Genomic DNA, 53454 nt, shown 5'->3' with positions numbered 1-53454 from the left:
CGCGGCGAAGAACCCGCTCACCGTGCGGTAATCGCTCTCTGAGAGGCTGGCCTGGAGCGCCTCCTCTTCGCCCTTGGCAGACCCAATCCGCGGTGATGGCGCGAGCGCGTCGAGGCTCGCCTTGCCGACGTTGTAGCTCCAGCCCGGATCGATCCCGCGCTCGACCTTGGTGATCTCGCCGGTGCGCTTGTTGACGTAATCGCGCTCCGGGAACTTCTGCGGCTCCGTCAGCTGCCAGCCCTTGCGCTCGAGCATCCGCTGGTTGAGCGCCTGTCCATCGCAGCGGCAGCCCCACCCGCACGGGGGGAAGTGCGTGTCCCACCACGGATCGTCGACCGGTAGGATCGTCCCGTGCCAGGCGTGGTGCTCCGGCCGCTCGCGCCCGTCCATGACCGAGACATAGCGCAGCAGCGGCAGGGTGCGCTTCGCCCGCTCGATCCGCTGCCAGCGGCCGGCTATGTAGCTCGTGCGCAGGTTGGTCTCGTAGATCGTTCGAAGCCGTGCGGGGCTGCCGAGCTGGACAACCTTCTCGACGCCGGTCTGCGGATCCTTCTGCAGCTTGCGGCCCCACCAGCCTTTCGCAACGAGGCGCGGCCGCAACTCGCCGGCGAACTGGCGAAGTGTCTTGCCCTCGGCGATCGCGCTGTCGACCGCGGCGCGGATGTCCTCGAGCAGATCGCGGGTCATCGCCTTGGCGACCGTGAAGGCCCGCGCGTGCTCTTCCTCCCAGACGTCGCGCCAGTCGAAACCGATCTCCCAGCCCTTGCTGCGAAAGAACGCAATCGCCTCGACCGGGTCGAGGCGCGGAAGAGCCTCTTCGGCCATCTCAGACGCTTTCCGCGCCGGCGACGATCAGCGGGCGCGAGAGGCCATCGCCGAGCAGGCCGTTGCCGGCATCGAGGATCCCCGCCATCTGCCAGGCTTCCCCGCGAAACCGCACGAACCCGCCTTCATTCGGTCGGAAGCCCGGCACGAGGCCCAGGGCCAGATGATGCCCGGCCTGGCCGAGCACGGCGTCGATCGTCGCGCGGGCGTTGCGGCTGTACCAGGCGCGGCGCTGGATCGCCCAGTCGGCATCGTCGGCCACCGCTGGGGCGAAGACGTGGAGAATGGTGCATTCGGCCCCCGCTTCGAAGCCGAGGGGAAGGATCAGTGGATCTAGCGCGAGCTTGTCGCCTCCACCAAGCTCGACACCTGGTCCGAGCAGGAGACCGCGCGCAGCGCCGTCGTCGCCATGATCGAAGCGCGGTACATCTGTTCCCGCGACCTGGAGGACGCCGGCGGCGTCGCGATAGGACGCGGCTTCGCCTCGCCCGAAGGTGAAGGCGAGGTCGAGGTCGGCCGCAGTGAGGTCGCCATAGGCCAATCGGTCACCCCGCCTTTCCGCGCGCCGGATCGGCGAGCCCGGCAATCCGCGCCGCGAACGCGCCGCGCGCGAGCAGCTCGGTGAACGCCGCCGGGTCCATGTCCTGAAGCGCGCCAGCGAGACGCGACTGCAGCTCGTCGATCGAGGCCGCGTCCGCGATCATCCCGTCCACGCTCTCCAGCAGCGGATCGATCAGCGCCTCCCAGTCGCCGATCGCCTCCTCGGTGGTCGCGGCGATGAAATCCGGCTCGCGCGCCGCGCCCTGTCCATCGACCGCGGCAAGTGCAACCTCATTTGCCGCCTGTGGGCGTTTAAGAGGCCCTAAGAAGGGGGTCGGCCCGGTTTTGGCACCACCGCGACCGCCCCGGGCTCCCTGGGGGCCTTCTGGCGGTAAATTCGCTCCGTCTGAATTCGGGTCTCCCTTGCCCGGTGCGATGAGCACGTCCTGCCCGTCCTTTGCGGCCGGCAGGCCCGCGCGCTCGCGCATCTCTTCGGCATCGATCTTCACGCCCATGCCGACCAGCGCGGACGCTGCCTCGACCTCGGCCTTGATATCGACCGGGTCGGGCTTGCCGATCTTCAAGCGCGGATACTTCGACCGCACCCCGCGGTTGAGCATGACGATCGGCACGACCAGGTCGCGGTTGAGCGTCGCGGCCAGGAGCTTGGCATCGGCCCGCTCGATGTCGCCCCGGACCTCGTTGTGGACGTTGGCCTGGCCGGAGCCGAGCCCGCCCGATTGCGCGTCGGTCGTGTTGGTCTGGCCGAGCACTGCCTTGGAGATCTGCAGGTCGAAGTATTCGGCATGGCTGCGCCAGAGGTCGTTGGGTGCGGTGCCGGCCTTGCGGTCGACGAACTCGACGCTCATCGTCTCAGGGAATGCGGCCGCCGCATCCGAGCCGAGGTTGAACAGCGCGCTCTCGAGAATGCGCTTGTTTTCCTCGCTCTCGTTGGGGCCGTACTTGCCGATGCGCAGCGGGTGGCCGAAGCTCTCGAGGAAGACCACCCAGTCCTTGATCGCGAAGTTCTTGAACATGTAGCCCCACGCCGCGATCCGGGCGAGGCCGCTGCGGATCGGCAGGCCGCTCTTCGCCGGATGCAGGTGCGTGACGAACTTGCCCGCCGGGAGCGAGGACGCCGGGCCGACGCCGTCCTCGCCGCCGCGCAGGAGCAGCTCTTCCCCGGTCACCCGGTCGAATTCGAACCAGCGCGGATCCCGCCACTTCAGCGCGCGCGGCAGCCAGGCCTCGGCAGTAAACTCCCAGACGATCTCGACCGCGCTCACGCCCTTGCCGATCGCATCGAGGACGTGGAACAATTCGTCCTCGAGCATGTCGCGCTCGAGCCAGGTCTTCACCAGCTCGGCGTCTTGCTTCGCTTCGGCGCTTTCATCGGCAGGCTCGACCTCGATCGGCAGCTGCGCGACAGCGCGCTTGCGGGTGCCGAGAACCGACAGGTAGTGAAGGTCCTTCTCCTCCATCTCCTCGGCCAGCTCGAAGTAGGCGAGCGCGTCGCCGTCCTCTGCCTGGCGGAGCAGGCCCGCGAGCTTTCGCGGGTCGAGCCCCTGCGCCGGATGGCCCGACTGGATCGTCCGGACGGATGCGCGCGAGGGCGCTGCGATCTCGCGATCAAGCCCCTCGCGCACGAGCGGCCGGCCATCGGGCAGGATCAAAGCGGGTGGCTTGCTGGCCATCAGAATGCGCCTCGCTGGTCAAAGCGGTTGCCGCGGGAATAGCGGCCCATGTCGTCGGGATGGACGAACCCGGCCTCGCCGTGCTTGGGTCCGCCGGAGAAGTGCCCTCCGGCCATGATGCCGCGGTACTCGTAGAGCGAGCCGCCGAAGTCGCAGGCGCGTGAAGCGAGGCTGTAGGCCCAGAATTCGTCCGCGTGGACCTCGCCGTCGTTGACGATGCGGATCCCGCCCGACTCTTCCGAGCCGACCTTCTTGATCGCCATGAGGTCGGCGCGGGTACGCGGATCGCGGCGGATGCGAATCTTGCGGGTCTGGAAGCGGCGCGCGAGCCCGAGCGCCAGGTCCACCCGGTTGGGGCCGGTCAGCAGCACGCCGACCACGCGGGTCGCGCCGTGCGCGCGGATCAGGTCCTCGACCACTTTCTCGCCCATGCCGGTCTGGTCGACCATCGCCATGACGATGCGCCGAAGCAGGAACATTCGGTCGAAGAACTCGTCCTGATGCGCGAAGGTCTGCCCGACCTCGCGATAACCGTCCCGCTCCCACAGCGTGTCGCCGAGCAGCTCCATCACGAGCTGGATCTGGCCGTCGCGCCGGCGGGCGACGTCTCGGCCGAGGTAGCACAGCCCGCCCTGGTAAAGCTCGGGGCGGCCACAGTCGTCGTGCTCGGCCGCGATGATGTCCTCGAGACTGATCAGCGCGCCGGAACCGGTCTTCGGAACGCAGTCGAGTTCCTCGGCCGCATCGTCACCATAAGCCGCGCGGATGTCCGCTTCCCATTGAACCTTGTCGGGCAGCTGTGTGCCCTTGGTCCTGGCGACCAGGGCGACCCGCTCATAGAGCCCGGCTTCCATCGCGTCCTGGAATGTGATCTTGACCGGTACACCTTTGCGCCGCCCGGCCTTGATCTCGTCGAGCAGCACGTTGAACGGATTGGCGACGCCGTCATGGGTCGAAATCACCACGACCTGGCCGCCCCAGATCAGCAGCGCCATGGCCGACTTGATCACCTCGTTAACGTTCTTGTGGAACGCGGCCTCGTCGATGATCACGATGCCCTGCTTGCCGCGCAGAGCCCGCGGCACGGAAGGCAGCGCTGTGATCCGGAAGCCCGAGGCAAAGCGGATTGAGAAGGCTTTGACGCCCTTCTCATCGGCCTCGAGCACTTCCTCTTCCTCGATCTCTCCAGCGACCAGGCCGAAGGCGCGCGCCCACATCGCGCAGACCTCGATGAACTCGAGGGTCATGTCCTTGTCGTATCCCATGTACCAGACGTTCTGCCCGCCGGCCTCGACCGACGCCGCCGCCTTCAGCGCCGCGAATGCCGCCACGCCCCAGGTGAGCCCGATGCGCCGGGACTTCTCGATGACGAGGAGCGCGGTCCCGGCGAACAGCTGGCTGGTGACCTTGTTCTGGTAGCCGAGAAGCAGGTCGCCCTTCGGCAGGCGCACGATCGCCGCCTCGGCCGCAGCGCGATCGCCCTGGATCTCGCGCAGCCGAATCTGCTCGTCGCGCTTGGCATGGTCTTCAGGCGACAGCTTCATGCAGCCATCTCCACGGGCCGGGGCGCGTGGCCTTTCAGCTTCATGCTCAGCACCGCTGAACTGCTGCTGATCTTCCCATGCCGATCAAAGTTGAGGTTTAGGCGCCAGCCGTTCGGATAATGTGCGACAGCCTTTCGCCATCCGGCGGTGCCTGTCACCCAGACGTAAACGACTGTCGGCGCTGCACCGTCGCCCACCGGAAGCACCTGCGCCAGCAACTCCTGCAGTTCGGCACTGACAGGGATCTCGACTTTCCTGGATGGGCCGCGAGGTCGCTTTGTCATGTCTCACTGCCCAACACGGCGAAGCGGATCGCATCGACGGTGTCCTTCGACAGACCCTTCGCCCGCGCTGCGGTGACCGCCTTCTCGGCCGCTTCCTTCGTCGCCTTCTCGGCCGCGCGCTTCTCCGCCTTCTCGATCACGTCGAGCTCGGTCTTGCGGGTGAGCGCGATGTTGCGCAGTGCCTCGGAGAATTCCTTGGCCTGCTTCGAATCGAGCTGGATGCCTTCGCCCTCGCGCTCGGCGATCAGCAGCTTGAACATGTTCGCCTGGAGCAGCTGCGAATTCATGTCGAGCAGTTGGCTGCCGGTCTTCCCGCCAGCCTCGCGCGCCAGCGCCTCGGCATAGACCTGTGTCTCGCGAAGGTCGGCCGAGACGTCGGCGAGCTGGCGGACGTGCCGCCCGAGCGCCGATCGGCTGACCTCGCTCTGGCCCATCTGCCCGAGCTTGTTCTTGATCTCGTCGATCGTCCAGCCAAGGTCGATGCGCAGGTGCGCGATCAGCTCGCGGATCTCCGGATCGAGCCGGTCGATCGACGACGGCGTTTGCTTGCGCCGCTTCGGACTGGTCGGACGGACCACCGGGCTCAGTCCCGCGGGCTCGGCCGGGCAACACCGCGCACGAGACTGCGGCCGCCGGCGACGTCGCAGCCGCGCTCGGTCGCGGTCGCGACGATCAGGCCGGTGCCAAGGGAGCTGCTCGTGATCAGGCGCTGCTCTTCCAGCCAGGACAGGTGCCCGCGCATCTGGTCGCGGGTGCAGGCCAGCCCCATTGCCGAGACCGCCGTGGTCAGGACGCTGTCATTGGCCGAATAGGTCGGCTGCTCGTCGAGCAGGCGGAGGACGGCGAGCCGGACGTGCTCGTCGTTGGTGCGGGTGAATTCGGATGCAAGGCTCACTTCTCGATGCCCCTCTGAACGATGAAATCGTAAAGCCGGTCGACCTGGCGCTTGATGTGCTCGACGTCGGAATGCTGGGCCGCCATCTGTTCGCGCGTTTGCGCCAGTTCATTGTCGAGCTGGGCCAGGCAGCGCCCGTGCTCTTCGAGCTTGCCCTCGATCCTCCGGATGTCGTCGGTGGTCGCGCCGCGGCGGTCGATCTCGGTCACGCGCTGGTCCACGCGGGTGAGTTCGCTCTTGACCGCGGCGACGTCTGTCTTGACCCCGCCGATCTCGGTCGAAAGCTTGCTGAGCTTGCGCGCCAGCGCACCGGTTCCTTCCGGGTTCGCCTGCCCGCCGCGAAAGACGGTCCAGGCGATGCCGCCCATGATGAAGACGATGATGCTGAGTTCCAACCAACTCTCGGTCATTGCGGATCCTGCGGTTTGGAGCCGGATCCGCTCAGCGTGTCCTTGGCCCGGGAAATGATGCTGGTGACGAAGTCGCGCAGCTCGCCACCGACCAGCTCGATCAGCGAGTAGCCGGAGAAGCCGAGCCCGATCGCGATGACGAAGGCGAACAGCCAGGCCGGCCGGGACTCGAGGATCCACAGCTCCACCACGATCAGCATGATCGCGCTGACCAGGAGAAAGGCCGGCCAGCCGTTCGATGCCTCGCTCTTGCGCGCCAGCGGGCGTGCCAGGAGCACGCCGAGCGCGCCCAGGAGGGCGGTCACCACCGGCACCGGGATCCCGCCGATCGGCACGATGAACGCTTCCGACAGCTTGGCAGCCGGCTCGACTGCCGCACTCAGCGCCAGCGCCGGAAGCCACCCGGCGAGGAACTTGTGGAAGGAGAGCGGGGCGATCATGCCGCCAGCTCCGGCACGTCGATCAGGGCCTGGTCACGCGCGCGCGCCTGCCCGGCGGCATTCATGTGGATGTTGTCGAGCTGGATGTAGGCTCCGTTGACGGTGGTACGGTCATTCGCCGCCGACAGCGCGCCGAGGAGGTCGATCGAGCGGTAGCGCCCGAAGTAGCCCCCGGTGATGTCGGCCGACATCGAGGTCATGAGCGCCGCCTTGCCCGGCTGCGGCGGCGGGATGACGAGGATCGGTTCGGCCCCGATCATCTCGGCCGCGTCAATCGCCGTCTTCACCGCCAGACGCCAGATCGCGAGGGTGGTGTCGTTCGTGCCCATCGCCATGAGGAAGAACTGCGGGCGGAAGTCGACGAGGTCGGTGATCCGGCTGAGCATGTTCGACGATGTCTCGGAGGACATCGAGGCGTTGACGATCCCGCCAAAGGTGGTGTTGAGCTGGCTGATCCAAGAATAGCCGCCGGCCAACACCACGCCCTCGCCATTGCTGTCGCTGATCGCAACGGTGCGGGTGAAGCGCGGGTAGTCATGGGTGAAGCGCAGCCACTCCCAGTTGACGGTCCCAGCGAGATGGAGGACGCCCGGGCGCCCCTGCATCCGGGTCGAGCCGGCCCCGTTGAAGGCAGCGCCGTTGATCGTGGTCTGTGTGCCTGTCACGCAGTCGGTAAGGACAGCCGTGATCGTGTACTCGTTGAGCGTGAGCGCAAGCAGGTAGGCCCGGCCTGCGACCAGCGCGGCGGTGAATGCCGTCTCGGCCACCAGCGTGCCGGCGGTCACCGTCCCGTTCCACAGGTAAAGTCGTAGTTTGCCGGCCGCGCCGTCGATGATCACCGCGCTGCCGGCCGACTTGGTTGCGTCGGTGCTGATCGGCTGCGTCGCGATCCCGACTTGCGAGGCCGTGTCCGCGATCGTCACCCGGCCGAACAGCTTGCGCTTGCGCACGGCGGAGTAGCCAAGCCCCTCCGGCTGCCATCCGGCGAACTTGTCCCAGCCACCCGCGCCGGCCGCGCCCAGGCCGTTGGCCACCGCGAACGGCGCGGCAACCGCCCAGCCGAACGGGACGGTCGCGCCCGCAAATTTCTGGTACTCAACGGTGGTCGGGCCGTTGTTCGCAGTTCTGTTCGCACGGTGGCTCCGCCTCGCCGGGATGGTGGTGACGGCCTGAAAATTGAGCGACTTGCCTACGAACGTCGTGAATGCATTGGTGACAGCTCCGATGGCATCTGCACCGGGTGCGGCGATATAGCGGAAATTGACGCCAGCGCCGAAGGAGACATTCACCCCGGTTGAAACACGCCAGCACAGGTACGAGCCCGAATTCGCCGGCCAGTCGGGCAGCACCACAGTGTTGTCGCCGATCGCGACAGCAGCCCATTTGCGGAAGGCCAGCTTCCACCCGGTTCCGACCTTTCGCCATAGCTCGACAAAGCCTGAGCCCGCCGACCGGAAGGTCATGACCGCGGCGTTCACGATGCAGTCGCCCCACAGCCTGATCCCGCCCAGGAAGGCCGCGCCGATATCGCCCTCGGTAGCGATACCGAGCAGTCCGCAGGTGTAGGTGCGGGTGTCGACCTGCTGCTCGCCGAGGCCGGTCACATCGGGCATCACAGCCTCGGCGCGATCGAGACGTCCGTCCAGGCTGTCGGATACCATGGAAACGGTGAACGAAATCGTCGGCTGCACCGCGCCCCACGAAGTCAGTGCCGGCAAGACATCGCCAACCGCATAGGCCGCGCTCGCAAGCTTCCACCCGCCGCGCATGAGGTTGGCGAACTTCAGCAAGCCTGCGCCCGCCGTGCGGCGCACGCCGATCAGCGAGTTGGCCGGGACGACGAAGGCCCCGAACGGATTGACCAGCGTGGTGACACCGGCACCGCAGGCGATGCCGCCGACGACGTAGCGGCAGGCCCGACTGACCGCGTCGATAACGATGATCTCGGCGGTGACCGCTGCCGACCATTCCATCGACAGCGAGGAGACGGTGCCGTCGTTCGCGACGATATCGCCGCTGAATTCCCACTCCGTGCCGGACGAAGCGATGTTGCCGCCGGTGGCCAGCGCCGTTCCGAAATTGCCAGTCGTGATCGCCGCAAGTGGGCCGAGACCAGCCGCAACGGCTCCCGCACCGGTCGCTGCGGCTGCCCCGGCGGCGAGGGCTGAAGCCGAGGCTTCAAGCGCCCACTCCCGCGCCGACTTTGTGCCGGCTCCGCCGGGAAGGGTGCCGGCAGCCCACGCCTGGGACAGCCCCGCAGCGGCATCCGCGCCTTCCTTGACCCCCTTCGACAGGATCTCGAACTGGGTCCATGCGCCAGCGCCGCTGGCACCGGTCTTGCGGTACCAGCCATTGAGCAGCGCTGTCGGATCACTGTGGACCAGCGCCACCTTGTCGGCCGGCCAGGCCAGATCGGCGTCGAGCAACGCCTTGGTGTTCTTGACGACATCGACCGCGATCAGCTTCGCCAGCAGCCGATTGAAGCCCAGCTTCTTCAGCGGCCCGCCCGGCGAGAACACGAGCGCCAGCAGGTCGGCCGGGATCTCGGTCAGCTCGCCCAGCTGGTCGGGATTGATCGTCGTGTCGGTCACTCGCAGTCCTTCCTTGCGTCGGCGAGGCGCGCCCAGCCGAGCGCGCCCCACGCGGCGATCTCGCGCAGCCAGGCCATGCCGTTTTCGTTGCCCTCGATCCGTGCGCCGGCTTCAGGTTCGGGCCGCGGCGCTGCATCGAGCTTCAGCTCTTCCGGACAGGTCCGGTCGACCACGGTGCGGGTCTCGATCACCGGGTCGGCCGCGCGGGCCGGTGGTTCACTCCGCGAGGCGGCGCAGGCAGTCAGCATCGCAAGCGATGTTGCCGCCAGCATCGCGCGGCGCAGATGCAATGGCATCGCTCGCACGGCGTTTCCTTTCTTCCTGGGAGATGGCCCGCGCCTCGGCCCGGCCGACCGCGGCTGTCGCCGCTGCACGAGTAACGGTCAGGCGGCGCTCGGCGTCGGCCTGGCCGGCCACGGCCGCGTCCCGATCGGCGACCAGGCGCTTGACGCCAGCACCGCAGCTGTTGAGCACTCGGAACCGGCTTTCCGGCCGCAGCGAAGGCAGCAGCGCCTCTTCGCAGACCGCATTCTGCCGATCGCTGGCGACGCGTGTCCTCACCGGCTCCAGGCAGTCGTTCAGCGGCCCGGCTTCGGTGGAGGCGGCATGGGCGCAGCGCTTGGCCGCGTCGGCGAGGTCCTTCTGCACAAACCGGTCCTTCGCCAGCCAGGCGACCGACAGCGCGAGGAGGAGCCCGCCGATCCCGCCGAGGATGCGACCCCAGATCATCGACCCAGCCTTTCAGCGCGTGCCAGCCAGCCACGCAGAAACCGCTGCTGCGAGGGGAAGCGGGTGACGATGTTGCGGTACCGCTCGCGCACGGCTTCCCGATAGGCTGCGATCAGCGCGGGCATGCCGAGCGAAGGCACGTCGAGGATCCACTGCAGCGCGTCGCGGGTCGCATTGCCGAGCACCCCGTCCACCTTCAGGAGGCTCGGCCGACGCGTCACCTTGCTGCCAAGGATCGCCGAATTGATGGCCCGCTGAAGGAGCTTGCGCGCTGCGGCGAGCCCGCCATTGACCGCCTGGTCGAACAGCATCTCGCCAACCGGGCGCGGAAAGGTCTCGGCCTGCAGGCGCAGCCAGAAGCAGCGATGATAGAGATAGACCGCGTCGCCGCGCTTCAGCAGGCGGATGTCGAGCCCGTCGATGTCGCCGTCGAGATCGAGGTCGAAGTCGGCCTTCCCGTCGCCATCCTCATCGAACGCGCCCTCGGCTGCCAGGAAGCGCAGAGAGATCCCGCACTTGGTCGTGCCGCCGCGATCGAGCGGATCGTCGGCCAGCCCGCCCTCGATGCCGAGCAGCTCCTTGACCGCCACGGCGTAGCGATGGGTATAGCCTTCGACGACGATGCCGGCGGTTGCCGGCGGATTTTCTGCAAGGGCTTGGGAAGCTTCGGCCATGCCCAGCGGACTAGGTCACGCTGGGGCCGGTCCGTTATATCCGGCGACGGAGCACGCCAGTGGTTTTCAGATCAGGGGGAGCTGGCGATCGTCGACAGGGCGCTCGTTGCCGGGGTGATCGGCCACAGACTTGCCTGCGGCGATTCTCGCGAGGATGGAATAGACCCGCGCCTCGCGAATGCAACACTCGCGCGCAATCTCGCGCTTGGTGATGCCAGCGCGGGCCAGGAGGTGGACCCTGCGCTCGAGCGCGACGTTCATCGGGATGGCAACTGTGGTCCGCCAGAAAGAATCGCACAGCTTGCGGGCCTGGTCCGCGCCGATCGCGGCCGCGATGCGCGGCTCGCGGTCGGGGTCCTGCGGTACGTAAAGGCGCTGGCCGCGGAACTCCCACGCCAGCGCGAGCGCCGCCTCGGTCCCGATGACCTCGGCGAGGTCATCGAGAACGCGGGAGCCGGTGCTCCCGAAATCCGAGGCGGCGCGCGCATTCACTTCAGGTAGAGCACCAGCGCGAGCGCAAGGTTGAGGTAGATCGAGACCGCGATCGCGATCTTCATGCCCGCTCCGCTTGTCCGCTTGTCGCGGCGCTGGCCGACACGCGGCGAGCGCAGGAAGTCGATGGTCTCGTGCGACCGGCTGCTCCGCGCGATCGGCTGCGCGGTGCCGAACCGGCGGCTCACTGGACGCCCTCCGGCGCGGGGACATTCATCTGGCGAAGCTTGGCCCCCAGCTGGCCCGCGAGCCGGGCATAGTCCTCGACCGTCCACGGTCCTTCCTTCAGGCTCTCGACCCCGCACAGGCGGAACGCGGCGTTGTCGATGGTCCAGTCGGCCGGGACCGCGTCCGCGGCCTTCAGGCGCGCCAGAATGGCCTCGCACAGGCGAAGCTGCAGCTGCAGCGGATTCGGCGCACCGCCCTGCCGCCAGCCATTCCGCTCGGCCATCGCCTTCAGGGCCTCGATCAGGCGGTAGGCGTCCGACTGCCGCGCCCAGGCCAGCCGATCGCAGCCGAGCTGGCGCTTGGCGAAGGCCTCGAGAGCGTGATCGCTCGGATTGGTGACCACGCCCAGATGGTGGAGCGAGACCCACATGGCCCGAGCCTTGCGCGCCATCGGGTGGGAGGCCGCGCCCTTCTTCGGCCGCGGGCTGAAGCCGAGCTTCTTCATCCGGTCGAGGACAAGTGCGAGCTGCGGTTCGCTGCAGTCCTTCAGGCTGGACTTACCGGTTTCGTCGAGCAGGATCTGGCGATAGTCGTCCTCGTCCATGTTGAGCTGCTGGCGGGCGACCTGGACCTTGGCGATCATCGACCGGCGATGGGCCTGCGCGCCGTCGAACTTGGCGGCGCGGGCGACGTGGTTAGTAGCGAACATGCAGTTTCCTCCTCGATTCGAACTGGCGGGTGATGTCGACGCAGGCCCCGGAGAACCGGGCGGAGCGAAGGCGCAGGTAGATGGCCTTCTCGTGCAGGCCGATGGTGGTGGAATGGTCCCGACCGCCCAGCGCCCGACCGATCCGTGGGTAGCTCGGCAGGTTGCAGAGCGAGCGCATCGCCCACACAGCGAGCGCGCGCGCTTCGACCAGGGGAGGTGCGCGCGAAGGACCGATCAGGTCTGCGACGTCCACGCCGTATTCTCGGGCGACCCAGCTGACCACGCGCGAAAGCGCGATTGCCTGGGTTCCGGCGCGCCGGCGGCGGCCCTGCAGGAACGGCGCCTGCGACACGAGGTCGCGGGTTGTTTCAAGGCCGATCATGATCCGTGGCTCCCGAACATGATCCAGATCAGGTTGATCAGGATGACGGCGAGAACCGCCAGGTCGTAGAGCGAATCCTGCGTCCCCGTTTCCGGTTCGCGCAGGGCGAGCTCGCGCGCTTCGCGCAGCACGCGCTTCACCGAGGCGATCATGCCGCCACCGGTCGCGAAGACAGCTGGGTCCACGCGTCGTTAAGGTGCCGGGCGCAAAGGTCCTCACCGGCGCTGCCCGCGATCATGTGCGCCAGCTCGAGCGCGAACGTCGCCCCGCGCAGCGCGCCGGGCTTCATTGCGATCGCGTGGACAACTGCGGCCAGCTCCTCGTCCTGGATGCGCCACGCGTCGAGCATCGCCTCGACGTCGGCCTGGAGCGCATGGAGCCGGGTCAGCTTGAACGAGATGCGGCTGAACAGTTGCGCACGGTTGACCGAGCGGCTGCCGCCCTCGAGCGTCTGGATCAGCCCGGCATTCCCGAGCAGCGCGACGCCGAGGCCAGTCTTATCGTGCCAGGCGCGAAGGATCTCGACCGCGTCGTGCTCGAGATGCTGCGCCTCGTCGACGATGAGCAGCGGATTGCCCAGCTCGCGGACCCTCTTGACCACCTGCTGCGAGGCTTCGCTCTTGCGGTACATCGCGTGGCTGATGCCCAGCTCCCGCAGGAAGGCGTGGATGATGGCGATCACGCTCTTCGTGGCCGGGTCGGCGGTGATCAGGAAGACCTGCGAATTGCAGGCCTTGTAGTGCTCGGCGGTCATCGTCTTGCCCAGGCCTGGCGACATTGCCGCCGCGCCCATGCGGCCGCGCTGGGCCATGCCGAGCATCTGGATCAGGCGCTGGCTGGTTTCGGTCTCGAAGTAACCGGGGATCTCGGGCAGCTCGCCCTTCAGCGAGGCCTGCGCGACCAGCGTCTGCCGGTAGCGATAGATCGCTTCGGCAATCTTCTCGCCGGGCGCGTTGTAATTGTTGCCCGAGAAGAGGCTCAGCGTGCTGTGGTTGACGCCGGTCTTGCCCGCGAGCTGCTTCCAGCTCAGCCCGGTGACCTTCTTGTGCTCGAGCAGCCATTCGCGCTGCTCCTCCACATTGATCTGCTGTCCAGATGGGTCGTTCATGCTATCGGTACTCCGGTTCCTGTGTGGACCAGGCGCGCGGCGGGCATCTCACCTCTCCGCCGCGCGCCGCTTTCACTCCTCGCGATCGGCGACCAGGCGCAGGGCCGAGAACACGCGGTCCTCGACCTCGAGCCTGGCCTCTTCGCGAAGCCTGAAATCGTTCTGAAGGGCTGCTGCGGTCTGGCCGCGGTGTCGGACCGGGCGCAGCACCGCGGGTGCCGGCACCGGGGTCTCGATCGCACGGGGCTGCAGCGCAGCGACCGCTTCGGCGTCGAGCAGCTGCTCGGCCTGGGCGGCGGCGCGGATCGTCTTGCGGTACTCGGCCAGCCGCTTGCCGCTTTCCTTGGCCGAGGCGACGTCGTCGAAGCCGGTGTCGTTGATCAGCTCGGCGCTGGTCAGGTAGCGGCCCTGCTCGTCGTAGAGGTGGACGTCGCGGACCAGGTTGTCGGGATCGAACCGCACCGTGACCCGCTTGCCGTGAAGCCGGGCGGTGCCTTCGGACCAGTAGCGGTTGCCATAGAGCTGGACCTCGCCAGTCTTTCCGATCAGCATCTGCTCCGCCGCGAGCAGCGCCATGCGCAGCTGCTCGGGCGTCGCCTTGCCGATCGGCGCGCTCGCGTAGCTCTCGGCGAACACCTGGTCGAAGCTGCGGCCGCGATAGTCGCGCCCGCGCCGGCCGAGCCGGGCGTTGTGGAAGGCGATTCCCTCCTCGACGTGGACAAGGAACTCGGCGAGCGGGACCGCCTTGCTGCCGTAGTTCTCCGGCTTCGCCAGCGGTGTGTTGCCGGTGTATGCGCCGGCCATCGCCGGGTGCCGCGCGATCGTGTCGCACAGGTCGCGGAAGGCGCGCTCGATCGGCTTCGACTGCCCGCGATAGGGCAGCGCCCAGTGGATGCGGATGCCGAGCGCGGTGAGCAGCCCGGTCGGCTCTTCCTCGCGAATCTTGAAACGGAAGCGGGTCTTCGCGCCGCCGGTAATCCACTTGCTCGCAAAGGCGCGGCCGTTGTCGAGGGTGCAGGCCTTGGGGATGCCGAACTTCTCGAACAGGTCGGCGAAGGCCAGCCTGGTCATGACCGCGCTTTCGGTCTCGCCCACCCGGAAGGCGACGATCTTCGAGCTGTAGATGTCCTGGATCGCCACCATGATCGGGCGGAACACCCGGTCGCCGTCGCGGACGAAGACGTCGAACTTGTGGCCGTCGATGTTGACGTGCTCGAGCGCGTGAAGGTGCTCGACCGTCCGGCGCTGAGCCGGGAGCGACCGGCGCAGCTTCTCCTCGCCGCCGCGGCGCAGGAGGATGATCCGCGGATCGATTTCCTTCTCGACCTTGCGCCGCAGCGTCCGCTCCGACGGGATCGGCAGGCCGCGCGACTTCGCCAGCGCGACCGCGCGGGCATAGCAGCTGGTCATGGTCGGTTCTTCGAGGCGCAGGAAGTCGCTCTTGAAGGCCTGCCACACCAGCGGATCGACTTCGGCTTCCTTCCCGCCGCCCCTGAATCGCGGCGCGAGCGCGGGCAGCCAGTCCGCGCGGGCCACGCCCTCGACCAGCTTCAGCCAGTTCCACACAGTCGAGCTGCCGACGCCGTGGATCCGGCAGGCCTCGGCGATCGCTGAAGAACGGGTTTGCCCGCCCTCTTCGAGCAGGTCGATATCGCGAATGACCGCAAGCCGGCGCTCGGCCTCGCTGCGGATCTTCGCGCTCTGCCCCTCATACCAGCGCCAGCTGCCGATCGCCGCCGGTGCCTCGGGGACCGGTGCTGCGCAATCATGGCCAAGCCGTGCGAGCGCGAGCCGGGCTGCGCCGGGCAGGAGCGAAATGTGGTACTCGAACCCGCCGCCATGGCCCGCGCGCTTGCGGGCAAGCGGAGCGCCTCTGCGATCGGTGCGCAGTGCCCAGCGTTCGTCGGCGATCCGCCGGTTGAGCGCGCGCTTGTCGCCCGGCAGGCCGGGGAGAGCCATCTCGGCCAGCTCGGCGGCGGTGTACCAGTCAGCGGATACGCCGGACAAAATGTCCGCCGTATGCCCGGCAGCCGTCATGTCATCTCGGATCGCGCGGCTTGCCATCAATTCCCCCGGATTCGCGGCGCGATCGCCTTGAGGCGGCGCTTCTCTTCGGCCAGCTCGGCCAACTGCACTTCGATGTCGCCGAGTCGGGCCGTCACGACCTCCTCGCCGATCAGGATCCCGCTCCCGATTTCCCGCATGATCGGGTCGAACAGGTCGTGGCGCTTGGTCACCGCGACCAGCGCGAGGAATCGCGACATCGGGACCTTGTGTTCGCTGCGCGCCGGGCTGGCGTAAGCGTCGAGCATCGCCCGGCTGACTTCCTCGCCGAGCACGACGCTCATCTTCGCCGCGATGATCTCGCGGGGTTCCTTCACGCTCGCCAGGATGGTCCCGACCGTGCGGCAGATGCGCTGCTCGATGCCGGCGAGGCTCGCCGGGGCATCGGACATCGCCGGTGCGGCGAATCCGAAGCCGAGCTGGTCGGGATGGCCCTTCGATTTAGGCACGCGGCTCCCTCCGGGCGAAAGTCCACTCGACGATCAGGCCGAGCCACTCGACGCCAATTGTCCAACCCTCGGCCTCCCCGTCGCGGAAGCAGAGCGTCGCGCCTTGGAGATAAAAGCGGGGAATCACCGGCCCGCCTCCTCAAGCCGGCGCGCAGCGAGCCGCTCGGCGATCTCCGCGATGGTGTTCCGGCGCTCCTTCAGCGCCCGTTCCTTGGCGCGCTGGCGCTCGGCGCGGCGGTGCGCGCGGACCGTCTTGACGGTCGGTCGCCGCATGACGGCTTCGATCGTCGCAAGCCGGTCCGGATCGACCGGCGCAGGCGCGCCATGCTCGACATTTCGGGAACGCACCGGTTCGGGAGCCGCCGGGGCAGGCGCAGGAATCTCTTTGGTGCGGACCGGAGGGAGACCGCAGTCACCCTCCGGATCCGGGTCCGCTTCGCAGGCATTCAAGGGGAGTACACATGCGCCAGTCCCGGCCCCTTTTGGTCCTTCCGGTGCCTGCGCCTCGCTGCCGCGCGGATTGTCGGCAGTGCAAACGCCCGGGGTGGCGATCCCTTCGACGGGCTGCGTCACCGGCAGCAGCTCCAGTTCGATGTTTTTGAAGTCTGAAAGCGGTGCTTCGAGCGCATGCTGCAGCTCTAGGGTTGCGACAGCGTCGACCCGCGCGCTCACGAGCGGGAGGCTCGGAGCGTCGTCATTCGCCTTAGCCAGGCGCGGGTCTTCCGACCGGCGCGGACGATCGACCAGCTTTTCGGCAGCCAGGTCGAGCTGCTCGACGCCCTTGGCGATCGTCCGGACGTCGCCGATCAGGGCGCGGACCACCGAGGGGCGCAGGAACAGCGGCGGGTTGCGAAGGTTGCTCATGGCCTCAGTCCCTGTCCCACCAGTAATCGGGCTTCGGGCATTCTGCGGTCACCGCCGGCGCGATCGGCGCGGTGACTTTCGCCAGCAGGCGGCGTTCCGTCCTGTCCCAGCGGGCGCGCGCGGCCTGCAGCTCGCTCTGCGCCTTGGCTTCCGATGCGCGGCGATCGATCTCGATCCGCGCCTCGCGCGGGGTGCAGCCCAGCTCCATCGCGAGGAGCATTTCCTCCCGGTGAGAGCGCAGGCGATCGGCGTAGGAGCGAGCCATCATCCAATCTCCCCGGTCTTGTTCGTGAAGGCAGGAATCGTCGCCATCGGGGCGATGCCCAGCGGTGGCAGCCACGCGGTGCGGGTCTCGCCCGGCGCGGTGCGCAGCGTGGCGTCCCAGCAGATCCAGCAGTAATCGATCTTGCCGCCGCGAAAGGCGCGATCGCCCATGGCTTCGATCATGTCGCCCGGTGGCATCGACGGCCGCTGGGTCAGGTGCAGGACCAGCTCAGGCGGATGGTCCACCGCGAACAGCTGGTAGCGCACCTGGCTCGCCAGCCATTTGTTCGGGACCAAGGCGAACACCCGTCCCGACGCAAGCTTCAGCGCATGGCGGACGAAGGCTTCGAGAATGCCTTTGCGATACGAATAAGGCGGGTTGAACACGATCGTGCAGGGAGCAGGCGCGACCTCCAGTTCGAGGAAATCGGCAGAGAAAAACTCGGGCTCGCGCAGGAAGTCGGCGCGGCGCAGGTTGTCGACCACGTCGGAGCAGATTATCCGCAGGTCCGGTGCCCACGCTTCGAGCGCGACGCCGATGTTGCCATACCCGCAGCACGGGTCCCAGATCGCGGTCCCGCACTCCAGCTCGAATTCGAGCCCGGCCGCATGGAAGAGCTGCTCGGTGCACCACTGCTCCTCGACGTACCAGTCGAGCGGGTGCCGCATGCTGTGCCGGCCGGTGGAAAGGTCCGCGCCCATCGCCTCAGTCCTGCAGCAGCTGGCGCAGCCGCGCCTTCAGGTCGGCAGTCAGCGACTGCACGAAGGTCGGCAGGTACTCGCGCTTGGCCGAGATCGAGAGCCGCTCCCAGGTGTCGGTGATCGTTCCGACGAACTTCTCTTCCTTGGTCGGCGCGCGGCCCTTGTCCTGGTCGATCCCGACCTCGACCCGCGCGATCTCCGCAGAGACCGCCGGGCTTGCCAGAATCGCCTGAATGACGGCCCGGCGCTGACCCTCGTCGCGGACCTCGGCGACCAGCCGGAGCTGCGAGGCGTTTTCGCCGACGATCGGATGCTTCGCGAGCGCTTCCGCGAGGTCCGGAAAGGGCTCGACGATCAGGCGGTAGAGCTCGAGCGAACGGCGGATCGTGCGCTTGTCGAGACCCAGCGCCTCGGCAGCTTCGCCCTGCCAGCCGTATGCTGCGGACATTTTGTCCGCAGCATCTTCCGCCTCTTCCTGAAGGGCATGCTCGGCGCGCTGCTCACCCGTTTTGACGCGATTCCAGCGAGCCATCGCGCCGAGCTTGACCTGGCTCAGCGTGCCATGCTGGCGTGCCAGCCGAAACTGCGCGGCCTCGCACAGCGCGTGGACGAAGATCGCCCGCTCGACCGGCGGCAGCGGCCGTCGATGTAGGTTCTCCGAAGCCTCGTGATCGGCTAGGTCCTCCGGCTTGCCGGTGACCTCGATCGCGATCACGAACGGGATCTGCTCCAGCCGGATTCCTTCGAGACGGTGCCGGCCCGCGACCAGTTTCCAGGGCTTTTTCGCGCGCGGCCCCTGCCGCACGACGCTGATTGGCGTCCGCTGGCCATCGACGGCGATCAGCCGCCCCAGCGCGATCGCCTTAATCTCGTGATAGAAGCCCAGCCGCTCACCGATTTCGATGTCTTCAGGGATCAGGCGCAACGTCCCGTCCGTATGCGCGCCGCGATCGCTCATTTGTGCACTCCACTTAGACGATGCGAAGGGCGCGGTGTGGCCGTAGGCTGCGGACCATCGACCACAGCCGGAGAAGGCAGATGCCCTTCGCGATCAGGAAATTTGAGGAAGCCGTTCACGCCGCGACGCTCCGGCGGCGACGGCGCTCGACCGGATAGATGTCAGGGCGCAGCGCGTGCCTGGACACACCGGTCGCCTCTTCAACGGCGAGGACGTGTTCCGCAGGCAGCCGCTTGCCCGACTGCATCCATTTCCAGACAGCAGGCTGGGTCACCTTGCACAGGCGAGCGAGCTTCGACTGCGAACCAAGCCGGTCAACGGCCTGCTGCAGCGCTTCGAACGGTGTCGGCGTCGTCTCCATGCGCCCACACCTATTACAACTGTTATTGACCGTCAATTACCAGATTTAAGTAGCGGTCAATTCCCGGAGTTATAGGTATGCGGCGTGTCGAAGCTTGGCGAACGGGTGCTCCAGAGGCTCAAGGAAACCGGCATTTCGCAGGCCGATCTCGCGCGCCGGGTCGGGGTTACGCAGCCCGCGATCAATCACCTGATCAAGCGCGGTACCGGCGGCTCAGCGCACCTCCACAAAATCGCGCGGGAGTTGGGCACGACGCCCGAATACCTCCTTGGAGAGACGGACAATCCGAACCCTTCGAAGCCGAAGGAAGAGCAGCTTCCGTTCAAAGGTGCAGTTCAGATCGAGGCGGCGGATGGTCCGCTAACCGACGACCTGGTCGAGATCGACGAAATCGACCTTCGCTTTGGCTTGGGTGGAACCTTCCTCGACAATCCGGTGGAAACGGAGAGGCGGGTATTCTCTCGCTCATGGCTGCGCCACTTCACGGACGCACCGCCGCATCTTCTTACCTGGACGATCGGTGAGGGTGACTCCATGGAGCCGACGATCCGCAGCGGCGAGATGATCCTGATCGACCGCTCGCAGACCGATCCGAAGATGGGCGACGAGATCTGGGCGTTCGCATTCGGCGAAATCGGTATGGTCAAGCGCCTTCGGCCTCGGCCGGACGGCACGGTCGATATTCACAGCGACAATCCGGTGGTGCGGCCGGACAAGGCAACAGACGGCGAGCTTTATGTGATAGGCCGCGTCGTCGCGGTCGTCCGGAGGCTTTGAGATGCGCCTAGGTTTGCTGATCGGCGGCGCGCTCCTGCTCGCCGGGTGCCAGAAGGAGCCGACTACTGCTCCGGCGGAGGTGGCGGATGCCAGCCCGTCGCCGATTGCGTCGCCGACTGACGATCCAGCTAAGGTTGCCGAGGCCCAGAAGGCGTTGAGGTCTGAACCGAAGATAATCGACCTGGTGTATGATCCAGAGGCTGCGGTCCAGTGGACGATAGGGGTAAAGACTGACGGCACTTCGCGCTTCGGTTACGCCCTCTATGTTTGCACGCTGCTAGGCGAACATGATTTGGTCAGAGACGAGACTGAGGTCAGGATCGTCGACTACGGTAAGTATATTCAGCTTCAGGGCGACGCTCAGACGGCCAGCCTTGGGCATGCTCGATGCAGCTCTGGGCAGAACATGGGTGTTTGATCCACACGCTGAGATGAAGCGCGTTACTGCTCTCGAGATCAGGGACCTGCTCAAGCGTCGCGGGGATGCAATGGCTCTTCGCGATAAGCGGAAGGCTGAAGGCCATGTCGGCCTCGCCGCCGCGATGACTCGGCTGATCGACAAGATCGACTGCAAGCTGGTCGCTAAAGGCTGGACCCAAGAAGATTAGGTGCCATATCGGAGTATCTCGAAAATGGAGATACCCGGTGCCCGACAAGGTCTATCGCTTGCGCTGCGGACGCCGCCGTCACTCTCACTGGCTGGCCGACGAGCAGGAGCTGCGCCGCGTCGCGGTCGAAAAGGACCTTGCCTCGATCGATGACAAGGGGCGGATCTTCATGGGGCCGCTCGTCTGGGTCGAAGAGGGCCTTCGCCAGGGCAGAAAAACTGTCCCACTTCCCCCACCGTCGAACGCTCCCAGGCATCTGCTCCGCTAGCGGTCAAACGCCCGAATTTCCTGCACCACACGCGCACGGATCGCGCCCGGACCGCCAGCCGCGCAAGTTGCCCCGGTTCCTTTTCCCGAACACGAGGGTAAGCGGTCGCTCAGAGGCCCCTGAAACGCCCATTAAGCGGGCATTAGAGCCCCTCAGCGACCGACCCTCTGATTTAGCGAGACTCCAGTTGATCCTGTCAGACCACCGTCTAAATTAACCGCCACTCTAGACAGTCCACCGCGACCGCCCCGCCGATCGCAGAACGCCGAAAAGCCCGATTTTGGGGGGTTCCATCCCGAGAAATCCCGCCAAGGCCCAAAAAATCCCGCCCCAACGACACTCTAGGTCCTTGTGTCACCTAACACCCGACCGCCCTGAGCCCGTCGAAGGGCCGCCCTTCCTTTGCCAGCACTGCGCCAGACAAGAAGGACTGTCCTTCGACAGGCTCAGGACGAGCGGGGCTTGGGGAAAGGTTGGTCAGCACAAGCGCACCACAAAATAGAACCGCGTCGGGGGGTATCCCGACGCGGCCCCTGTAGGACAGCAAAAACGCTAGCGGACGATCAGCGCGCGGCTTCCATCGAGTGCTTGAGCGCGCTCATCTCGTCGTGCCCGGCGCGGACCGAATCCCACGCCGCCTGGATCGCGGTGCGCGCCGACGGCGAGAGGTCGTCCATCTTCAGCGCGGTTTCGAACTTCTCCTTGAGGTAGTCCTCGCCGCGCTCGACCTCGTTCACGATCGCCTTGTCGTCGCGGCCCATGACCGCGGCCTTGAGGTCGAGGAACACCCGGTGCGCGCCGCCGAGCGTGGTCGCGTCGTCCTCCGGGTTGCCGCCCATCGCCGAGACCGCGGCCTGGAGCGAGCGCACCGCCTGCTCGCGCTCGCTCGCGCGGGCGGTGAAGCGGCTGCCGAGGTCCGGCCGGTCGATATCCTCGGCCGCCTTGCGATAGCCTTCGACGCTGTCGAGCAGCGTGCCGATCAGGGTGTTGAGCGTGGTCGTGTCGGTATTGTGTTCGGCCATGGGAAAAATGTCCTGATTTGAGGAGGTTGGTGGCCGGGTAACGCGCAGGCGCGGAGATGGTGCCGAGGCGCGGCGCGGATGGGCGCGCGCGGTGGGCGGTTGGTCGGGTGGAGCGTGCGGTGCGATCGGGCTCGGTTGATGGGTCGCGCTCTGCCCACCCCTAACCCCTCCCGCCTGCGCGAGGGGGACAAAGACAGAGCCCCTTTCTTCTCCCCCTCCCGCAAGCGGGAGGGGGTCGGGGGGTGGGCCTGACAGCAAACTGCCACCAATCCCGCACCATCTCCCATTGCCCCGCACACCCACCGGCCCAAAACCAGCAAGATGCCCCCCTTCCACCCCCGCAACACCGCCCGCGCGCGCGACTTGCGCCGCGCGGCGACCCCGGCCGAGCGGCACTTGTGGAAGTACCTCGCCAGGGCCCAGCTCGGCGCCAGGTTCAGCCGGCAGATGCCGCTCGGCCCGTTCTTCGCCGACTTCCTCTGCCGCGAGCGCCGGCTGGTGGTGGAGCTCGACGGCTATAGCCACGACCTCCGCCCCGACCACGACGCCCGCCGCGACGCCTGGCTGACCCGCGCCGGCTACCGCGTGCTTCGCTTCACCAACGAACAGGCCCTGCGGGAGACCGAGGGCGTGCTGCTGGCGATCCGCATGGCGCTGGGGCAGCGGGTGGATTGAGTGCTGGGCGCGCGGTTGGGTTGGACTGCGGTGAAGGGTAGGGCTCATGCCCACCCCTAACCGCTGTTCGCTGCGCGAACGCCTTCGGCTCCCCGCCTGCGGGAGGGGGACCAAGAAAAAAGCGCCCCTTTCAATCTCCCCCTCCCGCAAGCGGGAGGGGGTCGGGGGGTGGGCCTGTCTAAAACCCTACCCCAGCCACCACCCCAAAACCGCCCCCAGCCCCAGCACCTGCGCCAGCGCAATCCCGCGCAGCCGGGCCGAGAACGGTGCCTTGCGGGTCTTGTGCCGGAACCACGCCCGCCCCGCGTAAGCCCCCGCCGTCCCGCCGACCAGCGCGAGGCCGAGCAGCGTGGACTCCCGCGTCCGCCGCACGCCCATCCGCACCTGCGCCTTGTCGAGCCCGAAGGCGGCGAAGGCGAGGAGGTTCACGGCGGCGAGCCAGGTGGTGAGGAGGAGGGGGAGGTGGGGCATGAGCAAAGTCGCAGCGCGCTGCCGGACGAGCGCGAAGGGGACACGCTATTGCGTGTCCCCGCCTCTGCCTTTCTGCAGGCGCGATGGAATGGGGGAATTAGGGATTTAGGGATTTAGGGATTTAATAACGTGACACCGTAATTCCGTAATTCACAACATCGCCGTAATTCCGAAAGCGCACTGAAATCAGGTTTCGCCGAGGGACGATTCCATCCCCATCTCGGGCTTGCGTATCCAGATCATACCGAGCTTGGTCTCCGCACCCCGTGCATAAGCTCGGACCCGAATAGCACCTTCACCTTTTAACTGAAATGGAACCAAACGCATCTCTACTAGATAATTTCTAACGGTTAGTTTGCCAGAAGCGATATCGTTTGAACTTAGCTCACTAACTGGGTGATCATCTGGTATTTCAAAACGCGCAATCTCTTCATCCGCGTCCTCACCCTCGTATGACGCAATCACACGAATGCTTATGGATGCCTTCGGGAGTGACAAGGGTTCAATGTACCGAACAGATATTGCAAATAGCGGCAACACTGCAGGAAAAGTCCCGTTTATGACAATGTCACGCCCATAGACGCCGACGTAGGTCTTCTTTCCTCCGATCTCCTCTCGTATATCGTCGCAAAAAAGCGCTAAACCACTTGGTTGATCCATTTCAGATCACCTCATATCGAAAATCAACCTGCGTCTCCCGGGGAAAATCCACACAACTGCTATCTGAGACGAAATTTAAGATCTTGCCGGAAGAGTTGTACGAAAAGACACTATCGAGTTCGGAATAGGAAACCCAGTTGTCAGATATTTTTTCACAGGGATCTGCTTCGAAATCCTTAGGCTCGAACTCGGTCGCCCAAAGGATATCGGAAACAGTCCTTAAAGTCAGATTTGTGCTATTCCCATTAAGCACACGGGAAAGAACACTGCGATTGCAACCTATCCGCTTGGAGATCGACGACATCGTCTCACCTTGTGCCCGCCTGTAGTTCACAGCTTCGTTCAGAGCCTCAAGGACCCTGCTCGCGAGGCGGCCAAAAGCAGCGCCTCGATCATTTATGACAGGCTGGAAAGATTTCGTATCGCTCACCGTATTTGCACTCCAACCGCAGGGACCTTCGCGTCTCTAACGCCTGTTGCCCCAAGTCTCTGTCCTTGGGAGGGCCTGGCTCCTTGATTACTGATGCGAGTTCACCGTTTGCCAAGATCATACACTGACGCGCATGCGCCCACCCATACAGGCGTAACCCTGGCGTTTTTATTCTCCAAATGCCTTGCCCCCGGGGAGGATCACACCGCGCCAATCCGCTTGTTAGCGGGCGCCCCGATATGAAGTCCGCGAAGGCGGTGTTAAGCTGCTCACCGAAGGTCGTGAACGATTTTGACTTAATTTCAGATACTTCGTTGGCCCATCTTTCAAACTCGGGCGTGCAATACAAAGCGCGATTTCGATGATCTCTCGGCCCCAGCAAGACTGGGACGCGTAAGATCAAACCGCCGTCCAAAAGCTCAGATAGTGTGCGTGACATTTATGTCAACAAGCTTAGGGCCAAACAACCCTACTCCGCCGCAATCCCCGCAGCGCCGAACATGTCCGGCTCGCTTCCGGCCTCGGCCTCGGCCAGGCCGCCCTCGTTCGCCGCGCCCTTGGCCTTGCGGCGGGAGTCGAAGTTCGACCAGACGTCGTTCCAGTTGCCGCGGGTGGCCGCCTTGGAATACTCCGTCGCGCGGGTTTCGAAGAAGTTGGCGTGCTCGACGCCGTTGAGCAGCGGGGCGAGCCAGGGGAGCGGGTGGTCCTCGATCATGTAGATCGGCTGGAAGCCCAGCTGGCCCAGCCGCCAGTCGGCGATGTAGCGGATGTAGCGCTTGATCTCCTTGGGGCTCATCCCCGGGACCGGCCCCGCCTCGAACGCGAGGTCGATGAACGCGTCTTCCAGCCGCACGGTCTTCTGGCAGCAGTCGATGATGTCTTCCTTGACCGCCTTGGTCAGGCAGCCGCGTTCCTTGACGAAGGCGTGGAACAGGCGGGTGATGCCCTCGCAGTGGAGGCTCTCGTCACGGACCGACCAGCTGACGATCTGGCCCATGCCCTTCATCTTGTTGAAGCGCGGGAAGTTCATCAGCATCGCGAAGCTGGCGAAGAGCTGGAGCCCTTCGGTGAACCCGCCGAACATGGCGAGGGTGCGGGCGATGTCCTCGTCGCTGTCGACCCCGAAGTTGGCCAGGTAGTCGTGCTTGTCGCGCATCTCCTGGTATTCGAGGAACATGCCGTACTCGCTTTCGGGCATGCCGATGGTGTCGAGCAGGTGGCTGTAGGCGGCGATGTGGACCGTCTCCATGTTGGAGAAGGCGGCCAGCATCATCTTGACCTCGGTCGGCTTGAACACGCGGCCGTACTTGTCGTGGTAGCAGTCCTGCACCTCGATATCGGCCTGCGTGAAGAAGCGGAAGATCTGGGTGAGCAGGTTGCGCTCGTGCTCGCTGATCTTCTGCGCCCAGTCGCGGCAGTCCTCGCCCAGCGGCACTTCCTCCGGCATCCAGTGGATCTGCTGCTGGCGCTTCCAGAACTCGTACGCCCACGGATATTCGAAGGGCTTGTAGGTCTTGCGGGCTTCGAGAAGGGGCATCGGTCAGGTCCTGCTTTGGGCGAAGGAAGAATGTAGGGATTTGGGGGCGGAGGCGAAAGCGCGGAGAGGCTTTTGGCGGTGGAAATCGGCCGCCGGTCGCCCGCGCCGCGCGGGTCGCCGCGTGCGGGTCGGTGGGAGCGGAACGGACGGGTCCGGCAACGGTTGGGGAGGTGGAGCAGCAGCGCCGGTGCGCTGCGCACAACTCTCTGAAACGAAAGGACCATCACGATGGCCGGCGAATATGAACCGAACGATTCGAGGAACGTCACCGGGCAGGGCAGCGGCGACCAGGGCGGCATGGCCAGCCCGGGCGGCGCGAACCAGCAGGAAGGCCAGCAGCGCTGGGCCGGCGACAGCGAACGCAGCGCCCCCGGAATGAGCGGACAGACCGCGGCCGGCGGCAGTGCTTCGGGCGCCCCGCTCGGCTCTGGCCAGATGGAGCAGACGCACCAGCGCAGCGACGATTCGCGCCAGCACGAGCAGTACGCGTCCGGCCAGGGCCAGATGGGCGGCATGGCGACGCAGATGGGCGACGCCCAGGGCAGCGCGCAGGAAAACGCCTCGCGCTATGGCTCCGAGATCCGCGAGCACATGGAAGTGATCGGCGCGGACGGCGCGCATGTCGGCACCGTCGACCATCTCGACGGGCACCGCATCAAGCTGACCCGCAAGGACAGCGGCATGGGCAGCCACGCCGGTCACCACCACTACCTGTCGTGCGGGCTGATCGCCGGGGTGGAGGGGGACAAGGTCCGCCTCTCGACCACCGGCGCCAACGCGCAGGGGATGCTCGAGGAACAGTAAGGTAACGGCGCGCGCGCCCGCGCGGCGGCGAAAGCCGGCTGCGGGGCGCGCGCCTCCCCTCATTTCCAGAACCAGTGCGGGCTGAGCTTGCGATCGGAACGTTCGCGCCACATGCGGATGTAGAGCCACAGGCCGGAGAAGCTGAAGAACATCAGCGCCAAGCCCGAGAGGATCGAGATCGCGACACCGGCGGGGCCGAACTCCTCGCCCGAGTGGAGGTGGTGGAGCCAGCCGACCCACGGGGCCGCGCCGTTCGGGTTGGGTTTGGGCCGGCAAATCATCGTTTCGGGGCACACGAACCCCGCGGGCGCGGCGGCGCGCGGCTCGCTGTCCGCCTTGAGCGCGGCGAACTGGCTTATCACCCCGGTGGTGGCGATGAACAGCAGGAACACCCCGAAGAATACCGACAGCCAGCGATGCCACTTGCGCATGAAACTCGATCCCTTTTGCTACTGCGAACTATTCGCAATTATGACCGGTTCCGCCCTAGCGGGCCGGCCGGGGATCGCGCAAGCCGGGGACTTGTCGCGGTTTGTAATGAGGGAGCTCACGCTGCGAGATTTCTCCATGCGACGATTGCTCCAGCACACACGAAGATCAGGCCAACAGAGCGATAGTACAACCGTGTCCCAGGACCAGCGGGGCCCGCTTCGATTCCAAACATACTCCGCCAGTACTGGGCTTCGCGATTGGCGATGCGGCTTGGGTGAAAGAAGATGTACAGCCCCACTACGACCAGCAGGCCAGCTACGATCAGCAGGCCAATGATGTCCGTGGACTCCATCGTCAGCTTTCGCGCCCTTTCGCGCTCACCTCACTGGCAGGCCAGGCATTCCTCGTAGTCCGTCTGCCCGCCGGCGCTGAGTTCGATCTTGGGTGCTTCGGCGGTGTTGTCCGCCTCCACGCCGCCGGCGAACCCGGCGCGCTGGACCGACTTCGAGCGCAGGTAATAGAGCGACTTGATGCCCTTCTCCCATGCCTGGAAGTGCAGCATCAGCAGGTCCCACTTGTCGACGTCGGCGGGGATGTAGAGGTTGAGGCTCTGCGCCTGGTCGATGAACGGGGTGCGGTCCGCCGCGAATTCGAGCAGCCAGCGCTGGTCGATCTCGAAGCTGGTCTTGTACACCGCCTTCTCCTCCGGCGAGAGGAAGTCGAGGTGCTGGACCGAGCCGCCGTGCTCGAGGATCGAGTTCCACACGTTGGTCGAATCCTTGCTCTTCGAAGCGAGCAGCTTCTCGAGGTACGGGTTCTTGACCACGAACGAGCCTGACAGGGTCTTGTGGGTGTAGATGTTGGCCGGGATCGGCTCGATGCAGGCCGAGGTGCCGCCGCAGATGATCGAGATCGACGCGGTCGGCGCGATCGCCATCTTGCAGCTGAAGCGCTGCATCACGCCCATGTCGGCAGCGTCCGGGCATGCTCCGCGCTCCTGCGCCAGCAGCAGCGAGGCCTCGTCGGCCTTGGCCGCGATGTGCTTGAACATCTTGAGGTTCATCGCCTTGGCCATGGCGCTTTCGAACGCGATGCCCTTCGACTGCAGGAACGAGTGGAAGCCCATCACGCCCATGCCGACGCTGCGCTCGCGCGCGGCCGAGTACTTGGCGCGGGCCATCTCGTCGGGCGCGCGGTCGATGTAGTCCTGCAGCACGTTGTCGAGGAAGCGCAGCACGTCCTCGATGAAACGCTCGTCCTTGTTCCACTCGTCCCAGGTTTCCAGGTTGAGCGACGACAGGCAGCACACCGCGGTGCGATCGTTGCCGAGGTGGTCCTTGCCGGTCGGCAGGGTGATTTCCGAGCAGAGATTCGAGGTCGAGACCTTGAGGCCGAGGTCGCGGTGATGCTTGGGCATCGTCCGGTTCACCGTGTCGTTGAACACGATGTAGGGCTCGCCGGTGGCGAGGCGGGTCTCGACCAGCTTCTGGAACAGCGAGCGCGCATCGACCGTGCCGCGCACCGAACCGTCCTTGGGGCTGCGCAGGTTGAATTCGGCACCGTCGCGGACCGCTTCCATGAACTCGTCGGTCAGCAGCACGCCGTGGTGGAGGTTGAGCGCCTTGCGGTTGAAGTCGCCCGAAGGCTTGCGGATCTCGAGGAACTCCTCGATCTCCGGGTGCGAGACGTCGAGGTAGCAGGCGGCCGAGCCGCGGCGCAGCGAGCCCTGCGAAATCGCGAGGGTCAGCGAATCCATCACGCGGACGAACGGGATGATGCCCGAGGTCTTGCCGTTGAGGCCGACGCTCTCGCCGATGCCGCGGACCTGGCCCCAGTAGGTGCCGATGCCGCCGCCGCGGCTCGCCAGCCAGACGTTCTCGTTCCAGGTGCCGACGATGCCTTCCAGGCTGTCCGACACCGAGTTGAGGTAGCACGAGATCGGCAGGCCGCGGCCCGTACCGCCGTTCGACAGCACCGGGGTCGCCGGCATGAACCACAGCCTCGAGATGTAGTCATAGAGCCGCTGGGCGTGCGCCTCGTCGTCGGCATAGGCGTCGGCGACGCGCGCGAACAGGTCCTGGTAGGTCTCGCCCGGCAGCAGGTAGCGGTCGTCCAGGGTGTCCTTGCCGAACGCGGTCAGCAGCGCGTCGCGCGAGGCGTCGACCACCACGCTGAAGCGGCGGTCGTGAACCTTCTTGGAGTCCTCCTTGCCGGCGCTCGCGGCAGCCGACATCGCGCCCGCCAGCGCACCGGCAGCCAGAGTGTCGAGATTCGGCGTATCGACGAGCGCAGCCGAGCCTGCATCCTTCGCGGTCATCGTCAAAGCCTCACCATCGCTAGTCCTGCCAATGTCTTGCGCCGTCGCGCTGTCGAAACCCAGTTCGTCCTGTGCCGCCACGGAATCGTTTCCAGTCCTGAAATCCACGTTCGATGCCCCCATTCGCGGCCCGGATTGCTCCGTTCTGGCCCGCGTGCCGATCCCCGTTTTCGCGGTCCGCCGGCAGGGCCGATGTTCCGCTTGTGTTCGAATCGGCGGGCAAGCGCCGATCCTAGCAGCAAAGGGGCGAGCGGCACCGAAAACTTGTCCACAGCCCCCGACCGGAGTCCATGCGATTCCACGCGATGAGCGATGCGGAAACGTGCGACCCCGATATGGTGATGCGAGCCATTGGCAACAAGGTTTTGTGCCTGGGCCCGCTTCGACCACTACCCATAGTGCCTGAAGCCGAGTCAGGAACAAGAGGGTAAATGGCGGATTGACGGTGCGGTTCGTCGCACGCCCGATTCGCTTCGTCGCAGCCTCGACGCGGCCCGGCGCGGCGACGCGTGGACAGTCCAAGGGTTTGCAGTTCGGCAAGAGCGAAAATGCGGTTGGTCGAAATTATTTTCGCGCGTTACCAAGTTGTGGACAAACGGGGTGCCGCTTGAAGCGGCCCATGAAGCTGTGGAGAAACGGTACGGCCATGTTCAACATCATCGGAATGATCGTCTCGGGCCTGATCATCGGCGCGCTGGCGCGCTGGTTCTACCCCGGCGACGTCGACTTCGGCTTCTGGAAGACCATCGGCCTCGGCATCGCCGGCTCGCTGCTCGCGGGCCTGCTGGCGAGCCGCAGCGACAACGGCACGTTCCTGGGCCTCAATCGCGCCGGCTGTCTGGGTTCGGTGATCGGGGCGATGGCGCTGATTTTTGTGGGGCGGCATTTTTTGTGAGTAGCAAAGCGGCGGCGTTGGAGCTTGATCCGGCATCCCGCTTTCGCGTTCCGGCGCTGTAGCTGATCCGCGCGGCACCCGAATTCGCTCCGGCACGTAGGGGCCGCGGCCAAGGCAGCACCCCTTCCAGCCACGTTCCTCGTACAAGTACAGTCATGACACGCGCGCAGCACGCTTGCTGAGCGGAATCCATGACCAAATCGGTGTCGGCAAATGCAGATAGGGTAGGACTTCGCCCCCGCGATCAAGAAATATCCGAAACGGATAGAATTACCGCGCCTGGCCGACGGGCGAGGCTGCCAACTGCCCGCCACTCCATGCGATTGATTGCCGCGTCGAAGCGATATTGGCGATCGTCAGAACAGATACTGCCCCTGTCCAAAAACAAGAGCCCAAGGCACAATGAACAATTCTTCAAACATCTCTAAAATAACCACAATATAAACTGTTGAAGGTTTTTAGACCGATCTGATACCTTCCAAATTGGGCCAGGATGATTCTTTAGTCATTAATAAGTTGACGTCGCAGCGGACAGAGAAATTCCGCCGCGATTACTGAGCTTTGGCGGTCTTCCTGGTCTGCCAGCCCCTGGGGCAGGGGTCAAACAGGAGGATGTTATGAGAACAGCATTGTTCGTCATCGGTGCGCTGGGCCTTTCCGCGCCAGCGTTCGCCGCGGATCCCGTCATGTTCACATTCAAGACGGCTGACCAGCCGGCCACCGTGCTGGGCAACGGGGACATCATGGGCTTGTCCTACACCGGCAAGATGTGGACCACCTGGGCCGACGGGAAGAAGACGGAATCGACCTATACGTGCGTGTCGACGTCCAACCCGCCGAATGACCAGATTTTTGACACGACGACCGTCTGCGACGGGAAGTCGGCTGACGGCAACTACACCTCGATCTGGGGTTGCAACCTGATCGACAAGGCCAAGATGACGGTGGGCTGCGTCGGCGGCCTGTATGGCCAGACCGGCTCGTTCGCCGGTCGCGCCGGCGCGGCAACGTACAGCGGCGCAGTAGGAGGCGGCATGGGAACCGGCCAGTGGGGCGGTTGACCTACTGACCAGGACGGCCAGTCGGCCCTCGCCGGCCCGAGATCCGGCTCACCCAGTCCCCCCCACGGTGAGCCCCTCGACCAGCAGGGTCGGCTGGCCGACGCCGGCCGGCACGCTCTGCCCGCCCTTGCCGCACACGCCGACACCCTCGTCCAATGCCATGTCGTTGCCGATGCCGAGCACCCTCGTCAGCACCGTCGGCCCGTCGCCGATCAGGGTCGCGCCCTTGATCGGGGCGCCGAGCCTGCCGTTCTCGACCTTGTAGGCCTCCGTGCAGCTGAACACGAACTTGCCGCTGGTGATGTCGACCTGCCCGCCGCCGAAGCTCTTGGCATAGATCCCGTCCTTCATCCGCCCTAACAGCTCGGCCGGGTCGTCCCGGCCGCCGCGCATGAAGGTATTGGTCATCCGCGGCATCGGCGCGTGGGCATAGCTCTCGCGGCGGCCGTTGCCGGTGGGGGCGACGCCCATCAGGCGGGCGTTGAGGCGGTCCTGGATGTAGCCCTTGAGGATGCCGTCCTCGATCAGCACGTTCTCCTGCGTCGGCGTGCCCTCGTCGTCGATCGACAGCGAACCGCGGCGCCCCGCCATGCTGCCATCGTCGATCACGGTGACGCCCGGCGCGCCGACCCGTTCGCCGATACGGCCGCTGAACGCCGATGTGCCCTTGCGGTTGAAGTCGCCCTCGAGCCCGTGGCCGACCGCCTCGTGCAGCAGCACGCCGGGCCAGCCGGGGCCGAGCAGGACCTGCATCTCGCCCGCCGGCGCCGCGACGCTCTCGAGGTTCACCAGCGCCTGGGCGAGCGCGGTGTCGATCGCGCGGTTCCAGTTCTCGGGCTTGAACAGGTCGTCGTAGAGCCAGCGCCCACCCATCCCGAAGCTGCCGGTCTCGCGCCGCCCGCCCTGTTCGACGACGATGCCGACGTTGAGCCGGACCAGCGGGCGCACGTCGTGCGCGACGAAGCCGTCGGCGCGGACGATCTCGACCACCGACCACGAGCCGGACAGCGAGGCGGTGACCTGCGCGACGCGGGGGTCGCGGGCCCGGGCGGCGGCGTCGATGGTCTCGAGCAGCTTGACCTTGGCCTCGAACGGCACGGCATCCAAGGGGCTCGCTTCGGTATAGAGGTGGCGGTTGTTGCCCTTGGGCGGCGGGGCCATCGGACTCTTGGCCGGATCGAGCAACTTGAGCGTCTCGCCGGCGCGGGCGATGGCGGCGGCGGAAATGTCGTTCGCGTGGGCGAACCCGGTCATCTCTCCCGACACGCCGCGCAGGCCGAACCCGGCGTCGCGCGAATAGTCGGCGGTCTTGAGCCGCCCGTCGTCGAACCCGAACGCCTCGCTGGCGATGAACTGGAGATAGAGCTCCCCGTCGTCGCAGCTCTTCAGCGCGTCGGCGGTGAGCCGCTGGGCCTCCGCCGGATCGAGGTTGCGGTAAAGCAGCGAGCGGGGATCGGTGAGGGTCATCCGGGGGATATAGGGATTGGGTGCGCCAACGCGCCAGCCAAAATCAACCCGCGCCCCTCGAAGGCGGGGGCCTCGTGCGGAATACGGTCCGCCTGGTCGATGGAGGTCCCCGCCTGCGCGGGGACGCCGCTGGTCGTAAACTCAGGCCGCCGCCTGGTCCGCCGGGCCGCCCTTCAGCACGAAACGGCGGTCGCAATAGCCGCACTCGGCATAGCCCTTCTCGTCGATCTCGAGCCACACGCGCGGATGGCCGAGAGCGGCGCCGCCCCGGATGTCGGTAGCCCCGTCGCATTTGACGCGGGTGCTGTCGGTGAAAACGGTTTCGGGAGCCTGTGCCATGGCCGGCGCGCCTAGCAAAACGCAGCGCTCTGGACAAGCGCGCGGGCAGGGTGCAACCAGCCGCGACGATGATCGACCCCGTCTCCTCCCCGACCTCCGGCACCGCCGCCCCCGCCATCTCGATCCGCGACCTGGTCAAGCGCTATGCCCCGGCCGGCAAGTCCGAAGGCAAGCTGGCGCTCGACGGGGTGAGCTTCGACGTGCCGCAGGGGCAGATCTTCGGCCTGCTCGGTCCCAACGGCGCGGGCAAGTCGACCCTGATCAACACGCTCGCGGGCCTCGTCCAGAAGACAAGCGGGACCGCCGAGATCTGGGGCTTCGACATCGACCGCGACCGCCAGAACGCCAAGGCCAGCATCGGCATCGTCCCGCAGGAGATCGTGTTCGATCCGTTCTTCACGCCGGTCGAGGTGCTCGACCTCCAGGCCGGCTTTTACGGCGTGCCAAAGGCGAAACGCCGCTCGATGGAACTGCTGCGCGCGGTGCACCTCGCGGACAAGGCCAACGCCTATGCCCGCTCGCTGTCGGGCGGGATGAAGCGGCGGCTGCTGATCGCCAAGGCGATGGTCCACAGTCCGCCGGTGCTGGTGCTCGACGAGCCGACCGCGGGCGTCGACGTCGAACTGCGCCGCCAGCTGTGGGAACTCGTCGTGCGCCTCAACAAGGAAGAGGGGGTGACGGTGGTGCTGACCACCCACTACCTCGAAGAGGCCGAGGAGCTGTGCGACCGCATCGCGATCATCAACCACGGCCGGCTCATCGCCAACAAGCCGACCCGCGAGCTGGTCGCGATGGGACGCGAGAAGATCGTGGTCCTGACGCTGGACCGCGACGTCCTCCTGCCCCCGAACCATCCGGCGTTCCTCAAGTGCGAGGTCACCGGCGAACGCACGGTCGAAGTCTCATACGACATGGACAAGACCAACGCCGGCGAGGTCATGGCGCTGGTCCAAGGCCAGGGTTACGCCATCGTCGATGTCTCGACCCGCGAGGCGGACCTCGAGGACGTGTTCGTTTCGCTCACCAGCCAGCCGCAGGCAGCGTGACCTCTCCCCTCCCGCTTGCGGGAGGGGTCGGGGGTGGGCATGAAGCACCGCGCAACGCTCGCGATTGCCGATCGACGGATGACTCATTGCCGATGAACACATTTGCTTCTGCTGGTCACAGGCCCACCCCCAGCCCCTTCCGCGAGCGGGAGGGGAGCCAGTGAGCCACGACGTCCTGATCATCGGCTCCGGCGCGGCCGGGCTTACCGCCGCACTGGTGCTCGCGGAAAAGTGCAAGGTGCTCGTCCTCGCCAAGGGCGCGCTCGACGGCGGATCGACCAACTGGGCGCAGGGCGGGATTGCCGCGGTGCTCGACAAGGGCGACACCTTCGACGACCACATCCGCGACACGATGATCGCCGGCGCCGGCCTCAACCGCCGCGAGACGGTCGAGTTCGTGGTCGAGCAGGCCCCCCGCGCGATCGAGCGACTGGTGGAGCTCGGCGTGCCGTTCAACGCCGAATCCGGTGCGCTGCACCTCACGCGCGAGGGCGGGCATTCGCACCGCCGCATCGTCCACGTCGACGACGCCACCGGCGCGGCAGTGCAGAAGGCACTGCTCAAGGCCGCGCAGGACCATCCCAATGTTACCCTGCTCGGCGGGCGGACCTGCATCGACCTCATCAACGGGCGGCACGAGGCGGCGCGCTATTCGGGTTCGGGCCGGGTCTGGGGCGTCTATGCGCTCGACGAGGCAACCGGCACGGTCGAGGCGCACACCGCCCGCGCGACGATCATGGCGACCGGCGGCGCGGGCCGCGTCTACCAGTTCAGCACCGCCCCACGCGGCGCGACCGGCGACGGCATCGCCATGGCCTGGCGCGCAGGCGCGCGCGTCTCCAACATGGAGATGATGCAGTTCCACCCGACCTGCCTCTATAACCTCGAGGTCAAGAACTTCCTGATCACCGAGGCGGTGCGCGGCGAAGGCGGGCACCTGATCAACCCGCGCACCAAAAAGCGCTTCATGAAGAAGTACGACGAGCGGCTGGAGCTCGCCCCGCGCGATGTCGTCGCCCGCGCGATCGACGCCGAGATCAAGAAATACGGCCTCGACTACGTCCACCTCGACATCAGCCACATGCCCGCCGAGTTCGTGCGCGGCCACTTCCCCAATATTTACGAGAAGCTGCTCGGGCTGGGCATCGACATGACCGCGCAGCCGATCCCGGTGGTCCCGGCGCAGCACTACACCTGCGGCGGGATCCTCATCGACCTTGACGGGCGGACCGACCTGCCGGGCCTCTACGCGGCCGGCGAGTGCACCGAGAGCGGCCTCCACGGCGCGAACCGCCTCGCGTCCAACTCCCTGCTCGAATGCTTCGTGTTCGGCGATGCCGCCGCGCGCGATATCCTCGAGAAGTGGGACAGCTTCACCGCCCCGCCCGAAGTCCGCCCGTGGGACGAAAGCCGCGTCACCGATTCCGACGAGGAAGTCGTGATCAAGCAGAACTGGACCGAAATCCGCCGGTTCATGTGGAACTACGTCGGCATCGTGCGCACCAACAAGCGGCTGGAGCGCGCCGCGCACCGCATCGCCATGCTGGCGGACGAGGTCAACGACTACTACGGCCACTTCCGCGTCTCGACCGACCTGATCGAGCTCAGGAACCTGCTCCAGAGCGCCGAACTGATCGTGAAAAGCGCGCAGAGCCGTCACGAGAGCCGGGGGCTGCACTACAACCTCGACTATCCGCAGACGGATGAGGTGGCGCGCGATACGGTGCTGGTGCCGTAAGCGCTCCCTGCAAACGTCGTCCCCGGACTTGATCCGGGACCGCCGGCAACCTTTCGCCCAGCTTCCCGGTACGCTTGAGCCCAGCCCCGCAGCGGTCCCGGGTCGAGCCCGGGACGACGTCTATTTGCAAGGCGGACTCTGCGCCCCGACCAAGGCCCCGCCCGATCGTCTCCGTCTGCAATATCGGAAGGCTCGCGCACCGGCTGTGATACAAAAAGTTGCAGAAATCGCGCCCGATGCCTCCCATAAAGGAGTCAGCGACCGTTCAGCCCTGCCGGGCTATCGATCGCAGATCGAATTTGAAAGGACGAAGCCATGATTGCCAGGAAGATCGGATTGGCCTTTGCCGCTGTCGCCGTTCTCGGCGCCCCGGCCATGGCCGTCGCCAAGGAACGCCTCACCCCCGAGCAGCGCCTCGAAAAGCGGCTCGAAGGCCGCGTCGCGGGTGAGCCGGTGAGCTGCATCTACCTGCCTGCGGTGCGCGACACCACGGTCTATGACAAGACCGCGATCGTCTATAACGCCGGCGGCACGCTTTATGTGAACCGGCCAGACAACGGGGCCAGTTCGCTCGACAGCGACGACGTGATGGTGACAGAGCTGCACAGCTCGCAGCTGTGCGATGTCGACGTTGTGCGGATGCACGACCAGTCAAGCCACTTCTACAGCGGCACCGTGTTTCTTGGAAAGTTCGTTCCGTACCGCAAGGTCGAAACCGCCGCCAACTGAGGCGGAAAGCCGAGCTCTTTCGGGTCGCACCAGAAGAGTCCGGTCCGGACCGGATATTTCCTAGACGGGGCGCGCAGACGTCGGGCACACCACCCGGATGCTGCGCGCCCCATTTCGTTTGCTCGCCCCGCTCCTGCTTGCCACGGCGGGTCTTTCGGCGCTGGCGTTCCCCGCTCCGGCCCATGCCGCCGACAGCCGCGACACCGATGCGGCGACCGCGCTTGCCGGGCGCGTTCCCGACGCCGCCGCGCTCATGGCGGAGCGAGACAGGCTCCAGGCGGCCAAGAAGAACCGCGAGGCTATCGCCCCGTCGCGCAAGCTGGTGGAAAAGGTCGCCGCCCTCCCTGACGCGACGCTGAAGGAGCGGGCGATCGCGGCGGATTACCTCGCGCGCACGCTGCTGGTCGCGAACCTGTTTGACGAGGCCTATGGCTGGAGCCTCCACGCCGCCGCGCTGTGGAACGGGCAGGCCAGTCCGCCCGCTCCCGACGCGCTGGCGAGCGACAAGCGCGCCGCCGCCGCGCTTGTTGGCAACCTGACCCTCGACATCAAGCACATCGACACGTTCTACCAGCTGCAGGTGACCAGCCTCGTCGCGTACACGGCGCGGCGCCCCGACCTTGCGCAGCCGGTGCTCGACAAGCTGGCCGACGCGGCGCCGGTCATCCTCGGCAAGAGCAAGCCGACCTCGACCATCGCCAACCGCGCCGGGACCACCGACATCGAACTCGGCCAGGGGCAGAAGGCGGAAACGCGGCTGCGCCTGGCGTTCGATTATTCGAGCGCAAGCTATGGCGAGGCGGCGCCGCAAACGCAGCTGGTCCTCTCCAACCTTGCGGCCGCGCTCGCGCTGCAGGGCCGCAGCGACGAGGCGCTGGTGCTGGCGCGGCGCGCCTACGAAGGTGTCGCGGCGGCCCCGGGGACCAGCGCCGAACGGCAGAAGACGATCATCAATCTTGGCCAGATCCTCGCTGACCGCGGAGAGTTCGCCGAGGCAGGGACGCTGGCGCAGGAAGTCCTGACACTTGCAGCCGGCAAGCCGAGCACGATGCAGATCGACGCCTATGTCCTTGCCGGACGCGTCGCGCTGGCACAGGGCAAGGGTGGCGACGCCATCACCCAGTTCGAATATGCGATCGCCACCGCAGCGGCTGCGCGGGGCAGCTTCGCCTACCGGATGCGCCCGGCGCTCTACATGGCGATGAGCATGATCGACCAGGATCGCTGGCTCGCCGGGCAGAAGTACATGCTCGGCGCGGCGACCCTGCTCTACTCCGTCGACAAGGACGTCGATTCCGACAAGCTGACCAGCAGCAAGGACAGCTGGACCAAGCGGCTCGCCAGCTATTCGGCCGAGTTCAACCGGGGTGCGAGCAGCGAGGACATCGCGCTTTACGACGAACTGCTGCTGCGCTTCTCGATCCACTACGAAGAGGAGCCCGGCGCGAACCTGCCCCGCGCAAGACGGCTGGCGTCGGAGGTCAATGCGCGGATCGACCAGCTGGGGTTCCTCCCGCAGGACGAGATCGCGGCGCGCAACGCCGCGCTGGCGGCGCGGCGGCGCAACCTCCTGCTGGCCGACTACGACTGGTTTTCCGCCCCCTCGATGAAAATGCGCGAATCGCTGCTGGCGATGCGGGCCGAAAGCTTCACCGCGCTCCAGCGCGCCGATGCGAGCAGCGCCAGCCAGGCTATCGCCCAGCTTGCCGCGCGCACCCTGTCGGAGGCGATCTCGCCCGAACTCGGCGCACTCGCCCGCCGCCGCGAGGACCTGGTGGCGAAGTGGAGCGAGCTCGACCGGGCGCGGCTCCTCGCCGTCGGCGGGGGGCCGGTCGATCCGGGGCTTGCCGCACAGATCAGCGCGGTCGAAGCCGAGCTGGCGCAGATCGACGGCAAGCTGCGCGCCGCCGCGCCGCAGTTCTTCGCGTACATCCGGCCCGAGCCGATGAGCGAGGCCGAGGCGAAGAAGCTGATCGGGCCGGACGAGGCGGCAATGCTGGTCGTGCCGAGCGAGGCCGGCACCCACATCATGCTGGTCACCGACCAGGACGTGAACTGGCTCCACTCCGACCTTTCCGAGAAGGAGATCGAGAAATACGCCCGCCGCCTGCTGTGGTTCGCCGGGGCGGGTGTCGAGGTCAGCGAGGCAGAAGCGGTGCAGTGGGCCGATGAAGTCCCCGGCGACGCCTCGTTCGACCGGACAACCGCGCATATCCTGTGGCGGGAGCTGGTCGAGCCGGCCCTGCCTTACCTCAAGGACCGCAAGCGGCTCTATATCGCCGCCGACGGGATCCTCTCGTCGCTGCCCTTCGGGATCCTCGTCAGCGCGCCGCCCGAGGGCAAGGACGACGATCCCGATGCCTTGCGTGGCACCCGTTGGCTGGCCGACGACTACGCCCTCACCCAGATCCCCTCGCTCCAGTCGCTCGCCCTGCTGCGCAGCGCCGAGAAGGGCCAGGTCGGGACCGGCTTTTCCGGATGGGGCGATCCGATGCTGGCCGGCGCGGCCGAGACCCGTGGCGGGCGCGGGCGTGCCGGGACCGGCATGGCGCGGGTGTTCGGGGCGACCCGCTCGGCCAGTGGCGCGGGCCTCGCCAACATCGCCGAGCTGAAGAAGCTGGCGCGCCTGCCCGGCACCGCGACCGAACTCAACGCCATGGCCCGCGCCTTCGCCGCACCGAAGAACGCACTGCACCTCGACAGGGCGGCGACCGAAACCGCGCTCAAGCAGGCCGATCTCAGCAAGGCCGGGATCATCGCCTTTGCCACCCACGGCCTGACCGCCGGCGAGGTATCCGGCGCGGTCGAGCCGGGTCTCGTCATGACCCCGCCGACCGAGCCGGGCGCGATGGACGACGGCTACCTTGCCGCGAGCGAGGTCGCGCAGCTCAAGCTCGCGGCGGACTGGGTGATCCTCTCCGCCTGCAACACCGCGGCGGGCGACGGCAGCGCCGGGGCGCCGGGGCTCTCCGGCCTGGCGCGGGCGTTCTTCTATGCCGGGGCGCGCAACCTGCTCGTCTCGCACTGGCCGGTGCGCGACGACGTCGCCGCGAAGCTCACGGTGCGCACGATCGAGATCGCCCGCGACAACCCCGACCTCTCGCGGCCCGAAGCGCTCCAGCAGGCGATGCGCGAGATCCGCACGAACACCGCGCATCCCGACTGGGCCCATCCCAACGCCTGGGCTCCCTTCACCCTGATCGGCGACGGCCGGCCGCGCGGTTAGTCTTCGGAGAGAAGCAGGCTTTCGAAGAACGCGCGAACGGCGGCAGGAACGGGCGCGCCGCCATTGTCGTCGACCGAAACCACCACGCTGTCCGCCGCGCCGATGCAACGCTCGCCGAGAAACAGCGCCTGCCCGATGACGGCCGAGCGGTCACCGATGCGGACGATGCCGGTGCCGACGGTAATCGTCCCCGGGTACTTCGCCTCGCGGAGGTAGGCGATGTCGAAGTTGGCGATGACCATCCGCCCCCGCTCACCCGTCGCCCGATACGCCTCGCTCAGCAGTTCGAACCGCGCCTCGTCATAGAATTGCCCGGTCGCGACGTTGTTGAGGTGGCGGAAGAAGTCGATGTCGCTGAACCGGATCGGCACGTCCTTTCGGCGTGGATATGTGCCGAGTTGAAGGCGGGCCGGGGTCGGTTTCATCGATGGTTCCTCTCGCCGGCCGACGCTAGCCCTGCGCGGCACGGTGCGCTAGCGGAAGCGACATGGACCTGCGCCCCGCCACCCCCGCCGACGCCGCCGCGCTGGCACAGCTTGCCCGCGATGCCTTCGTCGACAAGTTCGGTCACCTCTACAGCGCCGAGAACCTCGCGAAATTCCTCGACGAAAGCCATTCGGAAGCCAAGGTCGCCAAGGAGATCGCCGATCCCGGCATGGCGGTCATGCTGGCCGAAGAGAACGGCGAAATGGTCGGCTTCTGCAAGCTCGTGTACGATTCGACACTCAAGGAACACGGCACTGCCGAGCGGCCGCTCGAGCTCAAGCAGCTCTACACCGCCGCGGGCCGGACCGGCGGCGGGATCGGGGCGGTGCTGATGGACTGGGCGCTCGGGGTTGCCCGCCAGCGCGGCGCCGACGAGGTGCAGCTTTCGGTGTGGAGCGAGAACGAGGGCGCCCACCGGTTCTACCACCGCTATGGCTTCGCGAAGATCGCCGACATCCACTTCTGGGTCGGCGACCACTGCGACGACGAATACTGCTTCGCGCTGAGGCTCTAAGCCCCTATATCGCGCCCCATGTCCTCCATCCGTCCCTGGCGCACGATCGAGCGCCGCAAGAGCCGTCAGATCATGGTCGGGCGCGTCCCCGTGGGCGGCGACGCGCCGATCACCGTGCAGACGATGACCAACACCCCAACTGCCGATGCCGTGGCGACGATCGACCAGATCCGCCGCTGCGAGGATGCCGGGGCCGACCTCATCCGCGTGTCCTGCCCCGACGTCGAGAGCACCGCCGCGTTCCGCAAGATCGTGAAAGCCGCGCGCGTCCCGCTGATCGCGGACATCCACTTCCATTACAAGCGCGCCCTCGAAGCCGCGGACGCCGGCGCGGCGTGCCTGCGGATCAACCCGGGCAACATCGGCAGCAGCGACCGCGTCGCCGAGGTCGTCCGCGCCGCCAAGGCCAACGGCTGCGCCATCCGCATCGGGGTCAACGCCGGGAGCCTCGAGAAAGACCTGCTCGAGAAATACGGCGAGCCCTGCCCCGAGGCGCTGGTGGAGAGCGCGCTCGACCACATCAAGCTGCTGCAGGATCACGATTTCCATGATTACAAGGTCGCGGTGAAGGCCAGCGACGTGTTCCTCGCCGTCGCCGCCTACCAGGGGCTGGCCGACGCGGTCGACTGCCCGCTGCACCTCGGCATCACCGAGGCGGGCGGGCTGATCGGCGGTACGGTGAAGAGCGCCATCGGCATCGGCAACCTGCTGTGGGCCGGGATCGGCGACACCATCCGCGTCTCGCTCTCGGCCGAGCCCGAGCAGGAAGTGCGAGTGGGCTTCGAGATCCTCAAGGGCCTCGGCCTGCGCACCCGCGGCGTGCGCGTGGTCTCGTGCCCGTCATGCGCGAGGCAGGGCTTCGACGTGATCCGCACGGTCGAGGCGCTGGAAGACCGGCTGAGCCACATCAAGACCCCGCTCTCGCTCTCGGTCCTCGGCTGCGTCGTCAACGGCCCCGGCGAGGCGCGCGAGACCGACATCGGCGTGACCGGCGGCGGCAACGGCAAGCACATGGTCTACCTCTCCGGCGTGACCGACCACCACGTCCAGTCGGACGAAATGCTCGACCACATCGTCGCGCTGGTCGAGGCCAAGGCCGCCGAGATCGAGGCTTCGACCAGCGACGCCGGGCAGGTCACCGAGGCGGCGGAGTAGTCGTTCGCAATCGGGTAACCCCCGTCTGCTAGGCAGGCACCATGCACCGCCTGCTCGCCATTGCCGTCACCGCCATTCTCGGCTTTTCCGCCTTGGCCATGCTGGCAACCGGGATACGGGGAAACGACCCCAGCGAGCCGCTGCTCGTCGCGCCAACCGATGCGGCCCTCACGACCGCCGGCTCAGGCGAAGGCGGGCTGTTCCGGATCGAGCGCGATGGCTCCGGCCAGTTCCGGGTCGATGCGCTCGCCAACGGCGAGGATGCGCGGTTTCTGGTCGATACCGGGGCGGACATCGTCGCGCTGGGTCCCGACGAGGCCGAGCGGCTTGGCGTGGACTTCGACCCCGCCGCCTTCGCGCCGATCGGCCGCTCCGCTTCCGGCACGGCGCGGGGCGTGATGGCCAGGCTCGACCGGCTGGAACTGGGCGGGCGCGAGTTCCGCGATATCGACGTCGCGGTGATCGACGGGCTGCACACCAACCTGCTCGGCCAGAACCTGCTGCGCCAGATGGGCCGGGTGGCGATCAGCGGCGACCGGATGACGATCGGGGGGTAAAGCCCCTACCTGTCCCCTTCCACGTCATGCTGAACTTGTTTCAGCATCCCGCTCGAGGATCTCTTCGGGAGTTCCCTGAGTGAGCAGCCGTTCGGTTTGCGTTTGGATCGACCCTTCAGGCAGGACGCGAGTAGACCCTGGAGCCGAAGGCGTGCGCAGCACAAACAAGTTCAGGGTGACGAGGTGTTTATCGCGGAATATCAGCTCAAGGCTGCGTCCCCGGCATGTAGATGTCCACGTAATCCGTCAGGCCGTCGCACCATTCGAATTCGCGCAGACGCCAGTACGGGCGGTTCTGGGTCACGGCGAAGCGCCAGACCTTCCGTGCCTCGCACTTGCGTCCGGCGTCGGGGGTGTCGGTGATGCGGATCGTGCCGTCGAACAGGAAATAGTCCGCGCCGATCTCGGTCACCTTGCCGTCGAGGTAGAGCCGCCCCGGTCCGTTCGCTGCGGCCTGCGCGCCGGTGAGGAACCACTCGCCGTCCGTCACCAGGACGTTGGCGGTACCGCGGGTGCTCCAGTCGATCCACTGCAGGGTCACGCCGGCGTTGGCCTTGAGCTTCTCGGCCATCGCCGGCGCGAGGATACGGGTATCCGCATGGGCGAGGGGCGGCATCTCCGGCGGGGGCGAGCTCGCGGCCGGGCGGTCCATGGTGCAGGCACCGAGCGCTGCGAGGGCGATAGCAAGGGCGAACGGTTTCATGACTATGAAACCTGCCACGGGCTGGAGAAGTTCCGCAAGCCGGGCGCGCACCATGTCTCGGCAATCGTCATTGCGAGGCCGAAGGTCGCGGCAATCCGGAGTCACTACGCTTCGCTCCCGGATTGCTTCGTCGCTTTGCTCCTCGCAATGACGATGGGTTTTGCTTTTCGGGGTGAGGCGATAGGAGGCCTCGCATGACCATCTCGATCCGCCCCGCCGCCCGCGCAGACCTTCCCCTCGTCGCCGAACTCATTCGCGCGCTCGCCGAGTATGAGAAGCTCGCCCACGAAGTCCGCTTCGACGAGGCCGTGCTGGGCGAAAAGCTGTTCGGCCCCCGCCCCTATGCCGAGGTGGTGATCGGCGAAGTCGACGGCGCGGCGCAGGGGTTCGCGTTGTTCTTTCACAACTTCTCGACATTCGAGGGCAAGCCGGGGATCTACCTCGAAGACCTCTTCGTGAAGCCGGCCGCGCGCGGCTCGGGCCTCGGCAAGGCGCTGCTCGCGCATCTCGCCCATCTGGCGGTGGAGCGCGACTGCGCGCGGCTCGAATGGTCGGTGCTCGACTGGAACGAGCCGGCGATCGGGTTCTACAGGAAGCTCGGCGCGCGGCTGATGGACGAATGGACCGTGATGCGGCTCGATGGCGGCGATCTTGAACGACTCGGCGCAACGGGTGCAGTTTTGGCCGAAACGCGCTAGAATAGCTGTTCATGGCGCGGTTACCCGTGGCATGATAGGGACGGGTCATGACGAAGACGGTTGATCGCAGGCTGATGCTGAAGGGGGCCGCCGCTGCCGGCGCAGCCCTTTGCGCGCCCGCGAAAGTCTTCGCCCAAGCCTACTCGCCCAGTGAGCAGCACCGCAAGATCCTCGACGTCGCCAGGGATCAGATGGAGCGGATGCGCCCGCTGCTGTGGCGGACCGACGTGGTCGGGGTGGCCGATTTCGGCCTGCCTTCGTCGTTGCCGCGACTGCACTTCGCCAACCTGGAAAAGGGCGAGGTGCGCTCGTTCCTCGTCGCCCATGGCCGCGGGTCGGACCCGGAACACGACGGGTTCCTGAAGTGGTTTTCCAACGCGGTGGGTTCGGAAGCGACCTCGCGCGGGGCCTACATCACCTATGAGTGGTACAACGGCAAGTACGGCACCTCGATCCGCCTCGGCGGCGTCGATCCGGACAACTCCAACGCGCTCGAACGCGCGATCGTGATGCACCCTGCTTGGTACGCCGCGCCCGACATGCTGGAGAAGTGGGGCAAGCTCGGCCGCAGCGAGGGCTGCTTCGCAATGGCGCCCGACGATTTCAACGAGGCGCTGTGGCACCTTTCGGGCGGGCGACTGCTTTTCGCCGACCGGCTGGGCATCAGCTGACTTGCGCCCCCGCGCAGGCGGGGGCCTCCCTCAAGCAAGCGGACCTCATGCGGCACGAGGTCCCCGCCCGCCCCTATGGGCAGTTTATCCTGAGCGGCCGGCCTGCCGGCCAGCCGAAGGGCGAGGACGCACGGCGGTCGAATTAGACGCCCGGCTTGTCGATCGCCACCACCGGCTCGTTCGTGGTCCGCAGCTGCGAGTGCAGTTCGCGCGGCTTGGCGAAGCTGGCCAGCACCGCGCCATCGCGGCCATAGATGTCGGCGAAGCTGCGGAGCGTGCCGTTCACGTCGCGGGCCATGGTGAAATAGGTGATGTAGACCGGGAACGGCCGCGCCATCGGCACCTTGGTGTACTGGCCCGAGGTCGCCCAGGTGACGACCTGCTCCTGCGTCGCGTCCGACCCGATCATCGCCATCGCCATGCCCAGTTCAACCGCCCGTTCGGTGCGGATGCAGCCGTGGCTGTAGGCGCGGTTGACGGTGTTGAAGAGGCCCTTGGCCGGGGTGTCGTGCAGGTAGATCGCGTGCGGGTTGGGCATGTCGATCTTCAGCGCGCCCAGCGAATTGCCCGGACCCGGCTGCTGGACGACGACGATCATGCCGTCGGACAGCTTCGACACCTTGTAGCCTTCGCGCGCCGCGGCCGCGGGGTTCTTTATCAGCCGCGCGCCCAGTCCTTCGCCGACCACGATCGACTGCGGTACGGTCCAGGTCGGGTTGAACACAACGTTCTCGACCATCTCGGCGAGCTGCGGGGTCGCGGTCTTGCCCGGCTTGCCGACAATGGTCTTGTAGGTGTTGATGATCTGGTTGTTGACCGTCAGCCGCAGCTGGTACTCGGGCACGTTGGTGATCAGGTACTGGATGCCGAGATCCTGCGCGAGCCAGCGCCAACGGTCCATGTTGACCCGGATCAGCGCGGCCTGCTTGGGATCCTTGGCCTTGGCCAGCGCGGTCTTGAGCGCGGCATAGTCCGGATGCGTGGGATTGAGCGCAAGCAGCGTGCCCCGGATGTCGTGGCTCGCCAGCGCCTTGCCGAGAATCGTCGCGGTGGGGTTGCGGTCCATGTCGGGATCGACCGCGAACCACTGGACGCGCGAGGTCATCGGAGTGCGGCCGTCACGCAGGTCCTCGGCCAGCCAGGCGAACAGCTTTGTCGCCAGCGCGTCGAGCTCGGGACTCGGCCCGGCGGCGATCGCGGCAGCGAGTGCGTCGGGCTGGTAGTCCTTGGCGAACAGGCCTTCGCTGCCGATGCCCTTGATGGTGCCGAGCAGCGACTGCGCGTCGGACAGCGACCAGTTCGGGAGGGCCTCGGTCGGCGCCGGGGCGGGCTGAACGGCAGGCTGGGCTGCCGGAGTCGTGCTCGACGCCGGGACCGGGGCGACCTGCGCCTGCGCCGCCGTCAGGGCCGGGGCGATGGCAGCGAGCGCCGTCGCACAGGCAAGGGAAAGGCGGATCGTAGGTACGCGCATTGTCATAGGTCCCGCTGTTGGCCCGGCCGCCGCACATGCGCCGCCGGGAATCTGCCATGGCCGCCCAAGGTTTTGCCCCAAGCGGCCTGCCTGATCAAGCAATCCGCCTGAAGCTCGCCTGAATCATCCCCCTGTTTCGCGATGACCCGAGCCGCTAGAGGCGATCCGATGACCGCGCGCCACCACGCCCTGCTGCCCGTGCTGGCAACGCTCAGCGGCCTTGCCATCTTTTCGCTGATGGACGGGTTCATGAAGACCGTCGCGCTGGCGATCGGCGCTTATGCCGGTGTGTTCTGGCGCAACCTCGTCGGCGCGGGGATGATGGCGCCGCTGTGGCTGTGGCGCGGCCAGGGCTGGCCGGGCCGCGCGGCGCTGCGCCTGCACCTGCTGCGCGGCACGGTTGCCGCGTGCATGGCCGTGCTGTTCTTCCACGGCCTCGTCCTCACCCCGCTGGCAGAGGCGATGGCGCTGTCGTTCATCGCCCCGCTGATCGCGCTGTACCTCGCCGCGGTCATGCTGGGCGAGACGGTGGGACGGCGCGCCGTTGCCGGTTCGGTGCTGGGGCTGGCGGGCGTCGTGGTGATCGGCCTCGGCAAGTTCGGCGGCGGGGGCAACAGTACCGCCAGCCTTGAAGGGCTCGCCGCGATCCTGGCCTCGGCGGTGCTCTATGCGTGGAACCTCGTCCTCCAGCGCCAACAGGCGCAACTGGCCGGACCCGAGGAAATCGCCTTCTTCCAGGCGGCGACGATTGCGCTGGTGCTGGGCCTGGGCGCACCCTGGTTCGCCCCGGTCCCGGGGCACGGCGTGTGGCTGTGGCTGGTGGGCGCCGCGTTGCTGGCAGCGGCCTCTCTGATGCTGCTGAGCTGGGCCTATGCCCGGGCCGAGGCGCAGGTGCTGGTGCCGCTCGAGTACACCGCGTTCATCTGGGCGGCGCTGACCGGATACGCGTTCTTCCGCGAGCCGGTCACGGCGGCAACACTGGGGGGCGTGGTGCTGATCGTCGCCGGGTGCCTGTGGGCCTCGCCGCGGCAGGACAAGGCCGAAACTCCGGCCTAGATCGCGGCTTGCAACCGGGCTGGCGGCGTTTAGGCTGGCCCCAAACCGGGGGGTAATCAAGAATGCGCGGACAGCTGTGGAACGCCTTCATATTTTCGCTAGGCGCGGCGTCCGTCGCGCAGGCACAGGAGGCGGAGGCGCCCACCGCTCCGCAGCCGCCGTCAGCCCCATCGGTCACTATAACCCCGCCGATACCTGCCGTTATTCAGGCACCGGCACCGCCGCCTCCGCGGGTTTCTGAACCTCTCCGCCTCACCGGCAGCCGCCTTTACGTCTATGATTTCCTCGACTGGCACAAAGGCAATTTCACCGACAAGGTCATCGATGAATTTGAAGGCCAGCTTGCCACCTGGCTCGGCGCGAAGGCTGAAGCCGTCACCATTTCACGCTCGGCCGACCTGCCGCTTATCAAAAAGCTGCGAGAAGAATCCGCCGACGACTGGACGACCTCGATGTCTGGCTCTCAGTTGCGGCAAACCGTGCCGGTGATCGAGGCGATCCAATCGAACAAGGCGGCGGAAGAGGCGGTCTCGGCCAACTACCGCCTGGTCATATTCCCTTCGAGCTTCAGCTCGCAAGGGGCCTGGCGATACTACGTGCTGCGCTGGGTCGTGTACCGGGTGAGCGATAATCGGTCCTGGCAGTACCTCTACGACGGGAGCCACATGGTCTTGATGAAAGAAGGAGAACGCGCCGAATCCCGCTCGCGCAAGTTTATCGAGGCGGCCGACACCGCGATGAAGCAGGCCAATCTGTTCGCCGACTGACCGCTCAGGCGAACAGCGCCTGCAACTGGGCGTAGAGCGCACCAGCCATCGCCGCGCAGGCGAGACCGCCGGCCACCAGCGACAGTCGGACCGAGCCGTCTTCCGGCTCCTGGTCGGGCATTGGCAGACGGTCGGTGATCATGGTCGGCGCTCCCCTTGGCGGACAGGTGGGTGCGGTCGGTATTGCCGCGCCGTGGTCCGTGGCTCATCAATCGCCGAGAGATCGATCCGTTCCGGCGGACAACAATCCGCCCCGACTCGCCGGGTCGGGCCTTGACCTCGGGCGCGTTAGCGCGCATCGCCCGTCCCGTTCTCGGGCCGCCATGTAACCGCTGGAATCGCTGCCGCCGCGCATTCGTCACGCTGCGCCGGCAATGCTTTTGGCGGCCATGGGCGGCTCTCATCTCGGCAGGAGGGAAAGCTTACCCATGACCCAGGTCGGACAGGATACGCTCGGCGCACGCAGCACGATGAACGTGGGCGGCAAGGACTATGCCTACTACTCGCTCAAGAAGGCTTCGGAGAAGTTCGGCGACGTTTCGCGCCTGCCCTTCTCGATGAAGGTCCTGCTGGAGAACCTCCTGCGCTTCGAGGATGGCGGCTTCACCGTCTCGACCGACGACATCAAGGCGATCGTCGACTGGCAGAAGAACCCTTCGGAAAGCTCGAGCGAAATCCAGTACCGCCCGGCCCGCGTCCTCCTGCAGGACTTCACCGGCGTGCCCTGCGTGGTCGACCTCGCCGCGATGCGCGACGCGATCGCGGCGCTCGGCGGCGACACCAGCAAGATCAACCCGCTGGTCCCCGTGAACCTCGTCATCGACCACTCGGTGATGGTCGACGAGTTCGGCCATCCCAAGGCCTTCGAAGAGAACATGGAGATCGAGTACCAGCGCAACATGGAGCGCTATGACTTCCTCAAGTGGGGCTCCAAGTCGCTCAACAACTTCTATGCCGTGCCCCCGGGCACCGGCATTTGCCACCAGGTCAACCTCGAGAACATCGCCCAGGCCGTGTGGACCTCGACCGACCAGAACGGCGTGACCGTCGCCTATCCCGACACCTGCGTCGGCACTGACAGCCACACCACCATGATCAACGGCCTCGGCGTGCTCGGCTGGGGCGTCGGCGGGATCGAGGCGGAAGCCGCGATGCTCGGCCAGCCGGTCTCGATGCTGATCCCCGAAGTCGTCGGCTTCAAGCTGACCGGCGAGCTCAAGGAAGGCGTGACCGCGACCGACCTCGTGCTGACCTGCACCAACATGCTGCGCAAGCACGGCGTGGTCGGCCGCTTCGTCGAATACTACGGCCCCGGCCTCGCCGCGCTGACGCTGGCCGACCGTGCGACGCTCGCCAACATGGCACCCGAATACGGCGCGACCTGCGGCTTCTTCGGCATCGACGACAAGACGCTCGACTACATGCGCCTGACCGGCCGCGAGGAAGCGCAGATCGCGCTGGTCGAAGCCTATGCCAAGGAGCAGGGCTTCTGGATCGACCCGTCGGTCGAGCCGGTGTTCTCCTCTTCGCTGGAGCTGGACCTCGGCACCGTCGTCCCCTCGCTCGCCGGGCCGAAGCGCCCGCAGGACCGCGTCTCGCTCCCCGAAGTGGACGACGTGTTCAACGCCGACATGGCGAACACCTACAAGAAGGCGCAGCAGCGCGTTCCGGTCGAAGGCAAGGACTTCGACATCGGCGACGGCGACGTCACCATCGCCGCGATCACCAGCTGCACCAACACCTCCAACCCGGGTGTCCTGGTCGCCGCAGGCCTCGTCGCCAAGAAGGCCAACGAACTGGGCCTGAAGCCCAAGCCGTGGGTCAAGACCTCGCTGGCGCCCGGATCGCAGGTGGTCACCGACTATCTCAACCGCGCGGGCCTGCAGGAGCACCTCGACGCCATCGGCTTTAACCTCGTCGGCTATGGCTGCACCACCTGCATCGGCAACTCCGGCCCGCTGGCCGAGCCGATCAGCAAGGCGATCAACGACAACGGCCTCGTCGCCGCGGCGGTGATCTCGGGCAACCGCAACTTCGAGGGCCGCGTCTCGCCCGACGTGCGCGCCAATTTCCTCGCCTCGCCGCCGCTGGTCGTCGCCTATGCGCTCAAGGGCACGGTGATCGAGGACTTCACGACCACCCCGATCGGCAAGTCCAGCGCCGGCAACGACGTCTATCTCAAGGACATCTGGCCGTCGAACAAGGAAGTCTCCGACACCATGGCCGGCTGCATGGACCGCGCCATGTTCCAGGCGCGCTACGCCGACGTCTACAAGGGCGACAAGCACTGGCAGGCGATCGACGTCACCGGCTCTGAAACCTACAAGTGGCGCGCGGGATCGACCTATGTTGCCAACCCGCCGTACTTCGAGGGCATGAGCATGACCCCGGCCCCGGTCAGCGACATCATCGAGGCCAAGCCGCTGCTGATCCTCGGCGATTCGATCACCACCGACCACATCAGCCCGGCCGGCTCGATCAAGGCCGACAGCCCGGCGGGCCAGTGGCTGATGGAGCACCAGGTCGCCAAGGCGGACTTCAACTCCTACGGCGCGCGCCGCGGCCACCACGACGTGATGATGCGCGGCACGTTCGCCAACATCCGCATCCGCAACGAGATGGTCCCCGGCATCGAGGGTGGCATGAGCCGCTACGGCGACGAGGTCGGCGCGGTCTACGACGTGGCGATGAAGCACAAGGCCGACGGCACCCCGATGGTCGTCATCGCCGGCAAGGAATACGGCACCGGCTCCAGCCGTGACTGGGCGGCCAAGGGCACCAACCTGCTCGGCGTGCGCGCGGTGATCGTCGAGAGCTTCGAGCGCATTCACCGCTCGAACCTCGTCGGCATGGGCGTGCTGCCGCTGCAGTTCAAGGACGGCCAGAGCCGGACCTCGCTCGCGCTGACCGGCGACGACACCTACACCATCAAGGGTGTCGCCAGCCTCCAGCCGCGCCAGGACGTCGAGGTCGAAGTGACCCGTCCCGACGGCACCAAGCTGACCTTCACCGCGCTGTGCCGGATCGATACCGCCAACGAGGTGGAGTATTTCAACAACGGCGGCATCCTCCACTACGTGCTGCGCAAGCTGGCGTCGTAAGGGCGTTCGCTGGGATGGCGTTCGAGCCGTTCTCGTTCGTGACCGGATTGGCGGCGGGGCTTGTCCTCGCCGCCATTTTCGTATGGGCACGTCGGCCGCGGGTCTCGCTCGAGCGTCCGCCAGAGTTCGCGCCGAGGCCGCTCGACCCCGCTCTGGAGCGCGAAGCCAGGGCGCTGGTCTCCCGGGGGCAGAAGATCGAGGCGATCAAGCTGGTCCGCGAGGCGACCGGCTGCGACCTGAAAGGCGCCAAGGACCGGGTGGAAGCGATCGCCCGCGAGGGTTGATCGGCGCGCGCCGCGCTGTAAGGAAGCACGCGCGCAATCAGGCGCGACTGAACGAGAGGAGGCACCCATGCACGACATCAACCGCCTCGCCGATCTCTCCTCCTTTTGAGATCACTTCCAAGCGCCGCAAAGGCTTCCCGTCCGAGACTCGCGTCAAGCGTGGCCGCCGCACTGTCCGCGGCGGTGTGATCGAACTGACCGAAAAGCTCGGGCGCATGGACCCGTGTCCGTGCGGGTCCAGCCGCCGGTTTCAAGAAGTGCTGCCTGCGCTCCGGCCGGTTTCGACGGGGTGGAGGGCCACGACTATTGGCGTGACTGATTCACAGGTCCGCGATGGGACCAGGAGACGGCGGGGGGGGGGGGGACTGGAGCTCCGTCGCCATGCTCGCACAAGGCCCGCGACCGGCACGCCGATTGACCCCAACGAAAAGGGCGGCCCTTCCCCCCGGAAGGCCGCCCTCTCGTGTCGGTCTGGTTAAGCCGGATCAGGCCGCGGCGGGCTTGCCCCACTTGCGCCGGCCGGCCAGCGCCGCGGCCGCCGCGCCGAACAACAGGACCATCGACGGCTCGGGCACTTCGGTGCCGTTGGAGCTCGACGAGGTCGATGTGGTTGTGCCGCCGTTGCCCGAGCTGGTCGACGACGAGGTCGACGAAGACGTCGAGGAACTGGTCGAGGACGAGGTCGAGCTGCTGGTCGACGACGACGTGGACGAGGACGTCGACGACGAGGTCGAGCTGCTGCTGGTGACGTTGCCCGAGCTGGTCGAGACGTTGCCGCTCGATGTCGAGACATTGCCCGACGAGGTGGAAACGTTGCCGCTCGAGGTGGAGACGTTGCCCGACGAGGTCGAGACGTTGCCGCTCGAGGTGCTGATGTTGCCCGACGACGTCGACGTGCTCGAGCTGACATTGCCCGAGCTGCCGCCCGAACTGGTCGAGCTGGAGCTGCCGCCCGAGGAGGTCGAGGTCGATCCGCCCGACGAGGACGACGAAGTCGAGCCGGTGGTGGTCGAGCTGATCACCACGTTGCCGCCGCCGCCACTGCTGCCGCCAAAGAATCCGCCGAAGAATCCGCCGCCGAAGCCGCCGACTCCGCCGCCGCCGATCACCACCGGCACGCCGCCGCCGCCGCCCGACTGCATCGGCGGCGCAGGCGGCATGTAAGGCACCGGGACCATCGCCATCTGCTGGGCCGGGGCCTCGCAGCTCTTTGTGGTGACGGTGCGGACGATCTTGCGCTTGCGCGTCACGGGGCGCGGCGCGACGCGCTTGGCCTTGTGGACCCGCGGCTTGGCCTGCTTCACCTTGACCGGCTTGACGTGGTGGATCTCGCTGGTCGAGGGCGCCTCGGACACGTGCACCGCGCCGCCGCCGAGCATTGCCCCGCCGACCGCTGTCGCCGCCAGTTTCGCCATGGCCATCCGTACCGACATACCCAAGCTCTCTTCGTCTGTGCGGTGTGGCTGGCACAAATCCCTTAAAGGAATTGCTGCCGCCTCCCCTGTGATGACCATCCAACGCAGCATCGGGCGCTCGGGACAACGGCGTTAACCGGGTTTTAGCTGTCCCGATGGGGGATTCCGGGGGAAGCTTGCCGAAGCGGACCGGAGGTGTCCCGTTCTGGAACTGTTTTGGGGCCACCCCTGACCGTGAGTTAGCTCCAACGGGCAACCTCGACTGTCGCTTGACAGCGAAGTAACCCCTAGGTTACATGTAACCCAGAGGTTACAGAGAGTATTCACCATGACCGAAAACCTGTCCGACGCCGCCGACCGCCTGAGCCGCAGCCGCGTGCGGATCCTGACCGCCGTGATGGTGATCTTCGCCGTTCAGCAGGCGACTGTTTCGGTCGTACCGCCCACCCGCACGGTGGAAATGGTCGGCCTGCTCGCGTGGCTGTTCATGGCCGCGATGCTGTTGATGATCCTGCGCACCGGCGGCATGCTGCTGCGCGATCCGGCGCTGCGCGCGCTGGCCAACGACGAGGTGACGCAGGCCAACCGGGCCGAAGCGATCGATTGGGGCTTTTCTGCCGCGATCTCCACCGCCATTGCCCTTTCGGTGGTCGCCGCGTTTACCGCCACCCCGGTGCTGATCGCGCTGCGCATCGTCATCCTGCTCGGCCTGTTCACGGCCATCTCGCGCTTCGTCACGCTGGAGAGCCAGGCGCTTGGCTGAACTCACCAACACCCTGCGCGAGGCGCGCGAGGCCAGGGGCTGGACCCAGGCCCAGCTCGCCGATGCGATCGGGGTCAGCCGCAAGACCGTCAACACCGTCGAGAACGGCGTGTTCGTGCCGAGCACGGTCGTCGCGCTCAAGCTGGCGCGGGCGCTGGAGCGGC

At 66.6% G+C, this 53454-nt stretch carries 64 protein-coding genes (2 of these 64 running past the window's edge); 23 read left to right on the top strand and 41 right to left on the bottom strand.

Going from position 1 to position 53454, the window contains the following annotated elements; all coding sequences use genetic code 11:
• From AC3WLD_RS05550 to AC3WLD_RS05420, 27 genes are all read right to left on the bottom strand, one after another.
• On the bottom strand, window positions 1-825 hold the 5' portion of the coding sequence (locus AC3WLD_RS05550) for a phage head morphogenesis protein (RefSeq protein WP_492555935.1). It extends 819 nt beyond the left edge of the window; only the first 825 of its 1644 coding nucleotides appear in the window; it begins with the start codon at window positions 823-825; its stop codon lies beyond the left edge, outside the window.
• Between the two features lies 1 nt (window position 826).
• Complete coding sequence (locus AC3WLD_RS05545) at window positions 827-1366, bottom strand: hypothetical protein (RefSeq protein WP_492555934.1); 540 nt, start codon at window positions 1364-1366, stop codon at window positions 827-829.
• 4 nt (window positions 1367-1370) lie between these two features.
• On the bottom strand, window positions 1371-3059 hold the full coding sequence (locus tag AC3WLD_RS05540) for a DUF935 domain-containing protein (RefSeq protein WP_492555933.1): 1689 nt from the start codon (window positions 3057-3059) through the stop codon (window positions 1371-1373).
• Window positions 3059-4603: a terminase large subunit domain-containing protein gene (locus AC3WLD_RS05535; RefSeq protein WP_492555932.1), complete on the bottom strand. Its 1545-nt coding sequence runs from the start codon at window positions 4601-4603 to the stop codon at window positions 3059-3061. Before AC3WLD_RS05535 ends, AC3WLD_RS05540 begins: the two co-directional genes overlap by 1 nt.
• The gene (locus tag AC3WLD_RS05530) at window positions 4600-4887 is read right to left on the bottom strand and encodes a hypothetical protein (RefSeq protein WP_492555931.1); all 288 of its coding nucleotides are present in this window, start codon (window positions 4885-4887) and stop codon (window positions 4600-4602) included. Before AC3WLD_RS05530 ends, AC3WLD_RS05535 begins: the two co-directional genes overlap by 4 nt.
• The gene (locus AC3WLD_RS05525) at window positions 4884-5465 is read right to left on the bottom strand and encodes a phage protein Gp27 family protein (protein WP_492555930.1); all 582 of its coding nucleotides are present in this window, start codon (window positions 5463-5465) and stop codon (window positions 4884-4886) included. The genes AC3WLD_RS05530 and AC3WLD_RS05525 overlap by 4 nt, the downstream gene beginning before the upstream one ends.
• A gap of 5 nt (window positions 5466-5470) precedes the next feature.
• Window positions 5471-5782 carry a VpaChn25_0724 family phage protein gene (locus tag AC3WLD_RS05520; RefSeq protein ID WP_492555929.1) on the bottom strand — a complete coding sequence of 104 codons (312 nt, stop codon included), beginning with the start codon at window positions 5780-5782 and terminating at the stop codon, window positions 5471-5473.
• The gene (locus tag AC3WLD_RS05515; RefSeq protein WP_492555928.1) at window positions 5779-6192 is read right to left on the bottom strand and encodes a hypothetical protein; all 414 of its coding nucleotides are present in this window, start codon (window positions 6190-6192) and stop codon (window positions 5779-5781) included. The genes AC3WLD_RS05520 and AC3WLD_RS05515 overlap by 4 nt, the downstream gene beginning before the upstream one ends.
• Window positions 6189-6632, bottom strand: coding sequence for a hypothetical protein (locus tag AC3WLD_RS05510; RefSeq protein ID WP_492555927.1), 444 nt, complete (start codon window positions 6630-6632; stop codon window positions 6189-6191). Before AC3WLD_RS05510 ends, AC3WLD_RS05515 begins: the two co-directional genes overlap by 4 nt.
• The gene (locus AC3WLD_RS05505; protein ID WP_492555926.1) at window positions 6629-9223 is read right to left on the bottom strand and encodes an SGNH/GDSL hydrolase family protein; all 2595 of its coding nucleotides are present in this window, start codon (window positions 9221-9223) and stop codon (window positions 6629-6631) included. Before AC3WLD_RS05505 ends, AC3WLD_RS05510 begins: the two co-directional genes overlap by 4 nt.
• Window positions 9220-9414 (bottom strand): hypothetical protein, encoded by a 195-nt coding sequence (locus tag AC3WLD_RS05500; protein WP_492555925.1) that lies wholly within the window; start codon window positions 9412-9414, stop codon window positions 9220-9222. Before AC3WLD_RS05500 ends, AC3WLD_RS05505 begins: the two co-directional genes overlap by 4 nt.
• 25 nt (window positions 9415-9439) lie before the next feature.
• A complete protein-coding gene (locus AC3WLD_RS05495; RefSeq protein WP_492555924.1) occupies window positions 9440-9952 on the bottom strand; it encodes a hypothetical protein in 513 nt (170 codons plus the stop codon).
• Window positions 9949-10626 (bottom strand): glycoside hydrolase family 108 protein, encoded by a 678-nt coding sequence (locus AC3WLD_RS05490; protein WP_492555923.1) that lies wholly within the window; start codon window positions 10624-10626, stop codon window positions 9949-9951. The genes AC3WLD_RS05495 and AC3WLD_RS05490 overlap by 4 nt, the downstream gene beginning before the upstream one ends.
• 66 nt (window positions 10627-10692) lie before the next feature.
• The gene (locus AC3WLD_RS05485) at window positions 10693-11118 is read right to left on the bottom strand and encodes a hypothetical protein (protein ID WP_492555922.1); all 426 of its coding nucleotides are present in this window, start codon (window positions 11116-11118) and stop codon (window positions 10693-10695) included.
• Complete coding sequence (locus AC3WLD_RS05480; protein WP_492555921.1) at window positions 11115-11306, bottom strand: hypothetical protein; 192 nt, start codon at window positions 11304-11306, stop codon at window positions 11115-11117. Before AC3WLD_RS05480 ends, AC3WLD_RS05485 begins: the two co-directional genes overlap by 4 nt.
• Window positions 11303-11995, bottom strand: coding sequence for a gp16 family protein (locus AC3WLD_RS05475; RefSeq protein WP_492555920.1), 693 nt, complete (start codon window positions 11993-11995; stop codon window positions 11303-11305). The genes AC3WLD_RS05480 and AC3WLD_RS05475 overlap by 4 nt, the downstream gene beginning before the upstream one ends.
• Window positions 11982-12377 carry a helix-turn-helix domain-containing protein gene (locus AC3WLD_RS05470; protein WP_492555919.1) on the bottom strand — a complete coding sequence of 132 codons (396 nt, stop codon included), beginning with the start codon at window positions 12375-12377 and terminating at the stop codon, window positions 11982-11984. The genes AC3WLD_RS05475 and AC3WLD_RS05470 overlap by 14 nt, the downstream gene beginning before the upstream one ends.
• Window positions 12374-12529 carry a hypothetical protein gene (locus AC3WLD_RS05465; protein ID WP_492555918.1) on the bottom strand — a complete coding sequence of 52 codons (156 nt, stop codon included), beginning with the start codon at window positions 12527-12529 and terminating at the stop codon, window positions 12374-12376. The genes AC3WLD_RS05470 and AC3WLD_RS05465 overlap by 4 nt, the downstream gene beginning before the upstream one ends.
• A complete protein-coding gene (locus AC3WLD_RS05460) occupies window positions 12526-13485 on the bottom strand; it encodes an AAA family ATPase (protein WP_492555917.1) in 960 nt (319 codons plus the stop codon). Before AC3WLD_RS05460 ends, AC3WLD_RS05465 begins: the two co-directional genes overlap by 4 nt.
• Before the next feature lie 72 nt (window positions 13486-13557).
• Window positions 13558-15522, bottom strand: coding sequence for a transposase domain-containing protein (locus tag AC3WLD_RS05455; protein ID WP_492555916.1), 1965 nt, complete (start codon window positions 15520-15522; stop codon window positions 13558-13560).
• A gap of 26 nt (window positions 15523-15548) precedes the next feature.
• Window positions 15549-15998: a hypothetical protein gene (locus AC3WLD_RS05450; RefSeq protein ID WP_492555915.1), complete on the bottom strand. Its 450-nt coding sequence runs from the start codon at window positions 15996-15998 to the stop codon at window positions 15549-15551.
• Complete coding sequence (locus AC3WLD_RS05445; protein WP_492555914.1) at window positions 15991-16125, bottom strand: hypothetical protein; 135 nt, start codon at window positions 16123-16125, stop codon at window positions 15991-15993. The genes AC3WLD_RS05450 and AC3WLD_RS05445 overlap by 8 nt, the downstream gene beginning before the upstream one ends.
• Complete coding sequence (locus AC3WLD_RS05440) at window positions 16122-16862, bottom strand: hypothetical protein (protein WP_492555913.1); 741 nt, start codon at window positions 16860-16862, stop codon at window positions 16122-16124. Before AC3WLD_RS05440 ends, AC3WLD_RS05445 begins: the two co-directional genes overlap by 4 nt.
• Window positions 16863-16866: 4 nt before the next feature.
• The gene (locus AC3WLD_RS05435; RefSeq protein WP_492555912.1) at window positions 16867-17127 is read right to left on the bottom strand and encodes a hypothetical protein; all 261 of its coding nucleotides are present in this window, start codon (window positions 17125-17127) and stop codon (window positions 16867-16869) included.
• The gene (locus AC3WLD_RS05430) at window positions 17127-17828 is read right to left on the bottom strand and encodes a TRM11 family methyltransferase (RefSeq protein ID WP_492555911.1); all 702 of its coding nucleotides are present in this window, start codon (window positions 17826-17828) and stop codon (window positions 17127-17129) included. Before AC3WLD_RS05430 ends, AC3WLD_RS05435 begins: the two co-directional genes overlap by 1 nt.
• 4 nt (window positions 17829-17832) lie before the next feature.
• Window positions 17833-18786 carry a hypothetical protein gene (locus AC3WLD_RS05425; protein ID WP_492555910.1) on the bottom strand — a complete coding sequence of 318 codons (954 nt, stop codon included), beginning with the start codon at window positions 18784-18786 and terminating at the stop codon, window positions 17833-17835.
• Between the two features lie 115 nt (window positions 18787-18901).
• Window positions 18902-19147: a transcriptional regulator gene (locus AC3WLD_RS05420; RefSeq protein ID WP_492555909.1), complete on the bottom strand. Its 246-nt coding sequence runs from the start codon at window positions 19145-19147 to the stop codon at window positions 18902-18904.
• A gap of 84 nt (window positions 19148-19231) precedes the next feature.
• Here AC3WLD_RS05420 and AC3WLD_RS05415 point away from each other — a divergent pair, with 84 nt between their 5' ends.
• Genes AC3WLD_RS05415 through AC3WLD_RS05400 form a run of 4 tightly spaced genes read left to right on the top strand, consistent with a single transcriptional unit; the run spans window position 19232 to window position 20800 of the window.
• Window positions 19232-19924, top strand: coding sequence for an XRE family transcriptional regulator (locus tag AC3WLD_RS05415; RefSeq protein ID WP_492555908.1), 693 nt, complete (start codon window positions 19232-19234; stop codon window positions 19922-19924).
• Between the two features lie 13 nt (window positions 19925-19937).
• Complete coding sequence (locus AC3WLD_RS05410; RefSeq protein ID WP_492555907.1) at window positions 19938-20342, top strand: hypothetical protein; 405 nt, start codon at window positions 19938-19940, stop codon at window positions 20340-20342.
• Between the two features lie 13 nt (window positions 20343-20355).
• Window positions 20356-20532 carry a hypothetical protein gene (locus AC3WLD_RS05405; RefSeq protein ID WP_492555906.1) on the top strand — a complete coding sequence of 59 codons (177 nt, stop codon included), beginning with the start codon at window positions 20356-20358 and terminating at the stop codon, window positions 20530-20532.
• A gap of 37 nt (window positions 20533-20569) precedes the next feature.
• Window positions 20570-20800 (top strand): hypothetical protein, encoded by a 231-nt coding sequence (locus AC3WLD_RS05400; RefSeq protein WP_492555905.1) that lies wholly within the window; start codon window positions 20570-20572, stop codon window positions 20798-20800.
• A gap of 563 nt (window positions 20801-21363) precedes the next feature.
• Here AC3WLD_RS05400 and AC3WLD_RS05395 read toward each other — a convergent pair.
• Window positions 21364-21822, bottom strand: coding sequence for a ferritin-like domain-containing protein (locus AC3WLD_RS05395; RefSeq protein WP_492555904.1), 459 nt, complete (start codon window positions 21820-21822; stop codon window positions 21364-21366).
• Window positions 21823-22143: 321 nt separating this feature from the next.
• Between AC3WLD_RS05395 and AC3WLD_RS05390 the strand changes: the two genes are divergently transcribed.
• Window positions 22144-22497, top strand: a complete 354-nt coding sequence (locus AC3WLD_RS05390; protein WP_492555903.1) for an endonuclease domain-containing protein — start codon at window positions 22144-22146, stop codon at window positions 22495-22497.
• Window positions 22498-22683: 186 nt separating this feature from the next.
• Here the strand turns inward: AC3WLD_RS05390 and AC3WLD_RS05385 are convergent, their stop codons facing one another.
• The 4 genes from AC3WLD_RS05385 to AC3WLD_RS05370 all read right to left on the bottom strand — a co-directional run bounded on the left by AC3WLD_RS05385 (window position 22684) and on the right by AC3WLD_RS05370 (window position 25595).
• Window positions 22684-22968 carry a DUF1294 domain-containing protein gene (locus AC3WLD_RS05385; RefSeq protein WP_492555902.1) on the bottom strand — a complete coding sequence of 95 codons (285 nt, stop codon included), beginning with the start codon at window positions 22966-22968 and terminating at the stop codon, window positions 22684-22686.
• 186 nt (window positions 22969-23154) lie between these two features.
• Window positions 23155-23628 (bottom strand): hypothetical protein, encoded by a 474-nt coding sequence (locus AC3WLD_RS05380; protein WP_492555901.1) that lies wholly within the window; start codon window positions 23626-23628, stop codon window positions 23155-23157.
• Between the two features lies 1 nt (window position 23629).
• Window positions 23630-24058, bottom strand: coding sequence for a hypothetical protein (locus tag AC3WLD_RS05375; protein WP_492555900.1), 429 nt, complete (start codon window positions 24056-24058; stop codon window positions 23630-23632).
• 469 nt (window positions 24059-24527) lie between these two features.
• Window positions 24528-25595, bottom strand: a complete 1068-nt coding sequence (locus AC3WLD_RS05370; protein ID WP_492555899.1) for a ribonucleotide-diphosphate reductase subunit beta — start codon at window positions 25593-25595, stop codon at window positions 24528-24530.
• A 525-nt stretch (window positions 25596-26120) separates the two neighbouring features.
• Here AC3WLD_RS05370 and AC3WLD_RS05365 point away from each other — a divergent pair.
• Complete coding sequence (locus tag AC3WLD_RS05365) at window positions 26121-26399, top strand: DUF2171 domain-containing protein (protein WP_492555973.1); 279 nt, start codon at window positions 26121-26123, stop codon at window positions 26397-26399.
• Between the two features lie 59 nt (window positions 26400-26458).
• On the opposite strand, the gene AC3WLD_RS05360 is transcribed toward AC3WLD_RS05365, so the two are convergent.
• Both AC3WLD_RS05360 and AC3WLD_RS05355 read right to left on the bottom strand, forming a co-directional pair.
• On the bottom strand, window positions 26459-26830 hold the full coding sequence (locus AC3WLD_RS05360; protein WP_492555898.1) for a PepSY domain-containing protein: 372 nt from the start codon (window positions 26828-26830) through the stop codon (window positions 26459-26461).
• A gap of 383 nt (window positions 26831-27213) precedes the next feature.
• Window positions 27214-29148 (bottom strand): ribonucleoside-diphosphate reductase subunit alpha, encoded by a 1935-nt coding sequence (locus tag AC3WLD_RS05355; protein WP_492555897.1) that lies wholly within the window; start codon window positions 29146-29148, stop codon window positions 27214-27216.
• Window positions 29149-29794: 646 nt separating this feature from the next.
• Here AC3WLD_RS05355 and AC3WLD_RS05350 point away from each other — a divergent pair.
• Both AC3WLD_RS05350 and AC3WLD_RS05345 read left to right on the top strand, forming a co-directional pair.
• Window positions 29795-30043, top strand: a complete 249-nt coding sequence (locus AC3WLD_RS05350) for a GlsB/YeaQ/YmgE family stress response membrane protein (RefSeq protein ID WP_492555896.1) — start codon at window positions 29795-29797, stop codon at window positions 30041-30043.
• A gap of 617 nt (window positions 30044-30660) precedes the next feature.
• Window positions 30661-31104, top strand: coding sequence for a hypothetical protein (locus tag AC3WLD_RS05345; RefSeq protein WP_492555895.1), 444 nt, complete (start codon window positions 30661-30663; stop codon window positions 31102-31104).
• 48 nt (window positions 31105-31152) lie between these two features.
• Here the strand turns inward: AC3WLD_RS05345 and tldD are convergent, their stop codons facing one another.
• Both tldD and AC3WLD_RS05335 read right to left on the bottom strand, forming a co-directional pair.
• On the bottom strand, window positions 31153-32571 hold the full coding sequence (gene tldD, locus AC3WLD_RS05340) for a metalloprotease TldD (protein WP_492555894.1): 1419 nt from the start codon (window positions 32569-32571) through the stop codon (window positions 31153-31155).
• Window positions 32572-32712: 141 nt separating this feature from the next.
• Window positions 32713-32910, bottom strand: a complete 198-nt coding sequence (locus AC3WLD_RS05335; protein WP_492555893.1) for a zinc-finger domain-containing protein — start codon at window positions 32908-32910, stop codon at window positions 32713-32715.
• Between the two features lie 68 nt (window positions 32911-32978).
• On the opposite strand from AC3WLD_RS05335, the gene AC3WLD_RS05330 reads away from it, so the two are divergent.
• From AC3WLD_RS05330 to AC3WLD_RS05315, 4 genes are all read left to right on the top strand, one after another.
• Window positions 32979-33956 (top strand): ABC transporter ATP-binding protein, encoded by a 978-nt coding sequence (locus AC3WLD_RS05330; RefSeq protein WP_492555892.1) that lies wholly within the window; start codon window positions 32979-32981, stop codon window positions 33954-33956.
• 160 nt (window positions 33957-34116) lie between these two features.
• Window positions 34117-35694, top strand: a complete 1578-nt coding sequence (gene nadB, locus AC3WLD_RS05325) for an L-aspartate oxidase (protein WP_492555891.1) — start codon at window positions 34117-34119, stop codon at window positions 35692-35694.
• Window positions 35695-36009: 315 nt separating this feature from the next.
• Entirely contained in the window at window positions 36010-36423 is a 414-nt protein-coding gene (locus AC3WLD_RS05320) for a hypothetical protein (RefSeq protein ID WP_492555890.1), read from the top strand.
• Between the two features lie 97 nt (window positions 36424-36520).
• On the top strand, window positions 36521-39649 hold the full coding sequence (locus AC3WLD_RS05315) for a CHAT domain-containing protein (protein WP_492555889.1): 3129 nt from the start codon (window positions 36521-36523) through the stop codon (window positions 39647-39649).
• On the opposite strand, the gene AC3WLD_RS05310 is transcribed toward AC3WLD_RS05315, so the two are convergent.
• The gene (locus tag AC3WLD_RS05310) at window positions 39646-40074 is read right to left on the bottom strand and encodes an acyl-CoA thioesterase (protein WP_492555888.1); all 429 of its coding nucleotides are present in this window, start codon (window positions 40072-40074) and stop codon (window positions 39646-39648) included. The genes AC3WLD_RS05315 and AC3WLD_RS05310 overlap by 4 nt on opposite strands.
• Window positions 40075-40136: 62 nt before the next feature.
• On the opposite strand from AC3WLD_RS05310, the gene AC3WLD_RS05305 reads away from it, so the two are divergent.
• The 3 genes from AC3WLD_RS05305 to AC3WLD_RS05295 are packed head-to-tail and all read left to right on the top strand — an operon-like array spanning window position 40137 to window position 42361.
• Window positions 40137-40649, top strand: a complete 513-nt coding sequence (locus tag AC3WLD_RS05305; RefSeq protein ID WP_492555887.1) for a GNAT family N-acetyltransferase — start codon at window positions 40137-40139, stop codon at window positions 40647-40649.
• Window positions 40650-40667: 18 nt separating this feature from the next.
• Window positions 40668-41804 (top strand): flavodoxin-dependent (E)-4-hydroxy-3-methylbut-2-enyl-diphosphate synthase, encoded by a 1137-nt coding sequence (gene ispG / locus AC3WLD_RS05300; RefSeq protein WP_492555886.1) that lies wholly within the window; start codon window positions 40668-40670, stop codon window positions 41802-41804.
• Window positions 41805-41845: 41 nt separating this feature from the next.
• Entirely contained in the window at window positions 41846-42361 is a 516-nt protein-coding gene (locus tag AC3WLD_RS05295) for a retropepsin-like aspartic protease family protein (protein ID WP_492555885.1), read from the top strand.
• A 205-nt stretch (window positions 42362-42566) separates the two neighbouring features.
• On the opposite strand, the gene AC3WLD_RS05290 is transcribed toward AC3WLD_RS05295, so the two are convergent.
• Window positions 42567-43064, bottom strand: a complete 498-nt coding sequence (locus tag AC3WLD_RS05290) for a hypothetical protein (protein ID WP_492555884.1) — start codon at window positions 43062-43064, stop codon at window positions 42567-42569.
• Between the two features lie 194 nt (window positions 43065-43258).
• Here AC3WLD_RS05290 and AC3WLD_RS05285 point away from each other — a divergent pair, with 194 nt between their 5' ends.
• Window positions 43259-43762: a GNAT family N-acetyltransferase gene (locus AC3WLD_RS05285; protein ID WP_492555883.1), complete on the top strand. Its 504-nt coding sequence runs from the start codon at window positions 43259-43261 to the stop codon at window positions 43760-43762.
• 47 nt (window positions 43763-43809) lie between these two features.
• A complete protein-coding gene (locus AC3WLD_RS05280; RefSeq protein WP_492555882.1) occupies window positions 43810-44433 on the top strand; it encodes a murein L,D-transpeptidase catalytic domain-containing protein in 624 nt (207 codons plus the stop codon).
• Between the two features lie 142 nt (window positions 44434-44575).
• On the opposite strand, the gene AC3WLD_RS05275 is transcribed toward AC3WLD_RS05280, so the two are convergent.
• Complete coding sequence (locus AC3WLD_RS05275) at window positions 44576-45904, bottom strand: L,D-transpeptidase family protein (RefSeq protein ID WP_492555881.1); 1329 nt, start codon at window positions 45902-45904, stop codon at window positions 44576-44578.
• A 168-nt stretch (window positions 45905-46072) separates the two neighbouring features.
• Here AC3WLD_RS05275 and AC3WLD_RS05270 point away from each other — a divergent pair, with 168 nt between their 5' ends.
• Together AC3WLD_RS05270 and AC3WLD_RS05265 are read left to right on the top strand one after the other, a co-directional pair.
• Entirely contained in the window at window positions 46073-46960 is an 888-nt protein-coding gene (locus AC3WLD_RS05270) for a DMT family transporter (protein WP_492555880.1), read from the top strand.
• A 62-nt stretch (window positions 46961-47022) separates the two neighbouring features.
• Entirely contained in the window at window positions 47023-47727 is a 705-nt protein-coding gene (locus AC3WLD_RS05265; RefSeq protein ID WP_492555879.1) for a hypothetical protein, read from the top strand.
• Window positions 47728-47731: 4 nt separating this feature from the next.
• Here AC3WLD_RS05265 and AC3WLD_RS05260 read toward each other — a convergent pair whose 3' ends face one another.
• Complete coding sequence (locus tag AC3WLD_RS05260; protein ID WP_492555878.1) at window positions 47732-47869, bottom strand: hypothetical protein; 138 nt, start codon at window positions 47867-47869, stop codon at window positions 47732-47734.
• Window positions 47870-48155: 286 nt separating this feature from the next.
• Between AC3WLD_RS05260 and acnA the strand changes: the two genes are divergently transcribed.
• Together acnA and AC3WLD_RS05250 are read left to right on the top strand one after the other, a co-directional pair.
• Window positions 48156-50828, top strand: a complete 2673-nt coding sequence (gene acnA / locus AC3WLD_RS05255; protein ID WP_492555877.1) for an aconitate hydratase AcnA — start codon at window positions 48156-48158, stop codon at window positions 50826-50828.
• 14 nt (window positions 50829-50842) lie between these two features.
• Window positions 50843-51112 (top strand): ribosomal protein L7/L12, encoded by a 270-nt coding sequence (locus AC3WLD_RS05250; protein WP_492555876.1) that lies wholly within the window; start codon window positions 50843-50845, stop codon window positions 51110-51112.
• Window positions 51113-51597: 485 nt separating this feature from the next.
• On the opposite strand, the gene AC3WLD_RS05245 is transcribed toward AC3WLD_RS05250, so the two are convergent.
• Entirely contained in the window at window positions 51598-51672 is a 75-nt protein-coding gene (locus tag AC3WLD_RS05245) for a hypothetical protein (RefSeq protein WP_492555972.1), read from the bottom strand.
• Window positions 51673-52855: 1183 nt separating this feature from the next.
• Between AC3WLD_RS05245 and AC3WLD_RS05240 the strand changes: the two genes are divergently transcribed.
• Both AC3WLD_RS05240 and AC3WLD_RS05235 read left to right on the top strand, forming a co-directional pair.
• Window positions 52856-53290 (top strand): hypothetical protein, encoded by a 435-nt coding sequence (locus AC3WLD_RS05240; protein WP_492555875.1) that lies wholly within the window; start codon window positions 52856-52858, stop codon window positions 53288-53290.
• Window positions 53283-53454: the 5' portion of a helix-turn-helix transcriptional regulator gene (locus tag AC3WLD_RS05235; RefSeq protein WP_492555874.1), read on the top strand. 38 nt of this gene lie beyond the right edge of the window; only the first 172 of its 210 coding nucleotides appear in the window; it begins with the start codon at window positions 53283-53285; its stop codon lies beyond the right edge, outside the window. The genes AC3WLD_RS05240 and AC3WLD_RS05235 overlap by 8 nt, the downstream gene beginning before the upstream one ends.

It is taken from the genome of Novosphingobium sp. FW305-C-111 (genome assembly GCF_058783565.1).
Note: the sequence above shows the minus strand (reverse complement) of the source record. Positions and strands in the feature narration are given on the sequence as shown.

Excerpts from the sequence above, each read along its gene's own strand:
- AC3WLD_RS05350 (WP_492555896.1), top strand. The coding sequence starts at position 29,795 with ATGTTCAACATCATCGGAATGATCGTCTCGGGCCTGATCATCGGCGCG.
- AC3WLD_RS05250 (WP_492555876.1), top strand. The coding sequence starts at position 50,843 with ATGGCGTTCGAGCCGTTCTCGTTCGTGACCGGATTGGCGGCGGGGCTT.
- tldD (WP_492555894.1), bottom strand. The coding sequence starts at position 32,571 with ATGACCCTCACCGATCCCCGCTCGCTGCTTTACCGCAACCTCGATCCG.
- AC3WLD_RS05345 (WP_492555895.1), top strand. The coding sequence starts at position 30,661 with ATGAGAACAGCATTGTTCGTCATCGGTGCGCTGGGCCTTTCCGCGCCA.
- AC3WLD_RS05510 (WP_492555927.1), bottom strand. The coding sequence starts at position 6,632 with ATGATCGCCCCGCTCTCCTTCCACAAGTTCCTCGCCGGGTGGCTTCCG.
- AC3WLD_RS05430 (WP_492555911.1), bottom strand. The coding sequence starts at position 17,828 with ATGGGCGCGGACCTTTCCACCGGCCGGCACAGCATGCGGCACCCGCTC.
- AC3WLD_RS05540 (WP_492555933.1), bottom strand. The coding sequence starts at position 3,059 with ATGGCCAGCAAGCCACCCGCTTTGATCCTGCCCGATGGCCGGCCGCTC.
- AC3WLD_RS05275 (WP_492555881.1), bottom strand. The coding sequence starts at position 45,904 with ATGCGCGTACCTACGATCCGCCTTTCCCTTGCCTGTGCGACGGCGCTC.
- AC3WLD_RS05240 (WP_492555875.1), top strand. The coding sequence starts at position 52,856 with ATGACCGAAAACCTGTCCGACGCCGCCGACCGCCTGAGCCGCAGCCGC.
- AC3WLD_RS05295 (WP_492555885.1), top strand. The coding sequence starts at position 41,846 with ATGCACCGCCTGCTCGCCATTGCCGTCACCGCCATTCTCGGCTTTTCC.
- AC3WLD_RS05290 (WP_492555884.1), bottom strand. The coding sequence starts at position 43,064 with ATGAAACCGTTCGCCCTTGCTATCGCCCTCGCAGCGCTCGGTGCCTGC.
- AC3WLD_RS05280 (WP_492555882.1), top strand. The coding sequence starts at position 43,810 with ATGACGAAGACGGTTGATCGCAGGCTGATGCTGAAGGGGGCCGCCGCT.
- AC3WLD_RS05455 (WP_492555916.1), bottom strand. The coding sequence starts at position 15,522 with ATGACGGCTGCCGGGCATACGGCGGACATTTTGTCCGGCGTATCCGCT.
- AC3WLD_RS05460 (WP_492555917.1), bottom strand. The coding sequence starts at position 13,485 with ATGAACGACCCATCTGGACAGCAGATCAATGTGGAGGAGCAGCGCGAA.
- AC3WLD_RS05330 (WP_492555892.1), top strand. The coding sequence starts at position 32,979 with ATGATCGACCCCGTCTCCTCCCCGACCTCCGGCACCGCCGCCCCCGCC.
- AC3WLD_RS05335 (WP_492555893.1), bottom strand. The coding sequence starts at position 32,910 with ATGGCACAGGCTCCCGAAACCGTTTTCACCGACAGCACCCGCGTCAAA.
- AC3WLD_RS05260 (WP_492555878.1), bottom strand. The coding sequence starts at position 47,869 with ATGATCACCGACCGTCTGCCAATGCCCGACCAGGAGCCGGAAGACGGC.
- AC3WLD_RS05395 (WP_492555904.1), bottom strand. The coding sequence starts at position 21,822 with ATGGCCGAACACAATACCGACACGACCACGCTCAACACCCTGATCGGC.
- AC3WLD_RS05425 (WP_492555910.1), bottom strand. The coding sequence starts at position 18,786 with ATGAGCGATCGCGGCGCGCATACGGACGGGACGTTGCGCCTGATCCCT.
- AC3WLD_RS05265 (WP_492555879.1), top strand. The coding sequence starts at position 47,023 with ATGCGCGGACAGCTGTGGAACGCCTTCATATTTTCGCTAGGCGCGGCG.
- AC3WLD_RS05515 (WP_492555928.1), bottom strand. The coding sequence starts at position 6,192 with ATGACCGAGAGTTGGTTGGAACTCAGCATCATCGTCTTCATCATGGGC.
- AC3WLD_RS05355 (WP_492555897.1), bottom strand. The coding sequence starts at position 29,148 with ATGACCGCGAAGGATGCAGGCTCGGCTGCGCTCGTCGATACGCCGAAT.
- AC3WLD_RS05495 (WP_492555924.1), bottom strand. The coding sequence starts at position 9,952 with ATGATCTGGGGTCGCATCCTCGGCGGGATCGGCGGGCTCCTCCTCGCG.
- AC3WLD_RS05310 (WP_492555888.1), bottom strand. The coding sequence starts at position 40,074 with ATGAAACCGACCCCGGCCCGCCTTCAACTCGGCACATATCCACGCCGA.
- AC3WLD_RS05320 (WP_492555890.1), top strand. The coding sequence starts at position 36,010 with ATGATTGCCAGGAAGATCGGATTGGCCTTTGCCGCTGTCGCCGTTCTC.
- AC3WLD_RS05285 (WP_492555883.1), top strand. The coding sequence starts at position 43,259 with ATGACCATCTCGATCCGCCCCGCCGCCCGCGCAGACCTTCCCCTCGTC.
- AC3WLD_RS05315 (WP_492555889.1), top strand. The coding sequence starts at position 36,521 with ATGCTGCGCGCCCCATTTCGTTTGCTCGCCCCGCTCCTGCTTGCCACG.
- AC3WLD_RS05270 (WP_492555880.1), top strand. The coding sequence starts at position 46,073 with ATGACCGCGCGCCACCACGCCCTGCTGCCCGTGCTGGCAACGCTCAGC.
- AC3WLD_RS05435 (WP_492555912.1), bottom strand. The coding sequence starts at position 17,127 with ATGGCTCGCTCCTACGCCGATCGCCTGCGCTCTCACCGGGAGGAAATG.
- AC3WLD_RS05475 (WP_492555920.1), bottom strand. The coding sequence starts at position 11,995 with ATGTTCGCTACTAACCACGTCGCCCGCGCCGCCAAGTTCGACGGCGCG.
- AC3WLD_RS05390 (WP_492555903.1), top strand. The coding sequence starts at position 22,144 with ATGCCCCCCTTCCACCCCCGCAACACCGCCCGCGCGCGCGACTTGCGC.
- AC3WLD_RS05405 (WP_492555906.1), top strand. The coding sequence starts at position 20,356 with ATGAAGCGCGTTACTGCTCTCGAGATCAGGGACCTGCTCAAGCGTCGC.
- AC3WLD_RS05530 (WP_492555931.1), bottom strand. The coding sequence starts at position 4,887 with ATGACAAAGCGACCTCGCGGCCCATCCAGGAAAGTCGAGATCCCTGTC.
- ispG (WP_492555886.1), top strand. The coding sequence starts at position 40,668 with ATGTCCTCCATCCGTCCCTGGCGCACGATCGAGCGCCGCAAGAGCCGT.
- AC3WLD_RS05380 (WP_492555901.1), bottom strand. The coding sequence starts at position 23,628 with ATGGATCAACCAAGTGGTTTAGCGCTTTTTTGCGACGATATACGAGAG.
- AC3WLD_RS05490 (WP_492555923.1), bottom strand. The coding sequence starts at position 10,626 with ATGGCCGAAGCTTCCCAAGCCCTTGCAGAAAATCCGCCGGCAACCGCC.
- AC3WLD_RS05420 (WP_492555909.1), bottom strand. The coding sequence starts at position 19,147 with ATGGAGACGACGCCGACACCGTTCGAAGCGCTGCAGCAGGCCGTTGAC.
- AC3WLD_RS05440 (WP_492555913.1), bottom strand. The coding sequence starts at position 16,862 with ATGAGCAACCTTCGCAACCCGCCGCTGTTCCTGCGCCCCTCGGTGGTC.
- AC3WLD_RS05370 (WP_492555899.1), bottom strand. The coding sequence starts at position 25,595 with ATGCCCCTTCTCGAAGCCCGCAAGACCTACAAGCCCTTCGAATATCCG.
- AC3WLD_RS05535 (WP_492555932.1), bottom strand. The coding sequence starts at position 4,603 with ATGAAGCTGTCGCCTGAAGACCATGCCAAGCGCGACGAGCAGATTCGG.
- AC3WLD_RS05365 (WP_492555973.1), top strand. The coding sequence starts at position 26,121 with ATGGGCGACGCCCAGGGCAGCGCGCAGGAAAACGCCTCGCGCTATGGC.
- acnA (WP_492555877.1), top strand. The coding sequence starts at position 48,156 with ATGACCCAGGTCGGACAGGATACGCTCGGCGCACGCAGCACGATGAAC.
- AC3WLD_RS05305 (WP_492555887.1), top strand. The coding sequence starts at position 40,137 with ATGGACCTGCGCCCCGCCACCCCCGCCGACGCCGCCGCGCTGGCACAG.
- AC3WLD_RS05360 (WP_492555898.1), bottom strand. The coding sequence starts at position 26,830 with ATGCGCAAGTGGCATCGCTGGCTGTCGGTATTCTTCGGGGTGTTCCTG.
- AC3WLD_RS05465 (WP_492555918.1), bottom strand. The coding sequence starts at position 12,529 with ATGATCGCCTCGGTGAAGCGCGTGCTGCGCGAAGCGCGCGAGCTCGCC.
- AC3WLD_RS05385 (WP_492555902.1), bottom strand. The coding sequence starts at position 22,968 with ATGCCCCACCTCCCCCTCCTCCTCACCACCTGGCTCGCCGCCGTGAAC.
- AC3WLD_RS05470 (WP_492555919.1), bottom strand. The coding sequence starts at position 12,377 with ATGATCGGCCTTGAAACAACCCGCGACCTCGTGTCGCAGGCGCCGTTC.